The sequence below is a fragment of the Aeromonas sanarellii genome (assembly GCF_000820085.1).
GTDB lineage: Bacteria > Pseudomonadota > Gammaproteobacteria > Enterobacterales > Aeromonadaceae > Aeromonas > Aeromonas sanarellii.
This window is the reverse complement of sequence record NZ_CDBN01000063.1, coordinates 1-54,991: the sequence shown is the minus strand read 5'-3', so window position 1 is coordinate 54,991 and position 54,991 is coordinate 1. Positions and strand designations below refer to the sequence as shown.

Sequence of the window (54,991 nt, the reverse complement as noted above, 5' to 3'; positions counted from 1 at the left end):
CGCAGGTACATGGCGACGATGCCGAACACGCCGCCGAGCACGAAGGCCAGGCGCCAGCCCCAGTCGCTCACGTCGCCCGGGCTCATGCCGCGGTTGATGGCGGTGGCCACCAGGGAGCCGAGCAGGATGCCGGCGGTCAGGCCCGCCGTGAGGGTGCCGCAGGCGACGCCTACCCGGCGGGCGGGGACGTGCTCGGCCACGAAGACCCAGGCCCCAGGCACTTCACCGCCGATGGCGGCTCCCTGCAGGATCCGCAGCAGCAGCAACAGCAGGGGGGCGGCGATGCCGAGCACGGCATAGGTGGGCAGCAGGCCGATCAGCAGGGTCGGCAGGGCCATCAGGATGATGCTGAGGGTGAACATCCGCTTGCGGCCGATGAGATCGCCGAAGTGGGCCATGATGATGCCGCCGAGTGGGCGGGCCAGGTAGCCGGCGGCGAAGATGCCGAAGGTCTGGAACTGGCGCAGCCACTCGGGAATGTCCGCCGGGAAGAAGAGCTCGCCGATGACCACGGCGAAGAAGACGAAGATGATGAAGTCGTAGAATTCGAGGGCGCCGCCCAGCGCGGCCAGGCTCAGGGTCTTGTAATCCTGTCGGTTGAGGGGGCGACCGTGGTCGTGCGATGTGCTGACTGTACTCATATCCTTATGTTTCCCATCGTTTTTTTAGTTATTCTCCCCCAGGCTCTGCGGGGATACGCTCGATCACGAGGGTATGCTTTTGTGTCCCGCGATGTAAATCGCACAATTCGCAACACTGTCTTGCAGCATCCTGGTGCAACGAGACCGGAGAGCGGCTGACGGCGAGCGGCCATTGGCCCGGGACGACACAGTGGGAGAAACCATGACCAAGACCAAAGTGCTGCTCTCCTGGAGCAGCGGCAAGGACAGCGCCTGGGCGCTGCACAGATTGCGGCAGGATCCGGCCATCGAGGTGGTGGGCCTGTTCACCACCCTCAATCAGGCATTCGAGCGGGTCGCCATGCACGGGGTGCGCAAGAGTTTGCTGGCGCGGCAGGCCCAGTGCGTGGGATTGCCGCTGATGACCATCGACCTGCCCTGGCCCTGCAGCAACGAGGAGTACGGCCGCACCATGACCGGCTTCATCGGGGAGGTGATGGCCCGGGGGATCCGCCATATGGCGTTTGGCGATCTCTTCCTCGAGGACGTGCGCGCCTACCGGGAGCGCCAGCTCGCGGGAACCGGCATCACGCCGCTGTTCCCGCTCTGGGGCAGCGACACGACCGAGCTGGCGCAGCAGATGATGGCCGCCGGGCTCAGGGCCAGGGTCTGCACCCTCGATCCCAAGACGCTGGACATGAGCCTGGGGGGACACGAGTTCGATGAGGCCCTGCTGGCGGCCCTGCCCGCCGGGGTCGACCCCTGCGGCGAAAACGGCGAGTTCCACACCCTGGCCTGGGACGGCCCCATGTTCCAGCGGCCCCTGGCCATCCGGGTGGGGGAGACTGTGCTGAGGGACGGCTTCGTCTTCACCGATCTGCTGGCGGACGAGATCGCCTGAGGCGGGCCGCCAGCGCCCAGAGAAAGGGCCGGATCCTCGGGGATCCGGCCCTGTCGTTGCCGCGTGTCAGCGGGCGGTGAAGGTGTCGCAGCTGGCGGGTCTGCCGCTGTCAAAGCCGCGTTTGAACCAGGCGAGGCGCTGGGCCGAGGTGCCGTGGGTGAAGCTGTCGGGCACTACCCGGCCCTGACCCTGCTGCTGCAACCTGTCGTCGCCGATGGCCTGGGCGGCGTTGAGCGCCTCTTCCAGATCGCCGCGCTCCAGCACCTGCTCTCTTTCCATGTAGTGGCCCCAGACCCCGGCGAAGCAGTCCGCCTGCAGTTCGAGCCTGACCGACAACCGGTTCTGGGCCACCTGGCTCAGCCCCTGCTGTTGCTGGCGCACCCTGGTGGAGATGCCGAGCAGGTGCTGCACATGGTGACCCACCTCGTGGGCGACCACATAGCCCTGGGCGAAGTCACCGTCGGCCCCCAGCTTGTCGCGCATGTCCTGATAGAAGGAGAGATCGATGTAGACGGAGCCGTCCGCCGGGCAGTAGAAGGGCCCCATCACCGACTGGCCCTGGCCGCACCCGGTGCGGGTCGCCCCGCGATAGAGCACCAGCTTGGGGGCCTGATAGTGGTTGCCGCTTTGCTGGAAGATCTCGCCCCAGGCATCCTCCGTGGAGGCGAGCATCACCGAGGTGAAGCGGGCGAGGGGGTCGCTGGCGGCCTGGGACGGGTTCTGACGCTGGGGCTGGCTCTGCGGGGCCGGTTCGTCGAGCAGGGGGCTCAGGTCAACGCCGTAGTAACCCGCGACCATGACCACGACCAGCAGGACGAGGCGCCCCTTGCCGCCGATGGGCAGGCCGCCGCCCCCGCCCTGCTGGCGCCTGTCTTCCACGTTGTTGCTCTCACGGCGATCTTGCCAGCGCATATCCCCATACTCCCGTCATCTTTGGTGGCAGTAATGATAATGGCGGGTCCCGCGCCTTGCCTAACCTGGGGCCTTATTCGGCCCAGGGCATCTCGGGCAGGCTGTCGAGAAACTCGCCGTAGCGGGCGAGGTTGAAGGGGCCCTGATCGGCCTCCATGGCCATGAGTTCGGCGCCCAGGGCGCAGGCGATGTATTGCAGCGCCTCTTCCCTCGGGGTGCCCTTCATCACCAGCCGCATCAGGGTGGCTTTCACCTGCAGGGGATGGCCGTCGGCGAGCTGGTTTTCCACCATCTCCAGCAGCGTCGCTTCATCAAAAAATTCGGTGGTGTCCGTCATGGTGGTGTCCTGTCTGTTGCATGGGGTTGTCATGGGGTGGGCAGTATAGCGGGGACGCCTGCCGTCGGGGCAGAAATGTCTGCCCGGATCTTGCCAAGATCGGGCGAGGGGGGCAGTCTGGGTGACCCGTTTTTGTCAACAGAGCCTCCGTCATGATCCTCTCCGAGCGCCTGGAACTGCGCGAACTGACCACTGCCGATGCCCCCTTCATTCTCGAACTGCTCAACGACGGCGACTTCCACCGCTGGATCGGCGATCGCGGGGTGCGTACCCGGGACGATGCCGAGAACTACATCCAGCAGGGGCCGGCGGTCAGCTATGCCCGCCACAGTCACGGCCTCTATCTGGTGGCCAGGCGCAGCGACGGGGCCAGGCTCGGCATCTGCGGTCTCATCAAGCGCGACACCCTGCCGTGCGAGGACATCGGTTACGCCTTCCTGCCGGCCTGGCGCGGACAGGGCTATGCCCTGGAGGCGGCGCGGGCGGCGCTGAAGGATGGTCGCGAGCGGCTCGGCATCGAGCGGGTGGTGGCCATCGTCACCCCGGGCAACGAGCGCTCGGTCCGGCTACTGGCCAAGCTGGGGCTGAGTCAGGGCAAGCGGGTCAGGCTGGGGGAGAGCGAGGAGGAGTGCCTGCTGCTGGAGGCGCCGGATAAGGCTCCCTGCCGGGTCTAGGTCTGGGCAAGGGAGGCCGCCGTGAGCTGCGGCCTGTCTGCATCGGACACTGCCGTCAGGCAGGGTCAGTTGAGCTCTTCGATGGAGAACTCGCCGGCGATGCCATCGCAGGAGATGGCGAAGCCGCCGCTGAAGCGGGTGCTGAACTGGATCAGAAACGCATCATAGTCGTGTTCTTGCACGGGCAGGTTGATGGGCTTGCTGCGACGCAGGGGTTTGCGGATTTGTACGTGTTTCATCATGGTATTTCTCTATATAAATTAAGTGTTTGCTCCTTGTGTTGGCAAATGTCAGGTCGATGGGCGCGGTCAGCGTTCTGGCTGACAGGCGCGCAGGAATACCCAGCCCGGATAAGGGGCGTCTGCACTTTCAAGGAAGGCTCCAAGACCTATGCGACATGCATAGACCAATGGATGGGCAGATCGGGTCTGCACCGTGAGAGCCGGGCAACGCAGGCAGACAGCCTGAACGGTTCTCAAGGCGAGTAAATCAGAGGGAGGTTATGTAGGTACTGGCAGGATTCATCGTGAGGTGAAGCATTGCGAACATAATCAGGGCTGATTGACTAGCCGGCGCGCATTCTCTCTTCAAAATGCATAAAAAGCAAACACTCATTGTACTGCCATCCAGCATTCCCTCATTTTTCACTGTCGCGGTGACGACAAAAGGGCTCCCGAGGGAGCCCTTTGTGCCTTGTCTGTCAGGGGATGCGGGCGACTCAGGCGTCGCCGCAGGCCCTCTTGGCGGCGGTGATCATGGGGGTGATGGTCATGCCCTGTACCACGATGGAGAACATCACCACCGAGTAGGTCATCACCAGGATCACTTCCCGCAGGTCGACGCCGTGCTCCGGCAGCACCATGACGCCGGAGGGCAGCGCCAGGGCCATGGCCATGGCCAGGCCGCCGCGCAGGCCGCCCCAGGTCAGGATGCGCACCGAGAAGGTGTTGTAGCTGCGATAGCGGCGGAAGGCCACGTAGGGCAGGGAGACGCTGACGAAGCGGGCGGCCAGGCAGAGCGGCACCGCGATGACCAGCAGGATCCAGTCTTGCCAGGCGAGATCCAGCAGCACCAGGGCCAGACCGATCAGCAGGAACAGCAGGGCGTTGAGGAACTGGTCCATCAACTCCCAGAAGTGATCCAGGTGGTGGCTGCTCTGCTCGGAGAAACCGCTGTGACGGGTCCAGTTGCCGATCATGATGCCGGTCACCACCATGGCCAGGGCGCCGGAGACGCCGATCATGTTGGCGAAGGCGAAGCCCGCGGTGGGGATGCAGAGGGTCAGCAGCAGCTCCAGGGAGCCGTCGTCGGTGGCGCTGATCATCACGTGAGCGATGAGGCCCAGCACGGCACCGAACAGGATGCCGCCGAGGGCCTCATGCAGGAACAGGCCGGCCACGCTGGTGAAGGTGGGCTCGACACCGCCAAAGGCCACGGCAAACACGGTGGCGAAGATCACCAGGCCGACCCCGTCGTTGAACAGGGATTCCCCCTCGATCTGGATGGCTATCTGGGGCGGCGCCTTCATCTTCTTGACGATGGCCAGCACGGCGATGGGGTCGGTGGGGGAGATCAGGGCACCGAACAGCATGCAGTAGACCAGCGGCAGCTCCCAGCCCAGCAGCCTGGCGATGAACCAGAAGCCGTAGCCGATGATGAAGGTGGAGAGCAGGGTCGCCACTATGGAGAGAATGGTGATCTCCCACTTCTGGCTGCGCAATGCCTTGAGGTTGATGCCAAGGCCACCGGCGAACAGCAGGAAGCCCAGGATCCCCTTCAGCAGGAAGTTCTGGAAGTCGATGCTTTCCATGGTCTCGACGGCCAGAGGTTCCAGGTTGAACCATCCCAACTTACCAAACAGCACCATCAGGGCGGAGATCAGCATGGATCCCGCGGTGATGGCGATGGTGGTCTGGATCTTCACAACATACTGGTTGGCAAAGGCGATGAAGATCGCCAGGGCTGCCAGGAAGCAGAGTGTGTAGTAGACGCTCATAGTTATTTTTTCTCTTTAGTAAACAGCAAGCACGTATCCCTATTGAGGACGGGCATAGGGTACTCCCGGGCTAGTGCCCGCTCATTACCTATTTATGGTTATATTTAATCGCCGATACGGACAGATAGACGGCTAGATTTCCATTTGATTTGATTGCTGCTAGGATGGGCATCACGCAGTTGCATGGATGTAAGGGGTACGAGCGGTGTCGAGCAGAGAGTCGAACAAGAAAGCGGATGTCACAGCCAGGCTGGAAGCCTGTCTCAGGGAGCGGATCCTGATCATCGACGGGGCCATGGGCACCATGATCCAGGGCTACAAGCTCGGCGAGTCGGACTATAGAGGCGAGCGGTTTGCGAACTGGCATACCGACATCAAGGGCAACAACGACCTGCTGGTGCTGAGCCGTCCCGCCGTCATTCGCGAGATCCACGACCAGTACTGCGCCGCCGGCGCCGACATCCTCGAGACCAACACCTTCAACGCCACCCGCATCGCCATGGCCGACTACGAGATGGAAGCGCTCTCGGCCGAGATCAACCGGGAGGCAGCCCGCCTGGCCCGCGCCGTGGCGGACGAGTGGACGGCCAAGGATCCGGCGAAACCGCGCTTTGTTGCAGGGGTGCTGGGCCCCACCAACCGCACAGCCTCCATCTCGCCGGACGTGAACGATCCGGGCAAGCGCAACGTCACCTATGACGAGCTGGTGGCCGCCTACACCGAATCGACCCATGCCCTCATTGAGGGGGGGGCCGACCTCATCCTGATCGAGACCATCTTCGATACCCTCAACGCCAAGGCGGCCGCCTTCGCGGTGGACCTGGTGTTCGAGGAGCTGGGCTACAGCCTGCCGGTGATGATCTCCGGCACCATCACGGACGCCTCCGGCCGCACCCTCTCGGGCCAGACCACGGAAGCCTTCTACCATTCCCTTCGCCACGTGAAGCCCATCTCCTTCGGCCTCAACTGTGCGCTCGGCCCGGACGAGCTGCGCCAGTACGTGGAGGAGTTGTCCCGCATCAGCGAGACCCATGTCAGCGCCCACCCCAACGCCGGCCTGCCCAATGCCTTCGGCGAGTACGATCTCTACGCGGTCGAGATGGCGGAGCATATCCGCGAGTGGGCCCAGAGCGGCTTCCTCAACCTGGTGGGGGGCTGCTGCGGTACCACCCCGACCCATATCCGCGCCATGGCGGACGCCGTCGCCGGCATCAAGCCCCGCGTCTTGCCGGATCTGCCGGTTGCCTGTCGCCTGTCGGGCCTGGAGCCCCTCATCATCACCCCCGAATCCATGTTCGTGAACGTGGGGGAGCGCACCAACGTTACCGGTTCGGCCAAGTTCAAACGGCTGATCAAGGAGGGGCTCTACGACGAGGCGCTCGATGTCGCCAAACAGCAGGTAGAGAACGGCGCCCAGATCATCGACATCAACATGGACGAGGGGATGCTGGACGCCGAGGCGGCCATGGTGCGCTTCCTGAACCTCATCGCCGGGGAACCGGACATCGCCCGGGTGCCTGTGATGATCGACTCCTCCAAGTGGGAGGTGCTGGAGGCGGGTCTCAAGTGCGTGCAGGGCAAGCCCGTGGTCAACTCCATCTCCATGAAGGAGGGGGAGGAGAAGTTCATCGAGCAGGCGAAACTGCTGCGCCGCTACGGCGCCGCCGTCATCGTGATGGCGTTCGACGAGGTGGGCCAGGCCGACACCCGGGCCCGCAAGTTCGAGATCTGCCAGCGCGCCTACCGGATCCTGGTGGACCGCGTCGGCTTCCCGCCGGAAGACATCATCTTCGACCCCAACATCTTCGCGGTGGCGACCGGCATCGACGAGCACAACAACTACGCGGTGGACTTTATCGAGGCGGTCGGCGACATAAAACGCAACCTGCCCCACGCCATGATCTCCGGCGGCGTCTCCAACGTCTCCTTCTCCTTCCGTGGCAACGAGCCGGTGCGCGAGGCCATCCACGCCGTCTTCCTCTACCACGCCATCAGGAACGGCATGGACATGGGGATAGTCAACGCGGGCCAGCTCGCCATCTACGAAGACATCCCTGCCGAGCTGAAGGAGAAGGTCGAGGCTGTGGTGCTGAACCTCAACCCCGACGCCACCGAGGCGCTGCTGGCCATCGCCGAGAAGTATCGCGGCGCGGGGGCCCAGGCCGAGGATCCGCGGGATCAGGAGTGGCGAGGCTGGCCGGTGGGCAAGCGGCTCGAACATGCCCTGGTCAAGGGGATCACCGACTTCATCGAGGAGGATACCGAGGAGGCGCGCGCCCAGGCCGAGAAGCCGCTGCACGTCATCGAGGGGCCGCTGATGGACGGCATGAACGTGGTGGGCGACCTGTTCGGTGCCGGCAAGATGTTCCTGCCCCAGGTGGTGAAGTCGGCCCGGGTGATGAAGCGGGCGGTGGCCTATCTGCAACCCTACATAGAGGCGGAGAAGTCCGGCGGCTCCAGCAACGGCAAGATAGTGCTGGCCACCGTCAAAGGCGACGTGCACGACATCGGCAAGAACATCGTCGGGGTGGTGCTGCAGTGCAACAACTTCGAGATCGTGGATCTCGGGGTCATGGTCTCCTGCGAGACCATCCTCAAGACGGCGCGGGAAGTGGGGGCCGACATCATAGGCCTGTCGGGCCTTATCACCCCGTCGCTCGACGAGATGGTGCACGTGGCCAAGGAGATGGAGCGCCAGGGCTTCAAGCTGCCCCTGCTCATCGGCGGTGCCACCACCTCCAAGGCCCACACCGCGGTGAAGATAGAGCAGAACTACTCGGAGCCCGTGGTCTATGTCTCCAACGCCTCCCGCGCCGTGGGGGTGGCCCAGAGCCTGCTGAGCCCCGAGCTCAAGCCCGCCTTCGTCGCCCGCATCGACAAGGAGTACGAGATTGCCCGGGATCAGCATGCCCGCAAGCAGCCGCGCTCCAAGCCGGTCTCCCTGGCCCATGCCCGCGCCAACCGCCACCAGCTGGACTGGGTGGGCTATGAGCCCCCGGCGCCCCGAGAGCCCGGCGTGCAGACCTTCGAGAGCGTGCCCATTTCGGTGCTGCGCCGCTACATCGACTGGACGCCGTTCTTCCTGAGCTGGGAGCTGGCGGGCAAGTTCCCCCGCATTCTGGAGGATGAAGTTGTGGGGGAGGAGGCGACGCGCCTCTACGCCGACGCCAACGCCATGCTGGATCGGCTGGAGAAGGATCGGAGCGTGCGCTGCGCCGGCATCATAGGCCTGTTCCCGGCCAATGCCGTGGGGGACAGCATCGAGGTCTACACCGACGAGTCCCGCACCCGGGTGCGTAAGGTGCTGCACCACCTGCGCCAGCAGAGCGAGAAGCAGGGCTTCCCCAACTACTGCCTGGCGGACTATGTGGCCCCGAAGGAGAGCGGCAAGCCCGACTGGATCGGCGCCTTCGCGGTGACCGGCGGCATCGGCGAGGAGGCCATCGCCAAGGCCTACAAGGCGGAGCACGATGACTACAACGCCATCCTCATCCAGGCGGTGTGCGACCGCCTGGCCGAGGCCTTTGCCGAATACCTGCACGAACAGGTGCGCAAAGTGCACTGGGGCTATGCCCCGGACGAGGCGCTCTCCAACGAGGAGCTTATTCGCGAAAATTACCAGGGGATACGCCCGGCGCCGGGTTACCCGGCCTGTCCGGAACACACCGAGAAGGGGAGCATCTGGGAACTGCTGGACGTGGAGCAGGCCATCGGCATGCAGCTTACCGAGTCCTACGCCATGTGGCCGGGGGCGGCGGTGTCGGGCTGGTACTTCTCCCACCCCGAGAGCAAATACTTCGCGGTGGCGCAGATCCAGCACGATCAGGTGGAAGACTACGCCCAGCGCAAGGGCATGACCCTGGCAGAGGCCGAGCGCTGGCTGGGGCCCAACCTGCATTGAGGCGTGGCGACCGGGTCAATCCAGATTGATCTTTGACGAACAACGGCGGCATCCTGTGCTGGGGGACAGACCAGTCTGGTGCCGCCGTGTGACATCTGGATGACAACGGGATGGCATAGCGGAGTTCTGCGTGGTTTGCCTTGTTGTCAGGATAAACAATTGGCGTTGTCTTGGCGCTGTGGCACTTTATACTCTCCCGCCCCATCCTGCCCAGGCACAGCCTTCTAGCGGAATCGCCATGAATATTGCCATCTTATCCCGCGAGCCCAACAACTACTCCACCCGCCGCCTGGTCGAGGTGGCCCGGGCCCGCGGGCACCAGGTCGAGGTGCTCGACACCCTGCGCTGCTACATGAACATCGCCTCCCACAATCCCTCCATCCACTACGAAGGACGGGAGCTGGAGAGCTATGACGCCGTGATCCCGCGCATCGGGGCCAGCATCACCTTCTACGGCACCGCCGTGCTGCGCCAGTTCGAGATGATGAACACCATGGCCCTCAACAGCTCGGTGGCCATCTCCCGCTCCCGGGACAAGCTGCGCGCCATGCAGCTGCTCTCCCGTCACGGCATAGGCCTGCCCATCACCGGCTATGCCCACAGTACCCACGACGTGCCCGACCTCATCACCATGGTGGGCGGGGCGCCCCTGGTGGTGAAGCTGCTGGAGGGGACCCAGGGGATAGGGGTGGTGCTGTGCGAGACCCAGAAGGCCGCCGAGAGCGTGATCGAGGCCTTCATCCAGACCAACAACAACATCCTGGTGCAGGAGTATATCCGCGAGGCGAACGGCGCCGACATCCGCTGCCTGGTGGTCAACGGCAAGGTGGTGGCCGCCATGCGCCGCCAGGCCCAGCCGGGGGAGTTTCGCTCCAACCTGCACCGGGGCGGCGAGGCCTCGGCCATCAAGATCACCCCGGAGGAGCGGGCGACCGCGGTGCAGGCCGCCAAGATCATGGGGCTGGACGTGGCTGGGGTGGACATACTGCGCAGCGCCCGCGGCCCCCTGGTGCTGGAGGTGAACTCCTCCCCCGGCCTGCAGGGGGTGGAGGCCGCCTCCGGCAAGGACGTGGCGGGCAAGATCATCGAGTATCTGGAGCTCAAGGCGAGTCGCAAGCACAAGCCGGCGGAATGAGTCCCAAACGAGTGTCAGACAGATAAAACAGGGCGCCCTCGGGCGCCTTGTTGCTATCTGGTTGGTGCCGCAGTGCCCTCTTTCGAAGGGAGAGAGCACTGTTCGGTGGTGCTGGGTAATCGTCGTTGGTCTGCGGTTGTCACCGCGAGCCGTGATGGTTTACCAGGGGGAGTCTCCCTTCTCCCACTCTGTTGAATCGCCGGGGAGAAGGGCCGGGTATTAGGGGGCTATGCCGCCCCGGGGTCGCCGGCGATCATCGCCAGCCGGGCGCTGAAAACGCCGTCCTCCAGCCGGGTCTCTATCTGCCAGCCCAGCTTCTCGCAGATGCGCTGGATGATGGTGAGGCCACAGCCGTAGCCCAGGATCTGATCCGGTGCGGCTGTCGTGGGGTTGCTGATGGTGAGCACCCGTTCGTGCAGCGCGATCTCGATATGGCCCTCGGCGTAGCTCAGGGCGTTTTTCAAGAGGTTGCCGAGCGCAATGGCGAGCAGGGAGAGGGGAGCCTCTACCTCGCTCTCCTCGTCCAGTTGCAGCCAAATGTCCAGCGCCTCCCGTTGCAGCAGGGGGGCGAGGCGGGTCAGCTCCTGGCGAATGAGGGGGGCCACCTGCTGGGGCGTACGCTCCACGGCCTCCTTGCGCCCCAGCAGCAGGAAGGTCTCGGTGAGCAGGGCCATCTCGTCGGCGGCGGCGCGGATGCGGGCGGTGGCGCGGGCCGCCGGGGCGGGCAGGTCCGCCACCTTGCCGAGCAGGGCGGCGGAGCCCTGGATCACCATGTTGGGGGTGCGCAGCTCGTGGCTCGCGAAGCGGCTGAACTCCTGTTCGCGGGCGAACACGGCGGCCACCTCGTGCTTGCCCGCCAGTAGCGCCAGCTCGATGTCGCGCAGTTCCTGCCAGGGGGCATCCGGCACGAAGTCCCCCTGATCCGGGGTGAGGTGGGCGACGCGCTGGCGCAGCCTGTCCAGGGGGCGGGTGATGTGGCGCACCAGCCAGATGCCGAAGGCGAGGCTCCCCAGCAGCAGGGCCAGGCCGATCAACCGGGTGACCAGATGCAGCTTGTCTTCGTAGGGGTCCAGATAGTCGTCGGCGTCGTCGTTGAACACCAGATAGAGCAGCCCCTGACCGGACGGATGGGGCCGCACCAGGAAGTGCTTGTCCTCCTCTCCCAGCTGGTGTTCGAAGAAGCCGGGGCTCCGGTAGGTCTTGAGCCAGGCCGGCAGGCGGCCCGCCTCGGTCCAGTAGCTGGAGAACTGGCGCGGGCTGGGGGCGGGGGCCACAGGTCCCAGGCGCAGCCAGTCGTCGCCGTAGCGGGTCGCCTCGGCCTCCAGCCAGTGGCGCAGGCTCAGCTCCTCCATCTTGTCCTCGGCCACCACCATCAGCAGGCTCAGGATCATCAGCAGCAGCAGGCCGGCCCCTCCCAGCGCCAGCACCAGCCGTCGGCGCAGGCTCGGCAGGCCCGGGGCCTGCTGGTCTGACGGTGGCGGGGCTCTCATGGTTTCACCAGCCGGTAGCCCTGGCCGTGCAGGGTCTCCAGCATGGGGGCGGGGAAGGGCTTGTCGAGGGCGTTGCGCAGGGCATAGATGTGACTGCGCAGGGCATCGGAGTCGGGCTCCTCGTCCCCCCAGACGGTGTCGAGCACCTCCTGGCGCGTCACCAGCTGGGGGGCGCGTTTCACCAGCAGGCTGAGGATCTGGAACGGGATCTTGCCGAGTTTGAGCTCCACCCCGGCGCGGGTGGCGCGACCGGCGGCGGTGTCCACCGTCAGGTCGCCGAAGCTGAGGGCGCCCATGTCACCTCGGGGGCCGCGCAGGCCCAGGGCCTGCAGCCGCACCTCCAGCTCCTCCATGGCGAAGGGCTTGACCAGGTAGTCGTCCCCTCCCGCCTTGAAGCCTGCCAGCTTGTCCTCCAGGCTGTCGCGGGCGGTGAGAAAGATCACCGGGGTCGAGATGCCGTCCGAGCGCAGCCGCTCCACGGTGCGCAGGCCGTCCAGGCGCGGCATCATGACATCCATGATGATGACGTCGAAGCGCTGCTCGGCGAGCAGTTGCAGGGCGGCCTGACCGTGATAGGCGCAATCCACCCTGTGCCCGGCCAGCTCCAGATAGTCCATGATGGTCTCCGCCACCTGGGGACTGTCTTCCACCACCAGTATTTTCATGCTTTGATCTCCTGGTTCTGGCCGGCATTTCACGGCCATTTCACACCGGATGCGTCATCCTGTGTGCCAGTGTAACCCCGAGGATCCCCGATGAAGAAGTCTCTCCGCGCCTTCTGGTTATTGATTCTATTGCCTTTTGGTCTGGCGCAGGCGGCCGAGTTCAAGCTCACGGGCCGCACCAGCTGGCAGCTTGGCCAGTTGATGGTCAACGGCATTCCCTTCGTGATCGACGAGCGCACCCGCTTCAAGGACGGGCTGGATGAGGACGATCTCGGCGGGACCTGGGTCGATCTGGAAGGGGTGGTGCAGGAGACGGCACAGGGGGCGCGGCGGCTCGTTCGCGAGGTGGAGCCGCTGGAAGAGGAGGACGAGATGGAGCTGGAGGGGCCGGTGGAGGGGGGCCGCATCTGGGGTTATGTCACCTCGGATGGGAGTCTGGCTCCGTTCGAGGGGCGCTGGCTGGAGCTGGAGTGCAGGTTTGACGGCATGCGCCTGAGCCAGTGCCGGGAGGATGACTGAGCCGGTCGCGGGAGACCGGAAAAATGGCCCGTCCAGGCCCATAGTTAAACCTCATCCCGTGACCCTGGACCGCCAGCCATGACCAGAACCGCACTCTGCCTGCTGCTGTTGCCCTTCTGCACCCTCGCCGACGACGCCGAGCTCTGGCTGGTGGAGCTGGAGCACAACGACGGGGTGCGCCTGCAATTCCAGGGGGCCGAGCTGGAGCTCGGCAGTGCCGAGCTGCACGGTGTGACCCAGCCCGACGGGCTCGTGCCCGGCATGCGCCTCGCGATCCAGAGCCGTTACGGCGTGGCCGAGACGATCCGGGTGCTCGACGGGGCGCCGGATCCGGCGCTCGGGGCCAACTGGCGGCGAGCGGAGGATCGACTGCTCACCCACTCGGGGCAGGCATTGCTGCTACAGGGTCTCGGCGTGCTGGTGTTTGATACCGACACTCGCTGGATCAACGGCAGCGTCGCCGATCTGCAACCGGGTCGCCGCCTGGTGCTGAGCCGGGATGAGGAGGGCCGCCTCACCGAGATCCTGATCCCCAATCCGGAAGATGACTAACAAGCTAGCGCTACGGGTGGCGCTAGCTTGTTGTTTATTGGAAGTGAATGTTTTCGAGAGGGATCTGGATGGCGTTCCAGGAGGTGGCACAGGGAGTCGGGCTTGGGTAGGTAAACTCGAACAGTTTCTGTTTATCCTTGTTGATCCCCTGAATGATGACACGGGTTCTGCCGTCGGCGGCGGCGTAGTTGATCAGAAAGTCCCCTTGGGCAGATAGCTGGTCCTGATAGATACTCGAGCAGATATCCGAATAAATACCATCGTCAAAACTCCAAATCATCTGGCCAGTTTTGTTCTGACTATCAATATCAAAGATGGCTGTCTGGCTGGTTGCGAGGTTGATGCCAGCAGGGGAGCTAGAAGGATGATTGAAACTCTTCAGGCCGTTGTTGAACAGCATCAATTTCCCTTCTTTGGTGATAGATACGGCATGCTGCCCTATAGGCACTTGCCCTGAGGAGAGTGACAAGGCCAACTTTTGTAGAGAAGGGTAGGAGTACCAGTGCTTGGTCTCGTCCCCCAGCAACCAGATGATTTTACCCGTGTTATAATCCAGCTTTACCACGAAGTTTTCACGGCTGGAGACCAGCAAGGTGTCATCGGCAGGGTCATAGGTAGCAGCATTCATGTGGAACCAGTCCACACCATCTCTGACAAAATTGCTGGGGTCATCCCCTTCCTGTAGCATATAATCAGAAAATATTTTACCGAGATCCCACTCTTTAATCACATTGCCTGACTCGTCTATCTCACTTAAAAAAGACTCTATTTTTAACGCTCCGTCAGTGGTGCCATCGAGTTCAATCAATATACCATTTTTACCCGGATCTATATTATGGTGGAAATATGCATCACTACCCATCGCTGTACCATTGATATGCAAGACTTCAGACTTTCCATATAGAGATAGTACATCAATAGCGGTGGCTGCGCTTTTAATATTGCCTGTCCAGAATGTGTTGTTTATAAAAGCAGATGAACTGGATACTCTTTTAATATCAGCATCCCAACGAACCTCGCCATCGATATCCATGATGATGGGAGATTTGAGAGCCCCTTTCAGATAAAAATAACTGTAACTCGGTGTGGCGGTTGGCTTGATGCTGATGCCAACGTTGTCATAAATGCCCGCACTATCAACATAGGTGGCCGCAGGGACCATCTTTTGAAATGAGTAGATGCTGTCATCAACATACTGGATGTCTATCGTGAGTTCATTCAGATAGTCGCTGTAGAGGCCAAATATCGGAATCTGCATGCTGTTATTGGCACTGTCGTATAACCCGTTGCTGGACAGGTAGTTCCAATCATATGTGGCAGAGACAGGCTTGGCGAAATTTCCGTCTTTTGTTTTTATGTGGAAGGATATGTTTTTTATCTTGCTTGTATCCAACCCAGTCATCTTCAAGGCTGAGATAAATACTGATGTATGTGGGTCGTCTTCAATAACCTGTGTTGCAGAGTCATACACGAGTTGTTCAGCCAGAGTCTTGCTGTCATTGCTACTGTCGCATCCATATAAGCCGAAGCAGCACATGCCAAGAATAAGTGTCTTTTTGTGGTTCATAATAAACATCATCCCTATGTTAATGAACAAGATTCATTGTAGTGAAAAAATCATGGTTGAGTAAAAAAATAAGCCATATATACTGGCGCCATCTTGTCGGAGTGCTGACCGTCGAACGACGCTAAGCTGAGACCGTTAATTCGGGATCCGTGGAACCTGATCAGGTTAAGACCTGCGAAGGGAAACAAGGGTAACTTGCGGGTTACCGCGCCGGGGAAGGAGCACCTTCCCGCCAGCCAGACGCAGACCGCCTCTGGCTGGCACAGGCGCACAGAGGGGGAGGCTGTCCCGTCCGGTTGTCCATAGGGCGCCGGGTTTCCAGACTAGGGAAACACCGGGACGGCAGGGCAGGGAAGATCCATGCCCGGCTCACTCCCCCGAGCACACCCCGCCGCAAGTTCATCTTCTCCTCGAACTCCAGACAAGCAAATACCCATAACTTCAACCAGTTAATGTGAGTTTTGCTATGTCTACCAATGTTTCTGATACCACCAAATCCAGCCGCCGCGAGCAGCGCTCCAGCGCCCAGACCTTTATCGACAACCTCAAGGGGATGGCTCACCCCAACTCCCGCCGCATCTTTATCGAAGGCTCCCGCGCCGATATCCGGGTGCCCCTGCGGGAGATCCAGTTGGCCGACACCTTCGTCGGCGGCACCAAGGAAGCTCCCCAGTTCGAGCCCAACGAGCCGGTGCCGGTTTACGATACCTCGGGCCCCTATGGGGAAGAGGCCGCCCCCATCGACGTGCGCCGCGGTCTGCCGCGCCTGCGCGAGGAGTGGGTGCTGGAGCGGGATGATACCGACGAACTGCCGGGTCTCAGCTCCACCTTCACTCAGGAGCGGCTGGCGGACGAGGGGCTGGATCACCTGCGCTTCGAACATCTGCCGAGCGCCCGCCGTGCCAAGCCGGGCCGCCGGGTCACCCAGCTCCACTACGCCCGTGCTGGCATCGTCACTCCCGAGATGGAATTTATCGCCATTCGCGAGAACATGGGGCGCGAGCGGGTGCGCTCCGAGCTCCTGCGCACCCAGCATCCGGGCCAGGGCTTTGGCGCCAGACTGCCCCAGAACATCACCCCCGAGTTCGTGCGCGATGAGGTGGCCGCCGGTCGCGCCATCATCCCCAGCAACATCAACCACCCGGAAGCGGAGCCCATGATCATCGGCCGCAACTTCCTGGTGAAGATCAACGCCAACATCGGCAACTCGGCGGTCACTTCCAGCATCGAAGAGGAAGTGGAGAAGCTGGTCTGGTCCACCCGCTGGGGCGCCGACACCGTGATGGATCTCTCCACCGGCCGCTACATCCACGAGACCCGCGAGTGGATCCTGCGCAACAGCCCGGTGCCCATCGGTACCGTGCCCATCTATCAGGCGCTGGAGAAGACCAACGGCATCGCCGAAGACCTCACCTGGGAGCTGTTCCGCGACACCCTGCTGGAGCAGGCCGAGCAGGGGGTGGACTACTTCACCATCCACGCCGGCGTCCTGCTGCGCTTCGTGCCGATGACCGCCAAGCGCCTCACCGGCATCGTTTCGCGCGGTGGCAGCATCATGGCCAAGTGGTGCCTGTCGCACCACAAGGAGAACTTCCTCTACGAGCACTTCCGCGAGATCTGCGAGATCTGCGCCGCCTACGACGTGAGCTTGTCGCTGGGTGACGGTCTGCGTCCGGGCTCCGTCTACGACGCCAACGACGAGGCCCAGTTCGCCGAGCTGCGCACCCTGGGCGAGCTCACCAAAATTGCCTGGGAATACGACGTGCAGGTGATGATCGAGGGCCCCGGCCACGTGCCCATGCACATGATCGAGCGCAACATGACCGAGCAGCTGGAGCACTGCCACGAGGCGCCCTTCTACACCCTGGGCCCGCTCACCACCGACATCGCGCCGGGTTACGATCACTTCACCTCCGGTATCGGCGCCGCGCTCATCGGCTGGTACGGCTGCGCCATGCTCTGCTACGTGACCCCCAAGGAGCACCTGGGCCTGCCGAACAAAGAGGACGTGAAGCAGGGGCTCATCACCTACAAGATCGCCGCCCACGCAGCTGACCTTGCCAAGGGCCACCCCGGCGCCCAGATCCGCGACAACGCCATGTCCAAGGCGCGCTTCGAGTTCCGCTGGGAGGATCAGTTCAACCTGGCCCTGGATCCCGACACCGCCCGCGCCTATCACGACGAGACCCTGCCCCAGGAGTCCGGCAAGGTGGCCCACTTCTGCTCCATGTGCGGGCCCAAGTTCTGCTCCATGAAGATCACCCAGGACGTGCGCGACTACGCCGCCAAGCTGGAAGCGGTGGAGATCAAGATGGTGGGCATGGACGGCCAGCAGGAGCGGGTCGTGGCCGAGGTGGAGAGCGGCATGGCCCGTAAGGAGCCCGAGACCTTCAAGCAGGCCGAGGTAGTGCGCGGTATGGCGCGGATGGCCGAGACCTTCAAGGAGACCGGTGGCGAGATCTACCACCAGGCGGCGACCCTGAAGCAGGCCGCAGGGGAGGAGGCGTGAGCAGCGAGCGCGGGGCTGTCAGCCCCGCCTACCTGTCCGCCGTGACGGCGGCTCCGCGTCCCGTGGTCTGGACCATAGCAGGTTCAGACTCCGGCGGCGGCGCCGGCATTCAGGCCGACCTGCACACCCTGCACGACCTCGGCGTGCATGGATGCTCCGTCATCTCCGCCATCACCGCCCAGAACTCGGTGGCGGTGAAGATGGTCGACCCTGTGCTGATGCAGGCCTTCACCGCCCAGATCGACGCCCTCAGTGTCGATCTGCCACCCGCTGCCATCAAGATCGGCCTGCTGCCGACCCGGCTGCACGTAGAGGTGCTGGCCCGCCGGCTCGATACCCTGAGCGCCCCCTTTGTGGTCTACGACCCGGTGGCCATCGCCAGCAGCGGCACTCCGATGGCGGAGCCCAATATGCTGGCGGCGGTGCGCGAGCAGCTATTGCCACGTCTGTCGCTCATCACCCCCAACGGCCCCGAGCTGGAGGCCCTGACCGGCTTGCCGGTCAGCAGTCCCGAACTGGTGCGCCTCGCCGCCCGCCGTCTGCGCGAACTCGGCGCCCGCGCCGTGCTGGTGAAGGGGGGTCATCTTGAGTGGAGCGGGGAGCTGTGTCTGGACTACTACCAGGACGAGACCCGCGAATTCTGGCTGGCGGCGCCGCGCCTCGATACCCGCCACGGCCACGGCACCGGCTGCTGCTACGCCAGCGCCATCGCCGCCGTGGTGGCGCAGGATTATCCGGTGGAGGACGCCATCACCCTGGCTCGTGCCTACCTGCAACAGGGGTTGGCGGCGGCGCAGGGGGTGGGTGCAGGCCCGGGGCCCATCGCCCATCTTGGCTGGCCCGCCGAGCTTGCCCACTTCCCCCGCGCCGTACTGGCGGGCTCAACCCTCGATCGCCGTTTCGGGCTTTATGAGACAAGGAGCGCCCGCCTGCCGCAGGGCCCCTTCGCGTCGACCGAACACAACCTCGGCCTCTATCCGGTGGTGGATTCGGTCAAGTGGCTGCGCCGCCTGTTGGGGCTGGGGGTCAAGACCATCCAGCTGCGGATCAAGAGTCTGCCCGCCGCTCAGGTGGCACCGGCAATTGCCGAGGCTGTGGCGCTCGGTCGCCGTCATGGGGCGCGGCTCTTTATCAACGACTACTGGCAGCAGGCCATAGCGGCGGGCGCCTGGGGCGTACATCTGGGGCAGGAGGATATGGAGACCGCCGATCTCGCCGCCATTCAGGCGGCCGGGTTGCGCCTTGGCATCTCCACCCACGGCTACTTCGAGCTGATGCGGGCCCGCGAGCTGGCCCCCTCCTATGTCGCGCTCGGCCATATCTTCCCGACCAACACCAAGGCGATGCCTTCCCGCCCCCAGGGGTTGGTGCGGTTGCACCGCTACCGCGCCCTGATGGCGGATTGGCCGACGGTGGCCATCGGCGGCATCAGCGAGGAGCGGGTGGCGGCGGTCAAGGGGAGCGGGGTGGGCAGCGTCGCGCTGGTCTCGGCTATCACGGCCAGCGACGACTGGCAGGGGGCGACCGAACGGCTGCTGGCCGCAGTGGGGGCAGGGGATGAGCCACGCTCGGTCACCGTTATACGGGAGGCAGAACATGCTCTCTGATGCTGAGTATTTGCGATACGGCCGCCAGCTGATGCTGGCTGAAGTGGGGGAGGCGGGTCAGGCGCGGCTCAAAGATAAGTCCGTGCTGATCGTGGGCCTCGGCGGGCTCGGCTCGCCGCTGGCCCTCTATCTCGCCGGTGCCGGGGTGGGCACCCTCTGGCTCGCCGATGGCGACACGGTGGACTCCAGCAACTTGCCGCGCCAGATCCTGTTCGATAGCGAGGCGGTCAACCACTCCAAGGCGGAGCTGGCCCGGGAGCGGTTGGCTGCCCACAACCCGCTGGTGGAGCTGATTGCCATCAATCAGCGACTCGATGCCGCGAGCCTACCGGAGTTTGTGGCCGAGGTAGATCTGGTGATCGACTGCTGCGACAACCTCGCCACCCGCCAGGCCATCAACGCCGCCTGCGTGGCCCAGGGCAAGCCCTGGGTCTGTGCCGCAGCAGTGGGCTGGCAGGGGCAGCTGATGGTGCGTACCAGCAGTGAGCACGCCTGCTACGCCTGCCTCTATCCGCTGGATACCAAGGTGAGCCAGAGCTGCGAGACCAGCGGCGTCACCGGCCCGCTGGTGGGAGTGATGGGCTCTTTGCAGGCGCTGGAGGCACTGAAACTGCTGCTCGGGATGCCGAGCCCGGTCGCGGGCACTCTGCGCCGCTTCGATGCGTTGACCCATCAGTGGCAGACCCTCACGCTGGCTCCCGACCCCGATTGCCCGGTCTGCGGCAGCACCCACCCGGCCCTGGAGAATTAACTATGAAGATCCGATTGAACGATATCGAGCTGACGCTGCCCACCGGCCAGTGCCTGACTGAGCTGCTGGCGGTGCAGGAGATTTCCCCTCAGGGGGTAGCGGTGGCCCTCAACGGCGCCGTGCTGCCCCGCAGCCGCTGGGCCGAGACCCGTCTCAATGACGGGGACGAACTCCACCTCTTCACCGCCATTGCGGGAGGCTGACCCATGATGCTCGCAGTCCCATCTTCGAGCGCCCTGCCTTGCGGCGGGGTCTCATCTCTTCTTATCGCAGTGGCCGGAGGCTGACATGCTCAAGATTGCCGATCACACCTTCTCTTCGCGCCTCTTCACCGGCACCGGCAAGTTTGCCCGCCCGGAACTGATGGCCGCCGCCATCGAGGCAAGCGGCTCCCAGCTCGTCACCATGGCCATCAAGCGGCTCGAACCGGGCAAGGCCCACGACGATATCCTGAGCCCCTTGCTGCAACTCGGGGTCAAGCTCTTGCCCAACACCTCAGGCGCCAAGACCGCGGCCGAGGCGGTATTTGCCGCCCACCTCGCCCGCGAGGCGCTGGGGACGAACTGGCTGAAGCTGGAGATCCACCCCGACCCGCGCTATCTGCTGCCCGATCCCATCGAGACGCTGAAAGCCGCCGAGCAGCTGGTGAAAGAGGGTTTTGTGGTGCTGCCCTACTGCGGCGCCGACCCGGTGCTCTGCAAGCGGCTCGAAGAGGTGGGCTGCGCCGCCGTGATGCCGCTCGGCGCGCCTATCGGCTCGAATCAGGGGCTGGTGACCCGGGAGTTCCTCTCCATCATCGTCGAACAGGCCAATGTGCCCGTGGTGGTGGATGCGGGGATAGGTGCGCCGAGCCACGCGGCGGCGGCCTTCGAACTCGGCGCCGATGCCGTGCTGGTCAACACTGCCATCGCGGTGAGCGGCGATCCGATCGCCATGGGCCGCGCCTTTGCGCTCGCTTGTGAAGCAGGTCGCAGCGCCTATGAGGCGGGTCTTGGCGCCCGCGCCCTGCAGGCGCAAGCCTCCAGCCCGCTTACCGATTTTCTGGGGGCGTTATGAGTCAGGGAATTGCTATCACTGGGGGAGATTCTTCCTCCCCTCTCCCTCTGGGAGAGGGGCTGGGGGTGAGGGCTCAGGGGGCAATGGAATCAGAGACAGCCCCCTCCTTTCTCGATCGCTGGCAGGAGCTGGAGTGGGACGATATCGGTATGCAGATCCGCGCCAAGACGGCCGCAGACGTGGCGCGCGCCCTGAGCACCCCGCGCCGTACTCTGGCGGACTTTATGGCGCTGATCTCGCCGGCCGCCGAGGCCTGGTTGCCGCAGATGGCGGCCGAGGCCGAGCGGCTGACCCGCCAGCGTTTTGGCAACACCATCGGCTTCTATGTGCCGCTCTATCTGTCGAACCTGTGCGCCAACGACTGCACCTACTGCGGCTTCTCCATGAGCAACCGCCTCAAGCGCAAGACCTTGAATGCAGAGGAGATAGAGCGCGAGTGCCTCGCCATCAAGGCGCGCGGCTTCGACAGCGTGCTGCTGGTGACCGGCGAGCACGAGCACAAGGTGGGGCTCGCCTATTTTCGCGAGGTGATGCCCATTATCCGCCGCCACTTCAGCACGGTGGGGATGGAGGTGCAGCCCCTCTCCCAGGCCGACTATGCCGAGCTCAAGACCCTCGGCCTCGACGCCGTCATGGTCTATCAGGAGACCTACCACGCCCCCACCTATGCCCGCCATCATCTGCGCGGCAACAAGCGGGACATCGCATGGCGCCTCGCCACCCCGGACCGGCTGGGGCGCGCCGGTATCGACAAGATTGGCCTCGGCGCCCTGATCGGCCTGTCGCCGGACTGGCGCGCCGACAGCTACTTCGTCGCCGAGCACCTAGCCTGGATGGAGCGTCACCACTGGCAGAGCCGCTATTCCCTCTCCTTCCCGCGCCTGCGCCCCTGCACAGGCGGGCTGGAGCCTGCCGTGGTCATGTCGGATCGCCAGCTGGCCCAGCTGATCTGCGCCTGGCGCCTCTTCTCGCCGACCCTGGAGCTGTCCCTCTCCACCCGGGAATCGCCTGCGTTTCGCAACGGTGCGGTACGTCTTGGCATCACCCAGATGTCGGCCGAGTCGCGCACCCAGCCGGGGGGCTATGCCGAGGGGGATGCAGAGGAGCTGGAGCAGTTCGCCATCCACGACGACCGCCCGGTGGGGGAAGTGGCCGCCGCCGTGCGGCAGGCCGGGTTGCAGCCGGTGTTCAAGGATTGGGAACCGTTTTTGGGCCGATAGGGGGGGAGTTCGGCCAAACTCCGTGCCTGTGGCGAGCAGGCACGGCTGCGCCGTGCAGGACGCGAGGCCGCTGGCCTCGACGGGGTTTCGCCCGCCCTTCGGGCTTGGGCGAGTGACTTTGGAAAGACCCAAAGTCACCAAAGGTCTTTTCCCCCGCTTATTCGCCCGACTTACGTCGGGTGCCTTCGGCTCACCCGCTTGTCCGACGGCACGCGCCGACGGGCCTTTGGCCTTCGACATCCATGGCTTCGGCCAACGTCCGCTTCGAACATCCCTGTTCTCGCGCCAAATCGGGTCGAGCTGCGCTCTCCCTCTCCCGATCTGGCCCCTGTGCCGGCTGCGTCTGCGCCATCATCCCTGATGGCGCTCCTGACCTTGCCCCTTCCCCTTGGCTGATTGGAGGGGGGAACCAAAACCGTGCCCACCATAACCTCAGGGGGGCGTCGTAGGGTGCAATAAGCGGAGCGCATTGCACCGCTTTTGTGGCAAGAGGTGCAATTCACGTTGTTCATTGCACCCTACGTTTTGCTTCGTTTGAACCACATTTAACAGCATGGTTGATTGTGAGGTCGGCAATACATGGCGAATTACAAACGGGCATGGCAACCGGGAGGAACCTGGTTTTTTACGGTCGTGCTGGGTGAGCGTCAGAACAACCATCTACTGGTCGAGCGGATCGATCTGCTGAGGTCAGTTGTCAGGGAGGTGCAAGAGAATCATCCATTCCGGATCCACGGCTGGGTTGTCTTGCCCGAGCATCTACATGCACTGTTGGAGTTGCCGGAAGGGGATACCAATTTTCCGTTGCGCTGGCGTCAAATCAAAAGCAAGTTTTCACGAGCAATCCCCAATTCAGAGGCTCGCTCAGAGTCTCGTTGGCAGCGTGGCGAGCGGGGTATTTGGCAGCGACGTTATTGGGAGCATCTGATCCGCGATCAGGAAGATTTCAATCATCATCTCGATTACATCCATATCAATCCCGTCAAACATGGGCTGGTAACTGCCCCGAAAGATTGGCCATATTCCACCTTCCATCGTTGGGTGCAGCAGGGCAGGTATCCATTATCATGGGGAGATAGCTCCATACCAGAATATGAAATGCCACACGACGATAAATAATCGGCATTAACGTGGTTAACGTAGGGTGCAATAAGCGGAGCACATTGCACCGCTTTCGTGAGGATAGAGGTGCAATTCACTTCGTTCATTGCACCCTACGGTATTACGGTACAGGTCAATGACTGCGTCACCTCAATAGCTTCGTGTGCTGCTCGGACAAACTCGCCGGCATCGCCCGGCTCGAAGGGATGGATCACGATCTGGGCATTGGCAAGGGGCGGGAAGGCCATCAGCGCTCCTGCTTTTTGAGAAAGTAACTCACATGCCCCGGCGGCATATCGGGCAGCTGACCAAAGACTTCGTAACCCTGCTTCTGGTAGAAGGGGAGGGCCTGAAAACTGGTGGTTTCCAGATGGTAATTGGTGATGCCCTTGCTTTGGGCGTACTGCTCCATGGCGCCGAGCAGACGGCCGCCCCAGCCATCACGGCGGATGCTTTCGTCGATCCAGAGCCAGTCGACGTGCAGCCAGCCCCACTTGATGTCGGCGATGATGCCGCCGTGTACCTTGCCCTCTTTATCCTTGATAAAGCTGGCGATCCGCTCGCGCCGAAGCTCGTACAGTTGAGGGCCTGCCTGGCTTACGTTGTAGCCCGTCAGGCCAATGCGCAGCGCTTCAACATCATCGTCCTGAGGCGGTTGGGGTGGGGTGAGTTGCATAGTGCTTCCTGCTTGATGGTGATTGTCTCTATGGGGTTGCCGCTTCCAGCGCGGCTATCTCGCCGCCGCTGATAAGCGGCAGGTTGCGGCTGATCTGCTCCACCGGCCAGTCCCACCAGGCGATGGCGTTGAGACGGGCGATGGTGTCGTCGTCGAAGCGGTAGCGGATCACCTTGGCCGGGTTGCCACCGACTACGGCGTAGGCGGGCACGTCGCCGGTGACCACGGAGCGGGCGGCGATAATGGCGCCGTTGCCGACTTTTACTCCCGGCATGATCAGGGCGTCATAGCTAATCCAGACATCGTTGCCGATCACGGTATCCCCCTTGTAGGGGAGGCTGCCCGGGGCGGGGGCGGCGCTCTCCCAGCCGTTGCCGAAGATAAAGAAGGGGTAGGTGGAGAAGCCGGAGGTCTGGTGGTTGGCGCCATTCATGATGAACTTCACCCCACGGGCGATGGCGCAGAACTTGCCAATGATGAGCTTGTCGCCGATGAAGGGGAAGTGGTAGAGAACGTTGCGCTCGAAGCCCGCCGAATCCTCCGGGTCGTCGTAATAGGTGTAGTCACCCACCTCGATATTGGGCCCCTTGATGGTGTTCTTGATAAAGCACACCTGGGGGAAGCCGTTCATGGGGTGGGGATTGGCGGGATCGGGTCCGTGCATGGGGGGCTCCTCTGGGGTCTGGGCTCAGGCTACCCTAACGGAATCGGGTGGAGCCTTGCCACCCTTTTGTGCCCTCCGCTTCGCCAGTCTCTGTCGCCCCCTGACCATGTGCGCATCGACCCGGGACGGGTTTGTCTCTAGCATGGAGGGGAGGCGGAGCCGGGCTCCGTCAAAATGGATGATTGACGAAGTGCGCCTTGCGGACTTCTGGCGGAGAGAAAAGATGAAGCTGCGTTCCTTGTTGATGGTGGGTGCCCTGTTGCTGGGCGGTTGTGCGGTCAATCCCTATGGGGGGACGCCTGCGCCAGTGGGAGAGCCGGACAAGCCGGTGACCAAACCAGAAAAGCCGGTGGCCGAGCCTGACAAGGCCGAGCCGGTGCCGGCGCCCAAGCCGGTGGCGCCGACGGGGCTGGCGGTCTCCATGGCGGACGCCTTCCTGAAGTCTGCCGAGGTGCAGTCGATCGCGGGCGGCAGCCCGGTGCTGCTGCTGATGGCACCCCAGAACGGTACAGGTGAGCCCTTCAGCACCCAGCCCATGGCGGTGGCCATGATCCAGCGCATTCAGGCCAACAGCGGCTTTCGCTTCGCCGACCCGGGCCAGGTGGCGGCCATCACGGGTCAGCTCGAATATCAGCAGGGGGGCATGAACCCCGCCTCCCTGGTGCGCCTGGGTCGCCAGACCGGGGCGGGCTACATGCTCTACGGGGATCTCGTCTCCGAGGGGAGCCGCTACCGGCTCGCCATGAGCCTGATGGATCTCAAGAGCGGCGAGCTGCTCTGGAACGCCAGCCGCTCCGCCGCCCGCTGATACCTCTCACCGGATCCCGCTCGGGCGGGAGCCGGCCTCGCCCGTGATATCCCCCGGCCTGTCCTGCGACCGGGGCCGGCTTGCCGATGTTGCAGGCGGCCTCCTCCGCCTTTCCCATGCGCCTTCGATGCGCAGTGCCCCCCTGATCGATCATGGCCCGGCGGCGGCGGATCTTCCCTTCTGTGCGATACTCCGTGAGTCCTGTATAACAGGGGGAGCCTCCCCTCAGATAACAAGGAGCACGGATGGCGCTCTCAGTGGCACAACTCTATGAAGTGATGGCCCAGTTGCCGGATCCCGTCTTCATCCTCAGCGAAGACGGTTATTACATCGAATACATCGGCGGGGTGGAGCAGCAGTCCTACCAGAACGGCAATCCGCTCATCGGCAGGCGACTGCTGGACGTGCTGCCCGAGGACAAGGCCCTGTGGGTGATGGCGCAGGTGGCCCAGGCCCTCGCCAGCGGCCAGGTGCAGGTGGTGGAGTATGACCTCTCCCCCGCCGAGGTGGATGGCATCGATGCCGAGGCGGGCCCCCAGGGGATGCAGCGCATCGAGGGCAAGATAGCGCCGCTGCCCTCCCTCTACGACGGCAAGCGGGCGGTGGCCTGGGTGACCCGCAGCATCACCCGCCAGCACGAGCTGCAACAGCGGCTCAAGCGGCTCGGGGAGACGGATCAGCTCACCGGCCTCTACAACCGCCACTTCTTCTTCGAACACTATCACCACAGGGTGCAGGGGCAGCAGCTCACCGGCCTCATCATGCTGGATCTCGACCACTTCAAGCAGATCAACGATCGCTTCGGCCACCAGACCGGGGACAGGGTGCTGTGCCGGGTCTGCGACTGCGTGGCCGCCCAGCTGCGGGGGGAGGATCTGTTCGTGCGCAGCGGCGGCGAGGAGTTCCTGATCCTGCTGCCGCAGATAGACGAGGGGATACTGCTGAAGGTGGCTGAGCGGATCCGCGCCGCGGTGGCGGCCCTGGCGCCGGATCCCGCCCCCGTGACCGTGAGCCTGGGCACCACCCTGATCCGGCCGGGCGAGGATCTCGGCACCGTGCTGGCCCGGGCGGACGAGTGGCTCTATCGGGCCAAGTGGGGCGGGCGCAACCGGGTGGCCCACGCAGGGGATCCCTGAAAGGCACCCAGGCTTGCAACGAAAGAGGGCGACATAGTGTCGCCCTCTTTCGTTTGTCTGCGTCTGGGCGCCGTTTCAGCCAAACAGCGTCGAGATGTTCTGGCCCGCCATCAGCAGGCCGATGGCCAGCGCGCTGAACCAGACCAGGGTGGCACTCACCAGGGCGTAGCCGAGGGCGACGAAGAGACCGTCCCGCTGCAACATGCCGATGGCCAGCAGCAGGATGGCCCAGGCGGGCATGGCGTTGGTGAAGGGAATGGCGCCAAGGGGCAGCATCAGCAGCAGGGCCGCCAGCATGATCAGCAGACCGTTGCAGCGGTTGATGGCGTAGCTGCCGGTCAGGATCAGCAGGCGCGGGCGGATGAGGCGGTCGATGCGGGCCAGCAGATCCGCCCCCTTGTGCAGGGCCGGTTTGATGTGCTCGGCGGCGAAGCGGCGCTCCATCAGGACGGCGGGCAGCCAGGGCACCCGGTTGAGGGTGATGCCGATGCCGATGAAGAGGATCAGCAGCCCGAACGGGGTGCTGACGCCGGGGATGGAGACCGGCAGCAGGAAGGGGACTGTGAGCAGCACACAAAACAGCAGCATGCCCTGCTCGCCCACCAGGGCCAGCATCTGGCGCAGGCTGATGTGGCTCTCCTCGATGGCGTGGGCGGTGGCCCTCAGGGTATCGGCAAGTGTGCTTTGGGGGTCGTTGAGTTGCGCGGCAACCATTCCTGGGATCCTCATCCTGTTGACGCCACCTCTGTGGCGCCGCCAGCTTACGCAGCAGAGGTTAATCCCAGATGAATAATGTGAACCGGCGCAAGAAATGGATCTCGGGGCCGGGGACCCAACGGGGTGATACAGGCGCCATCAAGGGCGAGCGTCGCGGGCTCTGATATGCTTTTCGCATATTTTTGTCAAAGGGAGAGGACCATGAGGGGAGCGAAGAGGATGGTGTCGGGGTTGTTGCTGCCCCTGGCGGGCTGGGCTGCCGAGCCCCCCGCGCCTGGCTGGCAGCTGACGCCCTTTGCGGGATACAGCTCGTCCATCGACTTCGAGGCCATGGACGAACCCGAGCCCACGCCCCATGGCGGTGACCTCGACAGCCTGCAGGGGGAGAGCTCGGGCAGCTGGGGCCTCTTCATCAGCAGGGAGGTGGACGATCCGGGCATGATAGAGCTGCTCTACAGCCACCAGTCGACCCGGGTGTCCCCCGAGCTGCCCGACAGGCTGGCGGTGGATACCCTGCACTTCGCCGGAGCCCTGTTTCTCTCCGACAACCTGATGGCGCCCTATATCGGCGCGGGGATAGGGGTGACCCGCTTCGATGCCTACGACAGCGAGACGGCCCCCTCCATGTCCCTGGCGCTCGGGGTGCAGCCGCGCCTGGCGGAACACCTGGCGCTGCGGGCCGAGGTGCGCGGCTACGGCTCCCTGGTCAACGACGACAGCGCGTTTCTCTGCAACCCCGAGGTCTGCGCCTTCCGGGTGCGGGGAGAGCTGATCACCCAGTGGCAGGCCAATATCGGCTTGACCCTGAGGTTCTGAGCCCCGCTCGGGCTAGACGATGCCCTTGGTGAGGCGACTCAGGGGCTCGTTGACGTCGAACACCTTGTACTGCACCGCGCTGGCGCCCATGGCGAGCACCCGCTGCTCGTGCATGGTGGCGTAGGCGAGGGCGCTCCCCTCATCCTCGAACAGATAGATGCCGCCCGCCTCGCCGGTGCGCGGGTTCTCGGTCCAGATCTTGGAGATGAAGCCCGGCTCCCGGGTGATGGACTCGGCCAGCGGCATGGCCGCGGCGGTGAGGGCCGGTCCCATCATCTCGGCGGGGAAGTTGAAATGGATCTGCAGCAGGCTGGGCATGATAAACCTCTCGTGGGCGTTGATTGACGGAATCCGCATCATAGGAAGCCGGCATCTTGGCTGCAAGAAGGCACATTTTAGTGGCATAGTTACCGCAAAGTAACCACTCGCGAGCCATCCCGTGTCCTCACTGCCCTGTCCCGCCTATCGGGTGTTGCGCCTGCTGACCGGCAAATGGAAGCCGGCCATCCTGTTTCATCTGCGTGCCCAGACCCTGCGCTTCGGCGATCTGCGCCGCTGCCTGCCCGAGGTGAGCCAGAAGGTGCTCACCGCCCAGCTCAAGGAGCTGGAGAGCGACGGCGTCATCACCCGCACCCTCTACCCGGACGTGCCGCCCAGGGTGGAGTACAGCCTGAGCCCGCTTGGCGTCGCCCTGCTCCCCCTGCTCCAGCAGATGCACGATTTTGCGCTGAACCACGCCGACCTGCTGGCCGGTCAGGGTCCTGTTTCTAGCGAGCCCGCAGCAACCGGCGGCTGAGGGCGGTGGTCGCCAGCAGCCGGTAGCCGAGCAGGGTGAGAGCCAGCAGCGCGGGCACCTTGAGGAGTTCCCACCACACCAGCTTGCCCTGGGGGCCGAAGATCATCAGCCACACCACCAGCATCATGTGCAGACAGTAGAGGCCGAGCACCTTGGGCGCCTGGCGCTCCAGCCAGCTGTCCTTGCCCCACGCCGGGTTGGCCAGCAGCAGGCCGAACAGCCCCAGCGCCCAGGGCAGGGAGCCCAGCAGGAAGTCGTGACGAGCGAGGGGGACGGCGGCAACGCGCAGCAGGCCTGCGGCCTCCAGGGCGTAGAGCCCCATCCCCGCCACCATCATCAGGGCGCAGCGCCTGGCGTCCGGCTGCCAGGTGCGCAGGCGCAGCTCGGCACCCAGGGCCACGAAGAGCAGGGAGAAGAAAGGGCCGTTGCGGGTCAGCAGGGCCCATTCGCCCCCCAGCAGCGGGCTATAGGAGCCGCCGATCAGGGCCAGTCCGTAGAGCAGGGCGCCCAGCAGCAGGGCCAGTCTCGGCAGGCGGGCCTGCTGGCAGAGCCCCAGGATCAGCACAGCCACCATCAGGGCGGGCAGGAACCAGAGGTGGATCATGCCGCCCACCCACCAGACGTTGAGCGGATCCCCCAGCTGCATCTGCCACTGGCCCGCCATGGCGGACAGGTAGCCCTCGCTCACCGCCGCGACCGGATTGAAGGGCACCAGCAGATAGAGCAGGCTCCAGGCCAGCCAGAGCCCCAGCAGGGGGCGGCAGTAGCGCAGTGCGACCGTCAGTGGGTGACCCGCGGCGAGGACGGGTTGCAGGAAGTAGCCGGCGCACAGGAAGAAGAGCGGCACCGCGAAGCGGCAGAGCTGATTGATGACGGCCCCGAGCAGGGGGTAGGGCGTGCCGTCCCACAGGGCGGGATCGAAGGGGTTGCTGAAGGGGGAGAGATGAATGGTCATCACGGCCAGGATGGCCACCACTCGCCCGCATTCGATGCTGGAGATGCGCATGATTCCTCGCGGTGTTCGGGATCTGGGCGCACCCTATCAGCCGCAGGCGACCCCCATCCAGCCGCCAGGCCGCCAACTGTGACCCCGCTCGTGACCGGTTACCCTTTGTTACCTCGGCCGACGGGGTGTTACTCCGTGGATGCCGGTCGCGGGCTGCGGCTCAGAGCAGGGCCACCAGTATCGTGGTCAGGGCGCCCAGCAGCAACAGGGCGATGCCGCGACCGGCGGGGCCGTGCAGCTTGTTCCACATCAGCAGGCTGGTGAGGGCCAGCAGCAGCATGGCCAGGGCCGCCAGATCCCCCACCAGTTGCCAGGGCAGGCCGGTGCCCATGCCGCGGTGCAGTCGGTTGAGGCTGGCGGCGAAGTTGGCCTGCTGCAGCTCGGTGCGTACCAGCAGGGTGCCTTCCACATAGCTGGCGGCCACGCTCTGGCTGAGGGTGACGCCACGCAGCTCCCAGCGGGCCGGCAGGGTGAGGGGGCCGGATGGCGTGGGCAGGGTCTGGGGCGGAGTGATCTGGGGTCGCCCCTCCTCGAATACCTCCGCATAGCGTTGTTGCAGTAGGGCTTTCAATTCATCCGGGCTGGCCAGCGGCGTGCTCAGCACTATCTCCTCGCTGGATTTCCCGGTGTGGGGACCGGGCAGCGGCAGCACGGCCCTGTGTTGCAGCCAGAGGCCGGTGAGGCCGTAGAGCAGCATCAGGGTGAGGGTGGCAAAGCCGGCCCAGGCGTGGATGCGGCGCACCCACTTGTTGTTGTGCAGGGGGAGTCTTCTGGGTGTCATTGCTCGTGTGTCACAGAGAGCCTGGCCAGCGAAAGGCTGGCCAGGGGAGGGGAGAGTCAGAAACGGTAGGCGGCGGTCAGGTGCAGCTGACGGGGCGTGCCCGGCATGATCTGGGCCGCGCTGGTGGCGCTGACGAAGTAGTCGTGATCGGTCAGGTTCTCCACGCTCAGCTGGGCTTCCCACTGGGGCCAGCGGTAGCCGGCACGGGCGTCGAAGCGAGCGTAACCGGGCAAGGTGGTGGTGTTGGCGTTGTCGGCGAAGCGATCCCCCACCGCCGTTACCCCGGTCTCGCCGAACCAGCCCTGCTGGCCGCTCTGGTAGCCGGCGAACAGCTGGCCGTTCTGGCGGGAGACGTTCATCGGCCGCTTGCCTTGCAGGTCCGCGTCCGCCTTGACCTGCTCGGCGTCCTGGATGGCGACGCCGCCGCGCAGATAGATCTCGTCGGTCAGCTGGGCACGGGCGCTCAGCTCGATGCCGTCGGTGCGCTGCAAACCGGTGAGGATCACCTTGGTGGGATCCAGCGGATCCTTGCTGCGCTTGTTGTACATCTCCAGCCGGTAGAGGGAGAGGGTGGTGGCGAGGCGGCCGTTCAGCCAGTCGCTCTTCACGCCGCCCTCGTAGAGCCGGGTGTGCTGGGGATCCAGGTGGTTGTTCTTATCCCCCGGGGTGATGCCGATCAGCTCCCCGCCCACCGGGGTGAAGGTCTTGCTGTAGGAGGTGTAGAAGGCGTGCTCCTCGATGGGGTTCCACACCAGGCCCAGGCGCGGGCTCAGGCTGGTGACCGAGAGGGTCTCCTCCTTGTCGAGGTCGTTGCGGCGGCTGGTGACGGTGAAGTCGTCCCGGCGCAGACCCGCCAGCAGGTGCCAGTCGCCCAGGCTGAGCTGATCCTGCACGTAGAGGCCATAGCCGCGCACCCTGTGATGGGCGTCGCTGGAGAGCTTCATGGCGCCGTCGTAGGTGGGCAGGGAGCCCGGATCGTAGAGATCGCCCGGCGGGATCGGGCTGGCGTTCTGGTAGAGCTTGGGGGTGCGCTCCTGCCAGCCCTGCTCCAGGCCCACCAGCAGACGATGGGCGACGGGGCCGGTCTGCAGCTGGCCTTCCGCCTCGGTGTTGCTGGTGAGGCTGCTGGCCTTGAGATCCTGCTGCCAGCGGGCTCGGGTCACCTTGTCACCCTTGACGCTGGTGACATAGGTGTTGTCGAACTGGCTGTCGAGGGTGGTGTAGCCGAGCTGCTGGCGCAGCTGCCACTGATCGTTGAGGTCCCAGGTGAAGCGGGAGCGGGTGGACTGGGCCAGGTCGTCGATGAAGTCGCGACGGGTGTCGCTGTAGACGCTCTCGATGGGCACGTCGGCCGGGCGACCATCGACGCCGGGGATGCCGCGATCCGGGGTGCGATCGTGCTCGTTGCGCTCGTACTGCACCAGCCAGTTCAGGGTGTCGGTGATCTCCCAGTTGACGGAGGGGGCCAGCAGGGTGCGCTTGCTGGTCACGTCGTCGCGAAAGCTCTCCTTGTCCTCCTGGGCCAGGTTCAGGCGCAGCTGCACCCGTTCACCCGCCTCGCCGTTGAGATCGGCGGCCAGGCGTCGGCTGTCGAAGCTGCCGACCCGGGCGCTGACGCTGGAGGCCTGCCCTTTCTGGGGGACCTTGCTGACCCGGTTGACGATGCCGCCTGTGCTGCCACGGCCGTAGAGCACGGCGGCGGGGCCCTTGAGCACTTCGACCCGCTCGATGTTGCCAAGGTCGCGGGTGTACTGCATGTCGTCGCGCAGGCCGTCGAGGTAGAAGTCGTTGCTGGCGCTGAAACCGCGGATGGTGACGCCGTCGAAACGGGTGTCACCGCTGGCGTTGACGCCGGGGATGCCGGTCAGGGCTTCACTCAGGGTGGGCTGACCGAAGGCGGTCAGCTCGCTTGCCTTGACGCTCTCGATGCTCTGGGGCACCAGCTTGGCCGGGGTGGCGGTGCGGGTCGCGGTAGCGACCTCCTCGTGCTGGCTGCGTTTGCCGACCACGGTCAGGGTTTCGTCTTCGGCGCGGGGGCTGGCGCAAACCGCCAGCAAGGCGACGCCCAGCAGGGCGCGCGGGGGTTTGGAATGGTTCATCTGGGTGTGACTCTTGTCGACCAATCGGCCTGAACTTGTTGATTTATTTGTAATTATTGATTTCTCTCATCGCGAGAGGTTGCTAATGATATTGATTTTCATTTGCCTTGCAAGGAGAAGATGCAAGAAAAAGAGATCATTGGCGGGCAGGCTCTGAGGGTGGCTGGAGCCTTGGGGGAAAAGGCCGGGGGGGAGCCTTGGTTCGGTCAGGGGGGGAGGCTACCATGGTGGCCTCGCGCCTTGGCGCACCATCCGGCACACACAGGGAGAGAGACATGGTCGAGATCATCAGGGCGGATCTGCACAACCCTCGCCACGGCGAGGCGCTGATCGCGATGCTGGACGCATACGCCAGGGACGAGATGGGGGGCGGCAGTGCGCTGGCGGACGAGGTGAAGGCGAATCTGGCCAAAGCCCTGGCCGCGCGACCCGGTGCCCACGTGCTGCTGGCCTGGGTCGATGGGGAGCCTGCTGGCGTTGCCACCTGCTTCGAGGGCTTCTCGACCTTCGCCTGCCAGCCCCTGCTCAATATCCACGATCTGGCGGTGCATCCGGCCCAGCGCGGCCGCGGCATCGGCAAGCGGCTGCTGGCGGAGGCGGAGCGGCTCGCCCGGGAGCTCGGTTGCTGCAAGCTGACCCTGGAGGTGCTGGAGGGGAACAAGGTGGCTCAGGCCGCCTACCGGGCCAGCGGTTTTGCGGGCTATGAACTCATTCCCGAGGTGGGCCGGGCCCTGTTCTGGCAGAAGAAGCTGGGATGAGAGGGTCGGCAAACATAATCTGCCGGGCTTGCCTCTGAGGCTCCTGGCCCCTAGAGTGGCACCAGATTTTTCAATGTGTTGATGGAACCGGCCCGGCCGGGTGAGTGACATGACCCTTTATGCTTCGGATCAGCGAGTGACCCGAATGAACTCCGTACAGATGCGCACGATGAAGCATTGTCCGGAGCCGGTGGAGGCCCAGACCTCCCATCCATTCATCGTGCAGTGACGACCGGATCTCGCTACCTCGCGGGAGCCGTGACCTTGCCGCACGACTGAACCAAGGCCATAGACGTTGCCTCGTCTATGGCCTTTTTTGTTGCCCCGCAGCCAGGCTGCGGGTGCGAGACAGAGCAGAGGCCCGCCCGGGTCTCTGCTTTTTTATGGTCTGTCATGACCGACGGGTATGCTTGGCAAGGGCCGGGTCGTCGGCCAGAGAGGCTGACCATCTTCAAGAGGAAACAGTGCAATGTCACAAAATATCTATGACGAACCAGATTTTTTTGAGGGCTATGCCCAACTGCCACGCTCCCTTCACGGGTTGGCGGGGGCGCCGGAGTGGCCAGCGCTGCACGCCATGCTGCCGGGGCTTGCCGGCAAGCGGGTGCTGGATCTGGGCTGCGGCTATGGTTGGTTCTGCCGGGCAGCCAGAGAGCTCGGGGCTGCCGATGTGGTCGGTATCGATCTCTCCGCGAAGATGCTGTCCCGTGCCGCCGAGCTGACCCGGGATGAGGCCATCCGCTATCGGCAGGGGGATCTGGACGGTCTTGCGCTGTCCGATGAGCCTTTCGATCTCATCTACAGCTCCCTGGCGTTCCATTACTTGCCCGAGGTGGCGCCGCTGTTTGCGGAGATCCACCGTGCGCTGGTGGCGGGCGGCAGCCTGGTGTTCTCGGTGGAGCACCCCATCTTCACCTGTCCGCAGCCGCAAGGCTGGCTGGTGGATGCAGAGGGACGCCGCTCCTGGCCCGTCAACGGCTACCAGGCCGAGGGCAAGCGGGTCAGCAACTGGCTGGCGGAGGGGGTGGTCAAGTATCACCGCACCCTGGGCACCTACCTCAACGCCCTTGTCGCCGCGGGATTCGAGATCCGCCGCGTGGAGGAGTGGGGGCCGACGGCGGCGCAGATTGCGGCCAACCCGGCCCTGGCGGAGGAGGCGGAGCGCCCCATGCTGTTGCTGGTGTCGGTGCAAAAGCCCCTGGCCTGACGCAATAAAAAACGGCGCGCAGAGTGCTCTGCGCGCCGTGTCGTCAGGTGGTTGCCGACTTAGAAGTCGTAGCGGGCCGCCAGCTGGAAGTCATCCTTGGTGTTGAGCTTGCCGCTGTCATTGCTGTCGAGGTTGTTGATGCGGTACTCGCCGATGACGCGCAGATTCTTGTTGAACTTGTACTGGGCACCCAGGGTGTAGTAGTCGATGGAGTCGTAGTCGGACTTGCCGCTCTGCTCCACCTTCTGCTTGTTCCACAGGGCCATCAGGCCGAAGCCGTTCTCGAAGTTGTAGCCCAGCGCCCCTTCCCAGCCGGTGTGATCCTTGCCGGTGGCCAGGAAGTCGCTGCCGTCGGCATAGCTCAGGGCGGCGTAGACGGCCTTGTTGTCGTACTTGGCGGAAAGCAGCCACAGCTTGGCATCCTCTTCACCGCTCTTGTCGCGGATCCCCACGTTGTAGGCGGTACCCAGGGCCAGGTTGAACGGGAAGGTATAGGCCAGGGCGGCGCCGTAGGCGGCATCGCTGTCCTTGCTGGTGGTCTCTTCAGTGTCACCGCCGTCGAACTTGTAGCTGGTGTCTACCTGGAAGCCGTTGAACAGGCCGGAGTACTTCAGCACCGAGCCGGCACGGTTGGTGGCGAAGGTGTCGGTCTTGGCGCCCAGCGCCTCGTTGCCGTAGCCGTCGGAGAGGGAGACATCGGTCCAGTCAGCCAGGAAACCCGGGGCCCCCTTCTGGCGACCGAAGGTGACGTTGCCCCAGTCGGCACCCACCCCGGCGAAGGCCAGACGGGTGCGCATGTTGTCGGAGTTTTCGCTGACGGTCTTCTCGCTGTCGTTGATGTACATCTGCAGCTCGTACTGGGCCAGCGCCTTGAGACCCGGGTTGATCTCGCTCTCTGCCTTGGCACCCAGGCGGACAAACTGGTTGGCCCCCTGCTTGTCGCTGTACTCGTTCTTGATGTCGCCGTTGGCATCCAGCTCCTTCTTCTCGCCGAAGAACTGGCCGGCGTAGATGCGACCGTAGAGGTCGAGCAGGGTGCTTTCGTTCTTGTAGACTTCGACGGCTTGGGCCTGGAAGGCGGCGGTGAGAGCCAATGCCACTACTGTGAGCTTTTTCATCATGATCCCTTGTGTTGCAAGCTGCTGTTTTAAAAGACGGGGCCATGCTAGAAGCGGCTGATGACGGCGGGGTGACGGTGCGGTGAACAAGCCGTGGCAGTTTGGTGTCAATTGGATGAAAGTCCGCGATTTATATGGCTGGCCGCCACTTTTACGCGCAAAGGTTTGCCCTTGTGATAGAATGCCGCCCGTTTTCGAGCTCCTAAGGTTGGATATGCGATGAGACGTGAACTGGCAATCGAATTTTCCCGAGTGACGGAAGCGGCTGCACTGGCCGGCTACAAGTGGCTCGGACGTGGTGACAAGAATATCGCCGATGGCGCGGCCGTGGCGGCCATGCGCCACATCCTCAATCAGATCCAGATCGATGGCGAGATTGTGATCGGCGAAGGGGAGATCGACGAAGCCCCCATGCTCTACATCGGCGAGAAGGTGGGCACGGGTCAGGGCGACGCCGTGGACATCGCGGTCGACCCCATCGAGGGAACCCGCATGACCGCCATGGGTCAGGCCAATGCCCTGGCCGTGCTGGCGGTGGGCGACAAGGGCTCCTTCCTCAAGGCCCCCGACATGTACATGGAGAAGCTGATCGTGGGCCCCAAGGCGAGAGGCGCCATCGATCTCGATCAGGCCCTGGAGCTGAACCTTAAGGCCGTGGCCAAGGCGCTCGGCAAGCCCCTCTCCCGTCTGACCGTCATCACCCTGGCCAAGCCGCGTCATGACAAGGCGATCAAGGAGATGCAGGGTCTGGGAGTGCGGGTGTTCGCCATTCCCGACGGCGACGTGGCCGCCTCCATCCTCACCTGTCTGCCGGACAGCGAAGTGGACATGCTCTACGGCATCGGTGGCGCGCCGGAAGGGGTGATCTCCGCCGCGGTGATCCGCGCTCTGGACGGCGACATGCAGGCCCGCCTGATCCCCCGTCACCAGGTCAAGGGTGACAGCCCCGAGGTGCGCGCCCTGGGTGAACAGGAGATCGCCCGCTGCGAGGAGCTGGGCATCGACGTGAGCAAGGTGCTCAAGCTCGAAGATCTGGCCAAGAATGACAACGTCATCTTCTCCGCCACCGGCATCACCAAGGGTGATCTGCTGGAAGGGATCACTAGCGACGGCGTCATGGCGACCACCGAGACCCTGCTGATCCGCGGCAAATCTCGCACCATCCGTCGCATCAAGTCGATTCACTTCCTGGATCGCAAAGACAGCGTGGTACGTGACATCATCCTGTAAGCAGGAGGATGGCTGTGGCGGCAAGTCGCGTACTCTCATACCGTCGTAACGAGTCGATCCACTTCCTGGATCGCAAGGACAGCGTGGTACGCGACATCATCCTGTGATGTGCTGACTCCCGCAGCAAAAAGCCCGGCACTGCCGGGCTTTTTGCGCTCTGCAGGGCGCCAGGGTGCCCGGGCAGGGATAAGGCTTAGGAGAAACCGGACTCCTTGCTACACTGCGGTGCCCCACAGAGGAAAAATCACATGGAATGTCGTCAGGGATGCGGTGCCTGCTGCATCGCCCCCAGCATCAGCAGTGCCATTCCCGGCATGCCGGACGGCAAACCGGCCGGGGTGCCCTGCGTGCAGCTCGATGTGCACCTGGGGTGCAAGATCTTCGGCCAGCCCGAGCGCCCGGCGGTGTGCGGCGGCTTTCAGCCCATGGCGGATGTGTGCGGCTCCCATCGTCAGGAAGCCATCTGGCTGATCGGCGAGCTGGAGCGGCTGACCGCCTGAGCCCTTGACCCTCTCCCTCGGGGAAAGAGTGTCTGCTTGTACCCCTTCATCTCCGCCCCTTCTCCTGCAAGGGGAGAAGAGAGCCGCCATTCGGAACAATACCAATAAAAGAGGCCGCAATTGCGGCCTCTTTTTTGTCTCCCGTGACCGGCAAGGTCAGACGTCCGCCAGTTGCAGGGCCTGACGGTAATACTCGTTGGCCTTGTTGGTGAGCCTGCGCTTGTCCATCACCTGGCCGAGGGCGTGGTAGAGGGCGGCATCCGGTGCTTTCGCCACCTCCTGCTCCAGCAGGTGCTGGGCTTCGTCCAGCTGGCCGGCCAGCAGGCAGACCCGTGCCAGCGCCGCTTCGGCGCCCGGCTGATCCTGAATCTTTCTGAGCAGGGCCAGCATGGGCTGGTAGTCGTCCAGCTTGAGCCTGGGCAGGCGGGCAAACAGCTCGGGGGTGGGATCCTTGCGCAGGGCCTCCAGCCAGAGATCGGCGGCCTCGGCATCGGCGCCCAGCCGGCGCAGGTGATCCCCGTAGCTGGCCAGCAGCACGGGCTCCTGGCGCAGCTTGCGGGGCATCCCCTGCCAGACCGGGCGCAGGGTCTCCAGCGCACCGCTGGCGGCCTCCAGCCGGCCGGTCCAGGCCTGGTACAGCAGGGCCTCCTCCTGCTGGGCCGTCAGTTTGCCCACCTTGCGCAGGGCCGGGGCGAGATCGATCAGGGCCGTCCAGTCCTCACGGGCCAGGTACACCTGACGCAGCTGATCCAGCACCATGGGGTGACGTGGATGCAGGGCATAGATGGATTCGAGGCGGCCGAGGGCACTGTCGTACTGCCCCTGCTCGATCTGCAGCTGGGTCTGGATCAGGGTCAGGGCCAGCTCCGCCTTGGGGTTCTCCTCCTGTGCCTTCTGCAGGTAGTGATCCCGGCGTACGTCATCCCCACGGGCCTGGGCCACCCGGGCGGCGCTCAGGTAGTTGAGCAGCGGGGTGTCGCTGTTGTCGGCTCCCTTGATGAGCAGCTTCTCGGCCTGGTTGTAGTGCCCCTCGGCCATGGCCAGGGTGGCGTTGACGGTTTGCAGGTTCGCCTTGCGGCGACGGCGGGAACCGAACCAGCCTTGCGTCTTGCGGCGCAGGCCGAACACTCGGCCGAGCAGCCACTCGACGATGAGCAGGGCGCCGTAGAACAGCACCGCCAGGATCACCGCGCTGGTGACCGAGGATTCCACCGTGTAGTTGCCGAGCGAGATGAGCACATAGCCCTTGTTGCCTGAGGCTTCGGGACCGAAGACGAGGCCCGCCACCATCACGGCGACTATGACGATCAGACGAATCATGGTCTCCTCCTCAGTTGCCGGCCAGGATGCGTTGCAGGCGCTCGGTCAGCACCTGCTCCAGCATGGCCTGGGTCTTGAATTGATTCGGATAGTCGAACTGGATCTGCTCCCCTTTGAGCTTGTCGAGCTCGGTCTGCATGTAGTGGGTGGCGCTGTTTTCAGTGTCGAAGTATTGGGTCAGCCAGCGCTGGGCCTTCTCCAGGCTGTCGGTGTAGAGCGCCTGCTGCTCCCGATAGACGGCGAGCTGGGCCTGCAGCAGCTTGGTCTTGAGGTTCTCCCGCAGGAAGATCTCCTGCTGCGGGGAGAGCAGGGCCTCCACGGCGCCGTCGCGGCGGCGGATGGTGATGAAGTTCTCGGTGAACTTGACCCAGTTCTTCTTGAGATTGCTCTGCCACTCGTCCGGGTTGGTGCTGACGGTCTGGTCGGGCTCGCTCTTGGCTTCGGGCATGCTGACGGTGGAGAGGGGCAGCAGCTCAATCTGATCGGAGAGGGCGGCCAGCTTCAGGGTCAGCCCCTCGCGATCGACCCGCGGCATCCCCTTGAGCTGGGCGATGTCTTCCGCCAGCGCCTTGCGAATGGGCATCAGGCTGGGATCGTTGAGCGCCTTGATGCGCTCGTCGGCATTGCCGAGCAAGGTGATGGCGGAGATGAGGTCATGCTCGAGCCACAGCTTGCGGCCCGCCATGCGGACCAGGTATTCGGATTCGGCCAGCATCCAGTCGTTGGGCCTCTTGTCGTCGAGATCCAGCACCTTGGTCTGCAGGGCGCCCAGAGCCTCCTGCAACTGCTGCTGGCTCTTGCCGAGGGCGCCGATCTGTTCGGCATCCTTGCTGCTGCTCTGCTCCAGCTTGCCCATGACCTCGGCCAGCTGCTGCTTGAGGGCGCCTATCTCCCCCTGCTGGGTGACGGCATTCTTGTGGCCGTGCAGGTAGAGGCCGCCGGTCAGGCCGAGGGCCAGCAGGATAGCGATGCCACCGAGCACGGCGCCGGAGCCGCCCTTCTTGCCGGCAGGGGCCTTCTGGCCTGGCTTGTTGTTGTCGGCCACGGGGGCCGCGGCACTCGGCTGGACTTCTTGCTGTTCAGTCATTCCATCTTCCTCAGTTCCAGGGCGGCCACCAGAGCCTGGTTGGATGCACCTTGGGCAATCACGATACGGGTAAAACCAGCTCCCTCGGCCATCTCGGCCACCCGGGGACTGGGCACCACCAGCAGGCGGTCATGGAGCCAGGGGTGCTGCGGGCCGGGCACCAGGGCCAGCAACCGCTGCAGCAGTTCACCGCTGGTGATGAGCAGGCTGTCGAGGCCGGCCGCCTGCCAGCGGCGGGTCAATGCGTCCCCGTCAAGATCGGGGTAGTGGCGCTCGTAGGTGGCACAATAGTGCACCAGTGCGCCGCGTGAGGCCAGCGTACGGGCGATGAGATCCCGCCCGTCGTTGCCGCGCAGGATCAGTACCCGCTTGCCGTTCACCTGTTGCAGGTCGGGCAGGGCCAGCAGGCCTTCGCTACGGGGATCGTCCGGGCACAGCGCCTGGATGCCCGCCTCGGCGAAGGCGTCCGCGCTGGCCTGACCGACCGCAAAGTACTCAATATGTGGCCAGGTCTGACCAGTTTGCAACAGAAAATGATGAGCAAAATGAACTGCATGCACGCTGACGGCGATAACGAGGTCGGCATTTTGCAGCATGTCAGCCAGGCGGGGGAGGTCGCCGCCCGCCACGGTTTCCAGCAGCGGGCAGCAGAGCGGTGCGTGGCCCTGCTGGCGCAGCAGTGTCGCCAGCTCGGCGGCCTGGGCGGCCGGGCGCACCACCAGGGGGACCATCAGATCTTCCCCATCGCCAGGGACCGGATGGCCAACCGGCCCGCGCTCATGCCCGGTAGACCTCGGCCAGGATGGCATCGGCCCCGTCGGCCAGCAGGCGCCGGGCCAGCCGCTCCCCCAGGGCCTCACCCTCGGCCAGGGGCCCGCGGATCTCGTCGCGGATGACCCGGGTGCCGTCCGGGCTGCCCACCAGGCCGCGCAGCCAGACTTCCTCCCCCTGCACCAGGGCATAGGCTCCGATGGGGACCTGACACCCCCCCTGCAGGGCGCGGTTCATGGCCCGCTCGGTCAGCACCCGGATGCGGGTCTCGGCGTGCTCCAGCGGCGCCAGCAGCGCGTGCAGCTCGTGATCGTCCAGGCGGCACTCGATGCCGACCGCCCCCTGACCGTTGGCGGGCAGGCTCTGCTCGGGCTCGATGAAGGCGGTGATGCGATGGGCCATCTCCAGCCGTTTCAGGCCGGCGGCGGCGAGTATGATGGCGTCGTAGTCACCGGCGTCCAGCTTGGCGAGGCGGGTGTTGACGTTGCCGCGCAGGTCGCGGATCACCAGGTCCGGGCGGGCGGCCCGCAGCTGGCACTGGCGGCGCAGGCTGGAGGTGCCGACCACGGCCCCCTGGGGCAGCTCGTCAATCTGGCTGAAACGGTTGGAGACGAAGGCATCGCGCGGGTCTTCCCGCTCGCAGATGGTGTGCAGGCCAAGCCCCTCGGGAAACTCCACCGGCACGTCTTTCATGGAGTGGACCGCGATGTCGGCCCGCCCCTCCAGCATGGCAGTCTCCAGCTCCTTGACGAACAGCCCCTTGCCACCGACCTTGGCGAGCGGGGTATCCAGGATCTTGTCACCCTGGGTGCTCATGGGCACCAGTTCGACCTGCAGATCGGGATGGAGCGCCTCCAGCCGATCTTTCACAAAGTTGGCCTGCCACAGGGCCAGTGGGCTCTTGCGAGTGGCGATTCTCAGGGTTCGGGCTGCCATATCAATCAGTTGTTTCATCTTTAGAGAGGAAAACGATCTTACCACCCTTTGCAGGGGCTTTCATGGCGCAGCCCGCAAAAGCGGGGCCAAGCTCAAAAACGGTGGCCGAAATTAATTTTCCTTTCGCCTGGAATTGATTTTAATATATTGAAATTAAAGTGTTTTATTGCTTTCCGATGATACCTTTGCGAGACCGCCCAGAAATAATCCGGTGATTGTGTGCGGGCTTGTTTACCACTGCTGTTTGCATTGTTAACATGATCACACTTTTTTGACGTCTCCCCGTTTTGGTGCGTCATTTCTATCCCCGATAGGTAGGGCATTGCTGGTAAAACTCGACACGCTGGTGGCGCGCTACGACGAACTCAATCGTCTCAAGACGCAACGGGCGCTGGATCTCATGAGTCGCTACGGGCAGCAGGTTTTCCACCTGCTGCCCGTCATGCTGCACTTCAACCATCCCCTGCTGCCCGGTTATGTGGCAGGGGACGTGCCTCATGGCATCTGGAGTTTCGTCGCCAATGACGCCCAGCAGGCCTTCATCCAGGATCTCTGCCAGAACGCCAACTGCCAGGGGGGGCTCAGCACCCACGACAAGTCGATCCAGGGCCTCTACTCCATGGGGAGCACCTCCTCCATCGGCCAGTGCTGCCACTCGGATCTCGACATCTGGGTCTGCCACGTGGCAGGCCTGTCCCAGAATCGCCTCGCCCTGCTGGAGCAGAAGTGCCAGCACCTCTCCCTCTGGGCGGAGCAGCGGGGGGTCGATCTCAACTTCTTCCTGATCCCCGAGGACAAGTTCCGCCAGCGCAACGATGCCCAGATGCAGGGGGAGAGCTGCGGCAGCGCCCAGCATCTGCTGCTGCTCGACGAGTTCTATCGCAGCGCCATGCACATCGCCGGCAAGCGGCTGCTCTGGTATCTGGTGCCCGGCGAGTATGACGATCACTACGACGACTATGTGAAGGGCCTGTTTGCCCACGGCAAGCTGAGCCAGGATGACTGGCTCGATCTCGGCGGCTTCAACCGCATTCCGGCCGAGGAGTACTTCGGATCCGCCCTCTGGCAGCTCTACAAGGGCATCGACTCCCCCTACAAGGCGGTGCTCAAGTCGGTGCTGATGGAGGCCTACTCCCACGAGTATCCCAACACCCGGCTGCTGTCGGTGACCAGCCGCGACTGGTTCCAGCACAATGAGGGGATGCACTACCGCCTCGACAACTACTGCCTGATGCTGGACAAGGTGACGAACTACCTCAAGTCCATCGGCGACATGCAGCGCCTCGATCTGGTGCGCCGCTGTTTCTACCTCAAGGTGTGTGACGGCCTGAGCCATCCCAAGGAAGATCACTCCCCGGACTGGCGCCGGGAGCAGATGGCCCAGCTGGTGGCCTACTGGGGCTGGAGCCCGGAGCGGCTTTACCACCTGGATCACCGCCAGGAGTGGAAGGTCGAGGACGTCAAGGTGGCTTACGCCGAGTTGCTGGAGGCCCTGATGCAGAGCTACCGCAACCTCATCCAGTTCGCCCGGCGCAACAACATCAGCGAGTCCATCAACCCGGAAGACATCGGAATTTTGTCGCGCAAGCTCTATGCCGCGTTCGAGAGCCTGCCGGGCAAGGTGCAGCGCATCAACCTCAAGATAGCGCCGGATCTCGGCGAGCCGGACCTCAGCCTGGTACAGGTGCCCCATGGCCGCCTGAACCGTGCCGGCTGGTATCTCTACAAGCATTCCCTCGAGCCCGCCGACATCATAGGCCGGGCGCCGCTCGAATATAACGGCTACATCAGCAAGCTGGTGGCCTGGGCCTATTTCAACGGCCTGCTGACCCCCCAGTCCCGCGTGCACCTGTTCAACCAGGGCTCGGATCTGCACATCGACAACCTGCACCAGTTCTGCCGCGATCTGTCCGGGACCTTCCCGGTCAAGTACCCGCGCGCCACCAATCTGGCCCTGAGCCGGCCGTGCGAGATCCGCCAGCTCTCCATCTTCCTGAACCTGGAGACGGACCCGTCCAGCCACTGGGTGGGGCAGGTGATCGAGTTTGACGCCAACGCCGCGGATGTGTTCTCGTTCGGTCGCAACCAGGAGTGCTTGGTGGGATCGGTGGATCTGGTCTATCGCAACTCCTGGAGCGAGATCCGCACCCTGCACTTCCAGGGGGAGGAGGCGGTGGTGGACGCCCTCACCACCATCCTCGGCAAGATGCACCAGGATGCCGCAGCCCCCGAGATGATCGAGGTGTTCTGCTACAGCCAGCACTTCCGCTCCCTGGTGCGCACCCGCTTCCAGCAGCTGGTGGCCGAGTGCATCGAGTTGCGCCTGGCCCGGGACAAGCAGCAGCTGGTCAAGACGCTGGCGCTCGGCAAGGAGAAGTACGGCATCTTCTTCGAGCGGCGCGGGGTGTCGGTCAAGAAGCTGGAGAACGCCATCGACTTCTACCGCCACATCTCCCACAACAAGCTGGATCACCTGCCGCTGCGCCTCGACAAGACCCACAGCCAGCACCTGCCCGGCATCGTCGACGCCTACGCCAGCGAAGGGCTGGTGCAGTTCTTCTTCGATACCCGGGATGCGGGCACCAACATCTATATCCTGGACGAGGCGAACCGGGTGGAGATCTACCAGCACTTCGCCGGCAACAAGGACGAGCTGGTACAGGGGGTGAACCGCTTCTACACCTCGGGCCACGAGCGGTTCAGCAATGCGGGCCAGTTCAGCAACTTCAACCTGCCCCAGTACTACGAGATCGTGCAGGTGGGCGACAAGCTGGAGGTGATCCCCTACCGCAGCCAGAACCCGCAGCGGGACAATCCGGGGGCGGCCCGGGAAGTGGGGTGATGAATGCGGGGTGAGGAGCCACGCATCGCCATAAGGGATAAAAGCAAACGGCCTGCATGATGCAGGCCGTTGTCGTATTTGGGGGGGCTGTCAGGCGCTTAGGCGGGCCAGCAGCCAGCGACGGATGTCGTCGAGCTGGGGGCGGCAGATCTCGTGGCGCATGGGGTACTCGTGCCATTCGGGGCTGAGTCCCGCCGCTTCCAGCCGGTTCTTGGCGTCCCAACCCATGGAGAGGCTCACCACGTCGTCGTAGATGCCGTGCATGTAGCAGATGGGCAGGTCGCGGGCGGCCTCGCTCATCTCCCCCAGCAGGGTATCGGGGGCCGCCAGATAGGTGGACATGCAGAGCAGGCCCGCCAGGGGAGCCGGATAGCGCAGCGCGGTCTCGGCGGCGATGACGCCCCCCTGGGAGAAGCCGGCCAGCACGATGCGCTCGGGGGCGAAGCCCTCGGCCACCAGCCGATCCAGCAGGGCCGCGATCCGGTCGGCGGATTCGTGCACATGGGAGGCCACGGTGCGATCCGCCGGATCCTCGAAGCTCTTGATGTCGTACCAGCCGCGCATCCGGTAGCCCATGTTGATGGTGATGGGCCGCTCGGGCGCGTCTGGCAGCAGGTGGCGGATGGGCAGGTCGGCGGGCAGGGCCAGCGCCTCCACCAGGGGGGCGAGGCCGGCACCGGAGTCTCCCAGCCCGTGCAGCCAGATCACCGCATGACGGGCGCCCTGGGGGTGCAGGTCGATCATGGGAAGACCACGGGCTCACCGGCCTGGCTGGTACAGGCCCGGGTCAGCAGAGTCTTGAGCTCGTCGCCGAAGCGGTTGTCGATCCAGCTGTCGCCGCGCAGCTCGAAGTGGAAGCCGTTCTCCCGGGTGGCGACCCAGATCTGGTGCAGGGGTTCCTGCTTGTTGATGATGACCTTGGTCTTGTTCTCGAAACTCAGGGTCAGCACGCCGCCGGCCCGTTCGCAGTCGATATCCGGATACCCCTCGTCGATGACGTCTTCCACATACTGGAAAAAGGCGTCGGTCAGGGCGTGATACTCGTGATCCTTCATCGGTTTATCCTGTTGCTTTTAACAATGTGAGTGCGATTATAGAGGGCCAAAAATTTTTTCGCAGCGAACCATTATGATTACCCAGTTCACCAAGTGCCTGTTTGCCGCGTCGCTGTCGCTCGGGTTGGCCGCCTGTGGCCTGACGGGGCCGCTCTACATGCCGCCGGCCGAACAGAGCGCGCCTGCCGAGCAGGCACCGGCACAGCCCAAGACAGAGAGTACACCGCAAGCCGCCTCGCCTGCGACCGCCAAACCGGCCTCAGAGGCCGCGCCGCAATAATCTAGGAAGGAACCGCCCCCTTGGATCACTTTAACTACGACGCAGACGGTCAGCTTCAGGCCGAACAGCTTCCCCTGCAACGGCTTGCCGAGCAGTACGGCACACCGCTCTATGTCTATTCCCGCGCCACTCTGGAACGCCACTGGCACGCCTTCGACCAGGCGGCGGGCGACATCCCCCACCTGATCTGCTACGCGGTCAAGGCCAACTCCAACCTTGCCCTGCTCAACCTGCTGGCGCGCCTCGGTTCGGGGTTCGACATCGTCTCCGGCGGCGAGCTGTCACGGGTGCTGGCGGCGGGCGGTGATCCGGCCAAGGTGGTCTTCTCCGGCGTCGCCAAGAGCGAGGCCGAGATGCGCCTCGCGCTGGAAAAAGAGATCCTCTGCTTCAACCTGGAGTCCGAAGCCGAGCTGGAGCGCCTGAACCGGGTCGCTGGCAGCATGGGCAAGAAGGCTCGGGTGTCGGTGCGGGTCAACCCCGATATCGACGCCGGCACCCACCCCTACATCTCCACCGGTCTCAAGCAGAACAAGTTCGGCATCCCCATCGAGCAGGCACCCGCCATCTACCGCAAGGCGGCGGCCATGGCCCACATCGAGATCAAGGGGGTGGATTGCCATATCGGGTCCCAGCTCACCGAGCTCAATCCCTTTATGGAGGCGGCGGACAAGCTGCTGAGGCTCATCGACGAGCTGGCGGCGGAAGGCATCCACATCCATCACCTGGACGTGGGCGGGGGCCTGGGGGTCAACTACGGCGCCGAACAGCCGCCGCACCCCACCGAGTACGCCGAGGCGCTCAAGCAGAAGCTGGCGGGCCGGGATCTGACCCTGCTGTTCGAGCCGGGTCGCGCCATCGTCGCCAACGCCGGCGTGCTGCTGACCCGGGTGGAATTCCTGAAGCCCGGCGAGACCCGCAACTTCGCCCTGATCGACGCCGGCATGAACGATCTGCTGCGCCCCTCCCTCTACGGTGCCTGGATGAACATCATCGAGGTGGACAGCCGCGCGGCTCACGAGAAGGCGCTGTACGACGTGGTGGGCCCGGTGTGCGAGACCGGCGACTTCCTCGGCAAGGAGCGCACCCTGGCGATCGCCGAGGGCTCCCTGCTGGCGGTGCGTTCCGCCGGCGCCTACGGCTTCACCATGTCCTCCAACTACAACACCCGTCCCCGTGCGGCCGAGGTGCTGGTGGACGGCGACCAGGCCCACCTCATCCGGGAGCGCGAGCAGTTGGCCGATCTCTGGCGCGGCGAACACCTGCTGCCTTGAGCTATATGGATTTTCTGCGTTCCTCCATGTGAGAGCGTGATTAACGGTGAGACAGGAACGCGCGATGTTGATTGAGTTTTCCAAAATGCACGGCCTGGGGAACGACTTCATGGTGGTGGACGGCGTCACCCAGAAGGTGTTCTTCAGCAGCGACATCATCAAGAAGCTGGCGGATCGCCACTTCGGCATCGGCTTCGACCAGCTGCTGCTGGTGGAGCCGCCCTATGATCCCGAGCTCGACTTCCACTACCGCATCTTCAATGCGGACGGCAGCGAGGTGGAGCAGTGCGGCAACGGGGCCCGCTGCTTCGCCCGCTTCGTGCGCCTCAAGGGGCTGGTCAACCGGGATCGCATCGCGGTCAGCACGGCCCGGGGCCGGATCACATTGCAGCTGGAGGGGGAGAACCAGGTCACGGTGAACATGGGGGTACCCCAGTTCGAGCCGGGCAAGATCCCGTTCCGGGCCCAGAAGGCGGAGAAGACCTACCTGCTGCGGGCCCAGGAGCACACTGTGATGTGCGGCGCCGTTTCCATGGGCAATCCCCACTGCGTCATTGAGGTGCCCTCGGTGGCGGAAGCCCCGGTGGAGACCCTGGGGCCCATCATGGAGCGCCACGAACGCTTCCCCGAGCGGGTCAACGTCGGCTTCATGGAGATGGTCAGCGCCAGCGAGATCAAGCTGCGGGTGTTCGAGCGCGGGGTGGGGGAGACGCTCGCCTGCGGCACCGGGGCCTGTGCGGCCGTGGTGGTCGGCATCAGCCAGGGCAAGCTCAAGGAGCGGGTCACCGTCACCCTGCCGGGTGGCAAGCTGACCATCGCCTGGAAGGGACCGGGCCAGCCGGTCTACATGACGGGACCGGCCGAGCACGTGTTCGACGGCCAGATAGAGTTATAGCGAGCGAGCCGGGGCAACCCGGCTCCAACAACGGATCATATCGGGGCCCTTGGCCCCTTTTTCGGATGGATCAACCAAGTTATGAGCGAACTCAAACGGCAGGAATCACTGGTGGATGAAGCCACAGTGCTGGAGTACCTGGCCCGTTACCCCGAGTTTTTCCAGCGCCACGGGGCCATGCTGGACCGGATCCGCATCCCCCATGCGCAGAAGGGCACCGTCTCCCTGGTGGAGCGCCAACTGGACAGGCAGCGCGAGCGCATCGAGCAGCTGGAGCAGGAGATCACCGAGCTGATGGGGGTCGCCAGCGAGAACGAGCGGATCTTCCGGGTCTACGCGGATCTCTACGGGGAGATCTATGGCTGCCAGACCCTGTTCGAGCTGAGCGCCGTGATGGGCAAGGCCTTCGTGCAGCGGCTGCGGCTCACCGGCCTGCGGCTCTGGCTCAGTCCGAAGCATTTCCAGCTGAGCGGCCCCGAGCAGCGTTTCCTGGCAGAGGGCCGGCAGCTCGATCAACTGCTGGGCCAGCGCCTGCCGGGCACTGACTACTACTTCGGCCGTCTCAACCAGGGCGAGAAGCAGGCGCTGTTCGGCAACGACGTCCTGGTCAACTCGGTGGCCCTGATGCGGCTCGGCGAGCTCGGCGTGCTGGCCTTCGCGAGCTCGGATCCCAGCCACTTCACCCCCCACAACGACACCCTGCTGCTGGGCCAGCTGGGTCGCCTGCTGCAACTGCGCCTGCCCGAGCTGGCCCGTGGCTAAGGTGCCGACCCGATCCACCCAGGTGCCGTCAGCCGCCGAGCCCCTGCCGGCGGCACTGGCCGACGAACTGGCGGCCTTTATCGAATACCTGAGGGTCGAGCGTCAGCTCAGCCCACACACCCGCAGCAACTACCAGGCGCACCTGGAGGCCATGACCGCCGAGCTGGTGCGTCTCGGCCTGACCGACTGGGCGCACCTGGAGGGAAGCCAGGTGCGCAGCCTGGTGACCAGGATGCACAAGGGGGGGCTCGCCCCCCGTTCGCTCGCCACCAAGCTCTCCGCCCTGCGCAGCTTCTGTGACTGGCAGGTGCGCCAGGGGCGGATCACCGCCAACCCGGCGCGGGGCATCGCCACCCCCAAGCTGGGGCGGCCGCTGCCCAAGAACCTGGACGTGGACGAGATGTACCAGCTGCTCAACATCACCGACGAGCAGGACCCGCTGGCGGTGCGGGATCGCGCCATCATGGAGCTGATGTACTCCTCCGGCCTGCGCCTCGCCGAACTGGTGGGGCTGAACCTCGCGGACGTGAAGCTGGACGAGCGCCAGCTCAGGGTGATCGGCAAGGGTGCGCGGGAGCGGGTGCTGCCCATGGGGCGGATGGCGGTGGAGTGGCTGCAGAAGTGGCTCAAGGTGCGCCCCCTGCTGGCCGGCGACGAGGCAGAGGCGCTGTTCGTCTCCCAGCGCAAGCGGCGGCTGTCGGCCCGCTCGGTGCAGGAGCGGCTCGACGGCTGGGGCAACAAGCAGGCCCTCAACGCCCACGTCCATCCCCACAAGCTGCGCCACAGCTTCGCCACCCACATGCTGGAGTCCTCCGGCGATCTGCGGGCGGTGCAGGAGCTGCTGGGCCACGCGGATCTCTCCACCACCCAGATCTATACCCACCTCGACTTCCAGCACCTGGCCAAGGTGTATGACAATGCCCACCCGAGAGCCAGGCGGGATCCCGCAACGCCGGAGGATGAGTGATGTGGTGGGTTATCTGCGGGGATGACAATGTCCACGTTGCCAGGGCCTGGCGGGACTCCGCCGTGCCGAATGAGGAGTAGAGAGGAGTAGCCATGCAGTTTTACCGTCGCTGGCAGCCGGTGGCCGCCATCTCGTTCGATCTGGACGATACCCTCTATGACAACGGTCCCGCCATCGCACGGGCCGAGCAGTGGATGTTGAGCCACCTGCGCAGCGAATACCTGGCCACCGCCATGCTGGACAAGCCGCGCTGGCTGGAGCTCAAGCGCCAGCTGCTGCTGGCCCGGCCCGAGTTGCGCCAGGACGTCAGCCTGGCGCGCCGGCAGGGCATTCGCGAGGCCCTGGTGCAGGGGGGCATGGCCCCCGCGCTGGCGGAGCAGGAGGCGGCGCGGGTGTTCGCGGCCTTCCTCGCCGAGCGCTCGAAGATAGAGGTGAGCGAGGGGACCCATCACCTGCTGGCCAGACTTGCCGAGCGTTATCCCCTGGCGGTGATCACCAACGGCAACCTGGATCTGGCGCTGGCGGGTCTGGCTGGCTACTTCACCCTGGTCTGCAAGGCCGGGGCGGGAGCCAGGATGAAGCCGGCACCGGACATGTTCGTGCAGGTGCAAGAGGCCTTCGGCCTCGCCCCAGGCCGGATCCTGCACGTGGGGGATCACCCCGAGACCGACGTGCTGGGGGCCGGGTTGCACGGCTTTCGCGCCGCCTGGCTCAACGACCGCGGCCAGCCCTGGCAGTCGCTGTCGCTGCTGCCGGACGTGGAGCTGGGGGCGCTCTCCGAGCTGGCCGACTTGCTGCTGTGACCGGGGGCGTTGGGATGAACAGGCGGAGACAGGGAAAAAGATGCGCGGGGACGGCGGTTTGTTTGTCCTTGGCGCGAACTGACAAGGGAGTGCAGAGGTGAGTGGAATGAAGGGCGTCATCTGGCTGGCCATCCCCATGGTGCTGGCGGGGTGCGATCTGCTGCGCGACAGCTATCGGGTGGAGTTCAGGGATGGCTCCTGGCGGGAGATATCCATCTCTCCTTTCTCGGATGAGGCGCACTGGCGCGAGGGGTGTGCCACCGGCGAGATCCTGGTGGACATGACCCTGCCCCTGAAGCGGGGCAAGGTGGTGGAGGGGCGGGAACAGCTGCTCATCGGCGGCGAGCTGTTCGAGCTGGAGGAGGCCCGCCTCTATCGCGGCAACGGCGCCGTGCTCGGGCAGGCGCCTGACCATATCCAGCGAGGTCTCAAGGGGCTGGATGTCTGCCGTACCCTGCGTCCTGCCCGCGGTGCCCTGCCCAAGCTCAAGGGCAAGGGATTCGGCGATTAGCCCGCCCGCTGCCGGTATTGGCGGCAGGCGTCACCGAACGCCTTGAACAACTTGACGGAGTGGGGGTTCTCCGTCGCCTTCCACTCCGGGTGCCACTGCACCGCCAGGGTGAACTGGGGCAGCGCCGGCGCGTGGATCGCCTCGATCAGGCCGTCCTCGGCGTGGGCCAGTGGCGCCAGCCCGGCCCCCAGCCGCCGGATCCCCTGGCCGTGCAGGGAGTTGACCGGGATCTGCGGCTCCCCCATCAGTTCCGCAAACCAGGTGCCGGGCACCAGGCTCACCCTGTGGCTGTGGCCATACTGCTCATCCACGGGATCGTCCGCATCCTCCCTGTGATCCGCATAGCCGGGTTCGCAATAGACCTTCTGATGTATGTCCCCGCCGAGGGCCACGTTGATCTCCTGCATGCCGCGGCAGATGCCGAGCAGTGGCAGCCCCCTGTCGATGGCGGCGCGCACCAGGGGAATGTCGAACAGATCCCTGTCCCTGTCTTGGGGTTTCTCCGGGGTGAGGTTGTCCTGGCCGTAGAGGGTGGGATCTATGTTGGAGCCGGCACCGCTCAGATAGACGCCGTCGGCGAGATCCAGATACTGCTCCAGATCCTCGGTGCCGCAGCAGGTGGGCACCAGCAGGGGCACGCAGCCGCTGATCTCCACCAGGGGGGTGATGTATTTGTGGGTCATTACCTGGTAGGCGTGGCCGCTACGGGCCTGGGCTCCCATGGTCATCAGCACGACGGGTTTGGAATGGGAACTGGGGTTGGGCATAGGTCACCTTGACTATCCTTGTCGGTCTCATCCTGCGCCTTGGGAAGGCCCTTGCCGTGGGGTGCTCGCAAAGGCATGCCTCAAGGCATGGTCATGGGATCAGGGTCGTGCCGTGGTGCCAGAATCGTCGGTCAGCCTGGGCAACGACAGCCTGGATCCTGACTCCAGTCTGCCAAGGCCGTTCAATATGTCAAACGAAATGATGCAACTATGTTAACCGATGGCGTGGCTCAGCCAAGTTGAGTCCCATTTTCAGGGGGTTGTAGAGAGGCGGACGGGGATCCAGGGTATTTCATGGTGGATATATTAAACATTCGGCCCGGATGGCCGGATAGCAGAAGGGCCCCGCAGGGCCCCTCGTCGACTCAGGCTGTCAGGATGAACTCTTCTATCACCCTGGCCACGCCGTCCTCGTCGTTGCGGCTGGTGGTGTGCCGGGCCAGCGCCTTGATCTCGTCGGTGGCGTTGCCCATGGCCACGCCGAGCCCGGCATATTCGATCATGTGGCGGTCGTTGCCCGCATCCCCCACCGCGATCACCTGGGCGGCGGTCAGGCCCAGGTGCTCCGCCAGGGCGGCCACGCCGGTGCCCTTGTTGCTGCGCTTGTTCATGAACTCGAGGAAGTAGGGGGAGCTGCGCACCACCGTATAGCGCTCGTAGAGCTCGGCGGGCAGCCGGGCGATGGCGCGGGAGAGCAGGGGCTCGGGGTCTATCATCATCACCTTCATGATCTGCTCGTCGGCTGGCAGGGTAGCGAAGTCCACCAGGTTGATCGGCATCTTGATCAGCCGGGACTCGTGCTCGGTGTAGGGGCTGACCCTGGGGCTGATGAGACCCTGGCTCACGGAGAAGCCGTGAACGTTCACCCCCAGCTCGCTGGCCAGGTGGGCGATGGCGCTGGCGTCGCTGCCGGTCAGCAACTGGCTGCGGATGATGCGCTGCTCCGCCACCTGCTGCACCAGGGCACCGTTGTAGCAGATGACGTAGTCATCCTGGCCGGTGAGACCGAGCTCGGCCAGATAGGCCGTCATGCCTTCCAGCGGACGCCCCGAGGTCAGGACCACGGTCACGCCCCTGGCGCGAGCCGCCGTGATGGCGGCCTGGGTGCGGGGGGAGATCCGGCCCTCTGGGGTCAGCAGGGTGCCATCCATATCCAATGCGATCAGCTTGTACATCTTCTCACTACCTGAGTCTGGCCGGCCCGCCCTGTGGGGCCATGGGGAGGCCGAGTGTAGCGAAAATCGCCGCCGGGATCACGCGGCCGAATGACTGGGTTGGGTCGGCGCCTCAGCGCTGGCCCTGATAGGGGGTCAGTTGCAGCTGATCCTCCCGGATGGCGAAGTGGATGGGGCCGTGCTCGATGTCGACCCTGTTGTGGTGATGGGCCATCTCCACCTCGACGCCGGGGAAGAGGCGCTGGGTGGCGATGATGTCCATGTTGGCCATGAGCGCCTGCAGCGCTTGCTGCGCCTCGACCAACTGCTCGTCCAGGGATCTGCTCTCGTCGAGCTGGCGGGTGCGCAACGCCTTGATCTTCTGCAGGGTCTCGGGATTGCGCTTGTCGCCGGGCAGTTGCAGCAGCCGCAGGATGAGGTCCTGCAGCTTGTCTATCTGCTCCCGGCAGGCCTGCTTGCGCTGGCGCAGGGCCAGCTCCTGCTCCTTCTGGCTGAAGTAGCCGCCGAGGATCTGCAGCCGGGTCCGGTTCGCCGCCGAGGCCCCGAGCACGGGGGCCATGATGAGCCGGTTGGCGATGTTGACGCCGCCGATGAGGTGACCCTTGCGCATGGCGCTGTCCCCCACCTTCAGATCCTGGCCGCTGCGGCAGTAGCAGTGGCTGAGCTGGCTCAGGATCTGGATGTCGCCGTCGGCCTCCAGCCTGGCGTACTGGGCATAGCCGGCGTGGATCTCGCCCCCGGCGTTGAGGTGGCAGAGGTACTCGTCCTCCCCCTGCTTGCGGCCTATGATGCCGTTGCGCACCGTGATGGTGCCGCCTGACTCGATATAGCCCCCCTCGACGAAGCCGCCGATCACCACGTCCCCGCTGGTCTTGACGCGCATGCCGGGCATGACGTCCCCGGTGACCAGCAGGGAGCCCTCGAATTCGACGTGACCATGGCGGATGTCGACTTGCTTGACGCTCAGCACCTCGTCCACCCGCATGCCGGCCCGCTCCTGGCACGGCAGGCCGGGGCGGGTCGCCAGCAGCAGATCCGGATCCTCGGGGGAGAGGCAGGTGCCTTCCCCCGCCGTCATGGCGCTCTCCTTGCCGGACCTGGCCGGCAGCACCTGGCCCGTCACGGTGAAGCCGTCCACGCCCTGGGTGGCGGGGTGGCGGCGCATCAGCGCAGCCCCCGCCTTGACGGTGAGCAGGGTTCCGAGGTCGCGCATGTCCACCTTGCCGTGGTCCAGCTCCTGGGGTGTCAGGATCCGCTCGGCCGCGGTCGCCACCAGCCGCTCCAGGCGGGTATCCAGGCCGTGCTTCGCCGCCTTGCCCAGGGCGATCACGGGGCTGAGCAGGGCGCCGGGGGCCGCCTCGCCGGCGGCCTGGACGGCGGCGGCGAGCAGCCGCTCGCTCACCCCCTGTTTGACCGGGCTGGCCGCCAGGGCTTCCCGCAACTGCACCAGGGTGAGGGGCTGGCCGCCCCAGTCGGCGGTGATCTGCGCCCTGGCGCTCATCTGGTCCTTGTCCACCTGGATCAGCAGCCTGGCGTCCTGGCGCCGGGCCACGGGCACGGGCGGGTGGGCTGGGGTATTCGGCGTTGACGTCAGGGTGTTGAGCAGGGTGACGGCCTCGCGGATCCCCTCGTCGAGGGGTTGATAGCGCCGGCAGTTGGAGAGGCGCAGCAGGGCCAGGACTTCGTCCTCCCGGACGGGCTCGGTGAGGCCAGGGGCGATGCGC

At 64.6% G+C, this 54,991-nt stretch carries 54 protein-coding genes and 1 riboswitch (1 of these 55 cut by a window edge); of the genes, 29 read left to right on the top strand and 25 right to left on the bottom strand.

Going from position 1 to position 54,991, the window contains the following annotated elements:
* A protein-coding gene (locus tag BN1132_RS12555) for an MFS transporter (RefSeq protein WP_042077953.1) crosses the window boundary here: on the bottom strand, positions 1-641 show its beginning. The gene continues 676 nt to the left of window position 1, outside the view; the window shows 641 of its 1,317 coding nt (coding positions 1-641); its start codon is at positions 639-641; its stop codon lies off the left edge, out of view.
* 202 nt (positions 642-843) lie between these two features.
* On the opposite strand from BN1132_RS12555, the gene BN1132_RS12550 reads away from it, so the two are divergent.
* Positions 844-1,521 carry a Dph6-related ATP pyrophosphatase gene (locus tag BN1132_RS12550; protein WP_042077951.1) on the top strand — a complete coding sequence of 226 codons (678 nt, stop codon included), beginning with the start codon at positions 844-846 and terminating at the stop codon, positions 1,519-1,521.
* A gap of 66 nt (positions 1,522-1,587) precedes the next feature.
* Here the strand turns inward: BN1132_RS12550 and ypfJ are convergent, their stop codons facing one another.
* Together ypfJ and BN1132_RS12540 are read right to left on the bottom strand one after the other, a co-directional pair.
* Entirely contained in the window at positions 1,588-2,433 is an 846-nt protein-coding gene (ypfJ, locus tag BN1132_RS12545; RefSeq protein ID WP_042077948.1) for a KPN_02809 family neutral zinc metallopeptidase, read from the bottom strand.
* A gap of 73 nt (positions 2,434-2,506) precedes the next feature.
* Entirely contained in the window at positions 2,507-2,770 is a 264-nt protein-coding gene (locus BN1132_RS12540) for a hypothetical protein (RefSeq protein WP_042077947.1), read from the bottom strand.
* 152 nt (positions 2,771-2,922) lie between these two features.
* On the opposite strand from BN1132_RS12540, the gene BN1132_RS12535 reads away from it, so the two are divergent.
* Positions 2,923-3,444, top strand: coding sequence for a GNAT family N-acetyltransferase (locus BN1132_RS12535; protein ID WP_042077945.1), 522 nt, complete (start codon positions 2,923-2,925; stop codon positions 3,442-3,444).
* Positions 3,445-3,509: 65 nt separating this feature from the next.
* On the opposite strand, the gene BN1132_RS19665 is transcribed toward BN1132_RS12535, so the two are convergent.
* Positions 3,510-3,686 (bottom strand): hypothetical protein, encoded by a 177-nt coding sequence (locus BN1132_RS19665; RefSeq protein WP_084202887.1) that lies wholly within the window; start codon positions 3,684-3,686, stop codon positions 3,510-3,512.
* Between the two features lie 476 nt (positions 3,687-4,162).
* A complete protein-coding gene (locus tag BN1132_RS12530) occupies positions 4,163-5,440 on the bottom strand; it encodes a cation:proton antiporter (protein ID WP_042077943.1) in 1,278 nt (425 codons plus the stop codon).
* Between the two features lie 205 nt (positions 5,441-5,645).
* Here BN1132_RS12530 and metH point away from each other — a divergent pair, with 205 nt between their 5' ends.
* Both metH and rimK read left to right on the top strand, forming a co-directional pair.
* Positions 5,646-9,341, top strand: a complete 3,696-nt coding sequence (metH, locus tag BN1132_RS12525) for a methionine synthase (protein WP_042077941.1) — start codon at positions 5,646-5,648, stop codon at positions 9,339-9,341.
* Between the two features lie 238 nt (positions 9,342-9,579).
* Positions 9,580-10,476, top strand: coding sequence for a 30S ribosomal protein S6--L-glutamate ligase (rimK, locus tag BN1132_RS12520; protein WP_042077940.1), 897 nt, complete (start codon positions 9,580-9,582; stop codon positions 10,474-10,476).
* Positions 10,477-10,703: 227 nt separating this feature from the next.
* On the opposite strand, the gene BN1132_RS12515 is transcribed toward rimK, so the two are convergent.
* The gene (locus BN1132_RS12515; protein ID WP_042077939.1) at positions 10,704-11,966 is read right to left on the bottom strand and encodes a sensor histidine kinase; all 1,263 of its coding nucleotides are present in this window, start codon (positions 11,964-11,966) and stop codon (positions 10,704-10,706) included.
* Complete coding sequence (locus BN1132_RS12510) at positions 11,963-12,631, bottom strand: response regulator transcription factor (RefSeq protein ID WP_042077938.1); 669 nt, start codon at positions 12,629-12,631, stop codon at positions 11,963-11,965. Before BN1132_RS12510 ends, BN1132_RS12515 begins: the two co-directional genes overlap by 4 nt.
* A 90-nt stretch (positions 12,632-12,721) precedes the next feature.
* On the opposite strand from BN1132_RS12510, the gene BN1132_RS12505 reads away from it, so the two are divergent.
* Positions 12,722-13,150: a hypothetical protein gene (locus BN1132_RS12505; protein WP_042077937.1), complete on the top strand. Its 429-nt coding sequence runs from the start codon at positions 12,722-12,724 to the stop codon at positions 13,148-13,150.
* A gap of 78 nt (positions 13,151-13,228) precedes the next feature.
* Complete coding sequence (locus BN1132_RS12500) at positions 13,229-13,702, top strand: hypothetical protein (RefSeq protein ID WP_042077935.1); 474 nt, start codon at positions 13,229-13,231, stop codon at positions 13,700-13,702.
* 34 nt (positions 13,703-13,736) lie between these two features.
* On the opposite strand, the gene BN1132_RS19660 is transcribed toward BN1132_RS12500, so the two are convergent.
* Positions 13,737-15,269: an aryl-sulfate sulfotransferase gene (locus BN1132_RS19660; RefSeq protein WP_167335712.1), complete on the bottom strand. Its 1,533-nt coding sequence runs from the start codon at positions 15,267-15,269 to the stop codon at positions 13,737-13,739.
* 87 nt (positions 15,270-15,356) lie between these two features.
* A riboswitch (TPP riboswitch) is annotated at positions 15,357-15,470 on the top strand.
* Between the two features lie 265 nt (positions 15,471-15,735).
* Here BN1132_RS19660 and thiC point away from each other — a divergent pair.
* The 7 genes from thiC (at position 15,736) to BN1132_RS19655 (ending at position 23,531) form a co-directional block, all read left to right on the top strand.
* Positions 15,736-17,778: a phosphomethylpyrimidine synthase ThiC gene (gene thiC / locus BN1132_RS12490; RefSeq protein ID WP_042077934.1), complete on the top strand. Its 2,043-nt coding sequence runs from the start codon at positions 15,736-15,738 to the stop codon at positions 17,776-17,778.
* On the top strand, positions 17,775-19,385 hold the full coding sequence (thiE, locus tag BN1132_RS12485; protein WP_042077933.1) for a thiamine phosphate synthase: 1,611 nt from the start codon (positions 17,775-17,777) through the stop codon (positions 19,383-19,385). Before thiC ends, thiE begins: the two co-directional genes overlap by 4 nt.
* Positions 19,375-20,136, top strand: coding sequence for a HesA/MoeB/ThiF family protein (locus BN1132_RS12480; protein ID WP_042077932.1), 762 nt, complete (start codon positions 19,375-19,377; stop codon positions 20,134-20,136). The genes thiE and BN1132_RS12480 overlap by 11 nt, the downstream gene beginning before the upstream one ends.
* A 2-nt stretch (positions 20,137-20,138) precedes the next feature.
* Positions 20,139-20,339 carry a sulfur carrier protein ThiS gene (gene thiS / locus BN1132_RS12475; protein WP_042077931.1) on the top strand — a complete coding sequence of 67 codons (201 nt, stop codon included), beginning with the start codon at positions 20,139-20,141 and terminating at the stop codon, positions 20,337-20,339.
* A gap of 85 nt (positions 20,340-20,424) precedes the next feature.
* Positions 20,425-21,192, top strand: a complete 768-nt coding sequence (locus BN1132_RS12470) for a thiazole synthase (RefSeq protein ID WP_042077930.1) — start codon at positions 20,425-20,427, stop codon at positions 21,190-21,192.
* Positions 21,193-21,275: 83 nt separating this feature from the next.
* Positions 21,276-22,412, top strand: coding sequence for a 2-iminoacetate synthase ThiH (thiH, locus tag BN1132_RS12465; protein ID WP_042077929.1), 1,137 nt, complete (start codon positions 21,276-21,278; stop codon positions 22,410-22,412).
* Between the two features lie 579 nt (positions 22,413-22,991).
* Positions 22,992-23,531, top strand: coding sequence for an REP-associated tyrosine transposase (locus tag BN1132_RS19655; protein ID WP_084202883.1), 540 nt, complete (start codon positions 22,992-22,994; stop codon positions 23,529-23,531).
* Positions 23,532-23,760: 229 nt separating this feature from the next.
* Here the strand turns inward: BN1132_RS19655 and BN1132_RS12460 are convergent, their stop codons facing one another.
* Complete coding sequence (locus tag BN1132_RS12460) at positions 23,761-24,189, bottom strand: GNAT family N-acetyltransferase (RefSeq protein WP_042077928.1); 429 nt, start codon at positions 24,187-24,189, stop codon at positions 23,761-23,763.
* Positions 24,190-24,217: 28 nt separating this feature from the next.
* The gene (locus tag BN1132_RS12455) at positions 24,218-24,853 is read right to left on the bottom strand and encodes a Vat family streptogramin A O-acetyltransferase (RefSeq protein WP_042077927.1); all 636 of its coding nucleotides are present in this window, start codon (positions 24,851-24,853) and stop codon (positions 24,218-24,220) included.
* Positions 24,854-25,076: 223 nt separating this feature from the next.
* On the opposite strand from BN1132_RS12455, the gene BN1132_RS12450 reads away from it, so the two are divergent.
* Positions 25,077-25,661, top strand: a complete 585-nt coding sequence (locus tag BN1132_RS12450; protein ID WP_042077986.1) for a hypothetical protein — start codon at positions 25,077-25,079, stop codon at positions 25,659-25,661.
* A gap of 245 nt (positions 25,662-25,906) precedes the next feature.
* Positions 25,907-26,797, top strand: a complete 891-nt coding sequence (locus BN1132_RS12445; RefSeq protein WP_042077926.1) for a sensor domain-containing diguanylate cyclase — start codon at positions 25,907-25,909, stop codon at positions 26,795-26,797.
* Between the two features lie 75 nt (positions 26,798-26,872).
* Here the strand turns inward: BN1132_RS12445 and BN1132_RS12440 are convergent, their stop codons facing one another.
* Positions 26,873-27,511 carry an exopolysaccharide biosynthesis protein gene (locus tag BN1132_RS12440; RefSeq protein ID WP_042077924.1) on the bottom strand — a complete coding sequence of 213 codons (639 nt, stop codon included), beginning with the start codon at positions 27,509-27,511 and terminating at the stop codon, positions 26,873-26,875.
* A 222-nt stretch (positions 27,512-27,733) separates the two neighbouring features.
* Here BN1132_RS12440 and BN1132_RS12435 point away from each other — a divergent pair, with 222 nt between their 5' ends.
* Positions 27,734-28,330 (top strand): outer membrane beta-barrel protein, encoded by a 597-nt coding sequence (locus tag BN1132_RS12435; RefSeq protein ID WP_411587641.1) that lies wholly within the window; start codon positions 27,734-27,736, stop codon positions 28,328-28,330.
* A 12-nt stretch (positions 28,331-28,342) separates the two neighbouring features.
* Here BN1132_RS12435 and BN1132_RS12430 read toward each other — a convergent pair whose 3' ends face one another.
* A complete protein-coding gene (locus tag BN1132_RS12430) occupies positions 28,343-28,648 on the bottom strand; it encodes a monooxygenase (RefSeq protein WP_042077984.1) in 306 nt (101 codons plus the stop codon).
* 121 nt (positions 28,649-28,769) lie between these two features.
* Here BN1132_RS12430 and BN1132_RS12425 point away from each other — a divergent pair, with 121 nt between their 5' ends.
* Complete coding sequence (locus BN1132_RS12425) at positions 28,770-29,126, top strand: winged helix-turn-helix transcriptional regulator (protein WP_042077921.1); 357 nt, start codon at positions 28,770-28,772, stop codon at positions 29,124-29,126.
* On the opposite strand, the gene BN1132_RS12420 is transcribed toward BN1132_RS12425, so the two are convergent.
* The 3 genes from BN1132_RS12420 to BN1132_RS12410 all read right to left on the bottom strand — a co-directional run bounded on the left by BN1132_RS12420 (position 29,098) and on the right by BN1132_RS12410 (position 33,012).
* Complete coding sequence (locus tag BN1132_RS12420) at positions 29,098-30,132, bottom strand: acyltransferase (protein WP_042077919.1); 1,035 nt, start codon at positions 30,130-30,132, stop codon at positions 29,098-29,100. The two genes, BN1132_RS12425 and BN1132_RS12420, sit on opposite strands and share 29 nt — an antisense overlap.
* Before the next feature lie 160 nt (positions 30,133-30,292).
* Positions 30,293-30,913 (bottom strand): PepSY-associated TM helix domain-containing protein, encoded by a 621-nt coding sequence (locus BN1132_RS12415; protein WP_042077917.1) that lies wholly within the window; start codon positions 30,911-30,913, stop codon positions 30,293-30,295.
* Between the two features lie 56 nt (positions 30,914-30,969).
* The gene (locus BN1132_RS12410) at positions 30,970-33,012 is read right to left on the bottom strand and encodes a TonB-dependent receptor (RefSeq protein WP_042077916.1); all 2,043 of its coding nucleotides are present in this window, start codon (positions 33,010-33,012) and stop codon (positions 30,970-30,972) included.
* A 275-nt stretch (positions 33,013-33,287) separates the two neighbouring features.
* Between BN1132_RS12410 and BN1132_RS12405 the strand changes: the two genes are divergently transcribed.
* Together BN1132_RS12405 and BN1132_RS12400 are read left to right on the top strand one after the other, a co-directional pair.
* On the top strand, positions 33,288-33,770 hold the full coding sequence (locus BN1132_RS12405) for a GNAT family N-acetyltransferase (protein WP_042077915.1): 483 nt from the start codon (positions 33,288-33,290) through the stop codon (positions 33,768-33,770).
* 469 nt (positions 33,771-34,239) lie between these two features.
* Positions 34,240-34,977, top strand: coding sequence for a class I SAM-dependent methyltransferase (locus BN1132_RS12400; RefSeq protein ID WP_042077912.1), 738 nt, complete (start codon positions 34,240-34,242; stop codon positions 34,975-34,977).
* Positions 34,978-35,036: 59 nt separating this feature from the next.
* Here the strand turns inward: BN1132_RS12400 and BN1132_RS12395 are convergent, their stop codons facing one another.
* On the bottom strand, positions 35,037-36,095 hold the full coding sequence (locus tag BN1132_RS12395) for a porin (RefSeq protein ID WP_042077911.1): 1,059 nt from the start codon (positions 36,093-36,095) through the stop codon (positions 35,037-35,039).
* 219 nt (positions 36,096-36,314) lie between these two features.
* Here BN1132_RS12395 and glpX point away from each other — a divergent pair, with 219 nt between their 5' ends.
* Together glpX and BN1132_RS12385 are read left to right on the top strand one after the other, a co-directional pair.
* Positions 36,315-37,325 (top strand): class II fructose-bisphosphatase, encoded by a 1,011-nt coding sequence (glpX, locus tag BN1132_RS12390; protein WP_039040467.1) that lies wholly within the window; start codon positions 36,315-36,317, stop codon positions 37,323-37,325.
* A 248-nt stretch (positions 37,326-37,573) separates the two neighbouring features.
* Positions 37,574-37,825 (top strand): YkgJ family cysteine cluster protein, encoded by a 252-nt coding sequence (locus BN1132_RS12385; RefSeq protein ID WP_042077910.1) that lies wholly within the window; start codon positions 37,574-37,576, stop codon positions 37,823-37,825.
* A gap of 156 nt (positions 37,826-37,981) precedes the next feature.
* Here the strand turns inward: BN1132_RS12385 and BN1132_RS12380 are convergent, their stop codons facing one another.
* The 4 genes from BN1132_RS12380 to hemC are packed head-to-tail and all read right to left on the bottom strand — an operon-like array spanning position 37,982 to position 41,939.
* Positions 37,982-39,145 carry a heme biosynthesis HemY N-terminal domain-containing protein gene (locus BN1132_RS12380; RefSeq protein WP_042077909.1) on the bottom strand — a complete coding sequence of 388 codons (1,164 nt, stop codon included), beginning with the start codon at positions 39,143-39,145 and terminating at the stop codon, positions 37,982-37,984.
* Positions 39,146-39,155: 10 nt separating this feature from the next.
* A complete protein-coding gene (locus BN1132_RS12375) occupies positions 39,156-40,232 on the bottom strand; it encodes a uroporphyrinogen-III C-methyltransferase (RefSeq protein WP_042077908.1) in 1,077 nt (358 codons plus the stop codon).
* Positions 40,229-40,963, bottom strand: a complete 735-nt coding sequence (locus BN1132_RS12370) for a uroporphyrinogen-III synthase (RefSeq protein WP_042077907.1) — start codon at positions 40,961-40,963, stop codon at positions 40,229-40,231. Before BN1132_RS12370 ends, BN1132_RS12375 begins: the two co-directional genes overlap by 4 nt.
* Before the next feature lie 46 nt (positions 40,964-41,009).
* Positions 41,010-41,939: a hydroxymethylbilane synthase gene (hemC, locus tag BN1132_RS12365; protein WP_157005424.1), complete on the bottom strand. Its 930-nt coding sequence runs from the start codon at positions 41,937-41,939 to the stop codon at positions 41,010-41,012.
* 322 nt (positions 41,940-42,261) lie between these two features.
* Here hemC and BN1132_RS12360 point away from each other — a divergent pair, with 322 nt between their 5' ends.
* Positions 42,262-44,781, top strand: a complete 2,520-nt coding sequence (locus BN1132_RS12360; protein ID WP_042077905.1) for a class I adenylate cyclase — start codon at positions 42,262-42,264, stop codon at positions 44,779-44,781.
* A 90-nt stretch (positions 44,782-44,871) separates the two neighbouring features.
* Here the strand turns inward: BN1132_RS12360 and BN1132_RS12355 are convergent, their stop codons facing one another.
* Both BN1132_RS12355 and cyaY read right to left on the bottom strand, forming a co-directional pair.
* On the bottom strand, positions 44,872-45,525 hold the full coding sequence (locus BN1132_RS12355) for an alpha/beta hydrolase (protein ID WP_042077903.1): 654 nt from the start codon (positions 45,523-45,525) through the stop codon (positions 44,872-44,874).
* Complete coding sequence (gene cyaY, locus BN1132_RS12350) at positions 45,522-45,836, bottom strand: iron donor protein CyaY (RefSeq protein WP_042077902.1); 315 nt, start codon at positions 45,834-45,836, stop codon at positions 45,522-45,524. The genes BN1132_RS12355 and cyaY overlap by 4 nt, the downstream gene beginning before the upstream one ends.
* Positions 45,837-45,909: 73 nt before the next feature.
* Between cyaY and lptM the strand changes: the two genes are divergently transcribed.
* From lptM to BN1132_RS12315, 7 genes are all read left to right on the top strand, one after another.
* Positions 45,910-46,116 carry an LPS translocon maturation chaperone LptM gene (gene lptM / locus BN1132_RS12345; RefSeq protein ID WP_042077901.1) on the top strand — a complete coding sequence of 69 codons (207 nt, stop codon included), beginning with the start codon at positions 45,910-45,912 and terminating at the stop codon, positions 46,114-46,116.
* A 20-nt stretch (positions 46,117-46,136) separates the two neighbouring features.
* Positions 46,137-47,387 (top strand): diaminopimelate decarboxylase, encoded by a 1,251-nt coding sequence (gene lysA, locus BN1132_RS12340; protein ID WP_042077900.1) that lies wholly within the window; start codon positions 46,137-46,139, stop codon positions 47,385-47,387.
* A 64-nt stretch (positions 47,388-47,451) separates the two neighbouring features.
* A complete protein-coding gene (gene dapF / locus BN1132_RS12335; RefSeq protein WP_042077898.1) occupies positions 47,452-48,282 on the top strand; it encodes a diaminopimelate epimerase in 831 nt (276 codons plus the stop codon).
* Between the two features lie 81 nt (positions 48,283-48,363).
* Positions 48,364-49,044 carry a DUF484 family protein gene (locus tag BN1132_RS12330; protein ID WP_042077897.1) on the top strand — a complete coding sequence of 227 codons (681 nt, stop codon included), beginning with the start codon at positions 48,364-48,366 and terminating at the stop codon, positions 49,042-49,044.
* Positions 49,037-50,011, top strand: coding sequence for a tyrosine recombinase XerC (xerC, locus tag BN1132_RS12325; RefSeq protein WP_042077896.1), 975 nt, complete (start codon positions 49,037-49,039; stop codon positions 50,009-50,011). Before BN1132_RS12330 ends, xerC begins: the two co-directional genes overlap by 8 nt.
* A 92-nt stretch (positions 50,012-50,103) precedes the next feature.
* Positions 50,104-50,814, top strand: a complete 711-nt coding sequence (locus BN1132_RS12320) for an HAD-IA family hydrolase (protein ID WP_042077895.1) — start codon at positions 50,104-50,106, stop codon at positions 50,812-50,814.
* 106 nt (positions 50,815-50,920) lie between these two features.
* Positions 50,921-51,325, top strand: coding sequence for a hypothetical protein (locus BN1132_RS12315; RefSeq protein ID WP_042077893.1), 405 nt, complete (start codon positions 50,921-50,923; stop codon positions 51,323-51,325).
* Here BN1132_RS12315 and BN1132_RS12310 read toward each other — a convergent pair.
* The 3 genes from BN1132_RS12310 to BN1132_RS12300 all read right to left on the bottom strand — a co-directional run.
* Positions 51,322-52,092, bottom strand: coding sequence for a gamma-glutamyl-gamma-aminobutyrate hydrolase family protein (locus tag BN1132_RS12310; RefSeq protein WP_042077892.1), 771 nt, complete (start codon positions 52,090-52,092; stop codon positions 51,322-51,324). The two genes, BN1132_RS12315 and BN1132_RS12310, sit on opposite strands and share 4 nt — an antisense overlap.
* A 365-nt stretch (positions 52,093-52,457) precedes the next feature.
* Positions 52,458-53,267 (bottom strand): sugar-phosphatase, encoded by an 810-nt coding sequence (yidA, locus tag BN1132_RS12305; RefSeq protein WP_042077890.1) that lies wholly within the window; start codon positions 53,265-53,267, stop codon positions 52,458-52,460.
* A gap of 112 nt (positions 53,268-53,379) precedes the next feature.
* Positions 53,380-54,991, bottom strand: a 1,612-nt coding sequence (locus BN1132_RS12300; protein WP_042077889.1) for a DUF342 domain-containing protein, incomplete at its 5' end; no start/stop codon positions are given.

What these genes read in the sequence shown, in the direction of transcription:
- BN1132_RS12550 (WP_042077951.1), top strand. Translation starts at nt 844, where the DNA reads ATGACCAAGACCAAAGTGCTGCTCTCCTGGAGCAGCGGCAAGGACAGC.
- ypfJ (WP_042077948.1), bottom strand. Translation starts at nt 2,433, where the DNA reads ATGCGCTGGCAAGATCGCCGTGAGAGCAACAACGTGGAAGACAGGCGC.
- BN1132_RS12540 (WP_042077947.1), bottom strand. Translation starts at nt 2,770, where the DNA reads ATGACGGACACCACCGAATTTTTTGATGAAGCGACGCTGCTGGAGATG.
- BN1132_RS12535 (WP_042077945.1), top strand. Translation starts at nt 2,923, where the DNA reads ATGATCCTCTCCGAGCGCCTGGAACTGCGCGAACTGACCACTGCCGAT.
- BN1132_RS19665 (WP_084202887.1), bottom strand. Translation starts at nt 3,686, where the DNA reads ATGATGAAACACGTACAAATCCGCAAACCCCTGCGTCGCAGCAAGCCC.
- BN1132_RS12530 (WP_042077943.1), bottom strand. Translation starts at nt 5,440, where the DNA reads ATGAGCGTCTACTACACACTCTGCTTCCTGGCAGCCCTGGCGATCTTC.
- rimK (WP_042077940.1), top strand. Translation starts at nt 9,580, where the DNA reads ATGAATATTGCCATCTTATCCCGCGAGCCCAACAACTACTCCACCCGC.
- BN1132_RS12515 (WP_042077939.1), bottom strand. Translation starts at nt 11,966, where the DNA reads ATGAGAGCCCCGCCACCGTCAGACCAGCAGGCCCCGGGCCTGCCGAGC.
- BN1132_RS12510 (WP_042077938.1), bottom strand. Translation starts at nt 12,631, where the DNA reads ATGAAAATACTGGTGGTGGAAGACAGTCCCCAGGTGGCGGAGACCATC.
- BN1132_RS12505 (WP_042077937.1), top strand. Translation starts at nt 12,722, where the DNA reads ATGAAGAAGTCTCTCCGCGCCTTCTGGTTATTGATTCTATTGCCTTTT.
- BN1132_RS12500 (WP_042077935.1), top strand. Translation starts at nt 13,229, where the DNA reads ATGACCAGAACCGCACTCTGCCTGCTGCTGTTGCCCTTCTGCACCCTC.
- BN1132_RS19660 (WP_167335712.1), bottom strand. Translation starts at nt 15,269, where the DNA reads ATGAACCACAAAAAGACACTTATTCTTGGCATGTGCTGCTTCGGCTTA.
- thiC (WP_042077934.1), top strand. Translation starts at nt 15,736, where the DNA reads ATGTCTACCAATGTTTCTGATACCACCAAATCCAGCCGCCGCGAGCAG.
- BN1132_RS12480 (WP_042077932.1), top strand. Translation starts at nt 19,375, where the DNA reads ATGCTCTCTGATGCTGAGTATTTGCGATACGGCCGCCAGCTGATGCTG.
- thiS (WP_042077931.1), top strand. Translation starts at nt 20,139, where the DNA reads ATGAAGATCCGATTGAACGATATCGAGCTGACGCTGCCCACCGGCCAG.
- BN1132_RS12470 (WP_042077930.1), top strand. Translation starts at nt 20,425, where the DNA reads ATGCTCAAGATTGCCGATCACACCTTCTCTTCGCGCCTCTTCACCGGC.
- thiH (WP_042077929.1), top strand. Translation starts at nt 21,276, where the DNA reads ATGGAATCAGAGACAGCCCCCTCCTTTCTCGATCGCTGGCAGGAGCTG.
- BN1132_RS19655 (WP_084202883.1), top strand. Translation starts at nt 22,992, where the DNA reads ATGGCGAATTACAAACGGGCATGGCAACCGGGAGGAACCTGGTTTTTT.
- BN1132_RS12460 (WP_042077928.1), bottom strand. Translation starts at nt 24,189, where the DNA reads ATGCAACTCACCCCACCCCAACCGCCTCAGGACGATGATGTTGAAGCG.
- BN1132_RS12455 (WP_042077927.1), bottom strand. Translation starts at nt 24,853, where the DNA reads ATGCACGGACCCGATCCCGCCAATCCCCACCCCATGAACGGCTTCCCC.
- BN1132_RS12450 (WP_042077986.1), top strand. Translation starts at nt 25,077, where the DNA reads ATGAAGCTGCGTTCCTTGTTGATGGTGGGTGCCCTGTTGCTGGGCGGT.
- BN1132_RS12445 (WP_042077926.1), top strand. Translation starts at nt 25,907, where the DNA reads ATGGCGCTCTCAGTGGCACAACTCTATGAAGTGATGGCCCAGTTGCCG.
- BN1132_RS12440 (WP_042077924.1), bottom strand. Translation starts at nt 27,511, where the DNA reads ATGGTTGCCGCGCAACTCAACGACCCCCAAAGCACACTTGCCGATACC.
- BN1132_RS12435 (WP_411587641.1), top strand. Translation starts at nt 27,734, where the DNA reads ATGGTGTCGGGGTTGTTGCTGCCCCTGGCGGGCTGGGCTGCCGAGCCC.
- BN1132_RS12430 (WP_042077984.1), bottom strand. Translation starts at nt 28,648, where the DNA reads ATGCCCAGCCTGCTGCAGATCCATTTCAACTTCCCCGCCGAGATGATG.
- BN1132_RS12420 (WP_042077919.1), bottom strand. Translation starts at nt 30,132, where the DNA reads ATGCGCATCTCCAGCATCGAATGCGGGCGAGTGGTGGCCATCCTGGCC.
- BN1132_RS12415 (WP_042077917.1), bottom strand. Translation starts at nt 30,913, where the DNA reads ATGACACCCAGAAGACTCCCCCTGCACAACAACAAGTGGGTGCGCCGC.
- BN1132_RS12410 (WP_042077916.1), bottom strand. Translation starts at nt 33,012, where the DNA reads ATGAACCATTCCAAACCCCCGCGCGCCCTGCTGGGCGTCGCCTTGCTG.
- BN1132_RS12405 (WP_042077915.1), top strand. Translation starts at nt 33,288, where the DNA reads ATGGTCGAGATCATCAGGGCGGATCTGCACAACCCTCGCCACGGCGAG.
- BN1132_RS12400 (WP_042077912.1), top strand. Translation starts at nt 34,240, where the DNA reads ATGTCACAAAATATCTATGACGAACCAGATTTTTTTGAGGGCTATGCC.
- BN1132_RS12395 (WP_042077911.1), bottom strand. Translation starts at nt 36,095, where the DNA reads ATGAAAAAGCTCACAGTAGTGGCATTGGCTCTCACCGCCGCCTTCCAG.
- glpX (WP_039040467.1), top strand. Translation starts at nt 36,315, where the DNA reads ATGAGACGTGAACTGGCAATCGAATTTTCCCGAGTGACGGAAGCGGCT.
- BN1132_RS12385 (WP_042077910.1), top strand. Translation starts at nt 37,574, where the DNA reads ATGGAATGTCGTCAGGGATGCGGTGCCTGCTGCATCGCCCCCAGCATC.
- BN1132_RS12380 (WP_042077909.1), bottom strand. Translation starts at nt 39,145, where the DNA reads ATGATTCGTCTGATCGTCATAGTCGCCGTGATGGTGGCGGGCCTCGTC.
- BN1132_RS12375 (WP_042077908.1), bottom strand. Translation starts at nt 40,232, where the DNA reads ATGACTGAACAGCAAGAAGTCCAGCCGAGTGCCGCGGCCCCCGTGGCC.
- BN1132_RS12370 (WP_042077907.1), bottom strand. Translation starts at nt 40,963, where the DNA reads ATGGTCCCCCTGGTGGTGCGCCCGGCCGCCCAGGCCGCCGAGCTGGCG.
- hemC (WP_157005424.1), bottom strand. Translation starts at nt 41,939, where the DNA reads ATGGCAGCCCGAACCCTGAGAATCGCCACTCGCAAGAGCCCACTGGCC.
- BN1132_RS12355 (WP_042077903.1), bottom strand. Translation starts at nt 45,525, where the DNA reads ATGATCGACCTGCACCCCCAGGGCGCCCGTCATGCGGTGATCTGGCTG.
- cyaY (WP_042077902.1), bottom strand. Translation starts at nt 45,836, where the DNA reads ATGAAGGATCACGAGTATCACGCCCTGACCGACGCCTTTTTCCAGTAT.
- lptM (WP_042077901.1), top strand. Translation starts at nt 45,910, where the DNA reads ATGATTACCCAGTTCACCAAGTGCCTGTTTGCCGCGTCGCTGTCGCTC.
- dapF (WP_042077898.1), top strand. Translation starts at nt 47,452, where the DNA reads ATGTTGATTGAGTTTTCCAAAATGCACGGCCTGGGGAACGACTTCATG.
- BN1132_RS12330 (WP_042077897.1), top strand. Translation starts at nt 48,364, where the DNA reads ATGAGCGAACTCAAACGGCAGGAATCACTGGTGGATGAAGCCACAGTG.
- BN1132_RS12320 (WP_042077895.1), top strand. Translation starts at nt 50,104, where the DNA reads ATGCAGTTTTACCGTCGCTGGCAGCCGGTGGCCGCCATCTCGTTCGAT.
- BN1132_RS12315 (WP_042077893.1), top strand. Translation starts at nt 50,921, where the DNA reads ATGAAGGGCGTCATCTGGCTGGCCATCCCCATGGTGCTGGCGGGGTGC.
- BN1132_RS12310 (WP_042077892.1), bottom strand. Translation starts at nt 52,092, where the DNA reads ATGCCCAACCCCAGTTCCCATTCCAAACCCGTCGTGCTGATGACCATG.
- yidA (WP_042077890.1), bottom strand. Translation starts at nt 53,267, where the DNA reads ATGTACAAGCTGATCGCATTGGATATGGATGGCACCCTGCTGACCCCA.